The organism is Pseudomonas sp. FYR_7, from assembly GCF_043106155.1.
Lineage (GTDB): Bacteria > Pseudomonadota > Gammaproteobacteria > Pseudomonadales > Pseudomonadaceae > Aquipseudomonas > Aquipseudomonas parafulva_B.
On sequence record NZ_JBICMI010000049.1, the window covers coordinates 112052 to 169722 of the forward strand.

General features: G+C 65.0%; 45 protein-coding genes (2 of these 45 running past the window's edge). 23 read left to right on the forward strand and 22 right to left on the reverse strand.

Translation table 11 applies throughout. The features are described 5' to 3' along the window. Both mprF and ACF8R3_RS12205 read left to right on the forward strand, forming a co-directional pair. Nucleotides 1-2494 carry the 3' portion of a bifunctional lysylphosphatidylglycerol flippase/synthetase MprF gene (gene mprF / locus ACF8R3_RS12200; protein WP_058604323.1) on the forward strand. It extends 149 nt beyond the left edge of the window, so only the last 2494 of its 2643 coding nucleotides appear in the window; the start codon falls outside the window, past its left edge; it ends in the stop codon at nucleotides 2492-2494. Then, nucleotides 2494-3786 carry a virulence factor family protein gene (locus ACF8R3_RS12205; protein WP_100851025.1) on the forward strand — a complete coding sequence of 431 codons (1293 nt, stop codon included), beginning with the start codon at nucleotides 2494-2496 and terminating at the stop codon, nucleotides 3784-3786. The genes mprF and ACF8R3_RS12205 overlap by 1 nt, the downstream gene beginning before the upstream one ends. Nucleotides 3787-4146: 360 nt before the next feature. Here the strand turns inward: ACF8R3_RS12205 and ACF8R3_RS12210 are convergent, their stop codons facing one another. Continuing rightward, nucleotides 4147-6057, reverse strand: coding sequence for a potassium transporter Kup (locus ACF8R3_RS12210; RefSeq protein WP_392515661.1), 1911 nt, complete (start codon nucleotides 6055-6057; stop codon nucleotides 4147-4149). A 235-nt stretch (nucleotides 6058-6292) separates the two neighbouring features. Here ACF8R3_RS12210 and rimO point away from each other — a divergent pair, with 235 nt between their 5' ends. The 5 genes from rimO to tsaA all read left to right on the forward strand — a co-directional run bounded on the left by rimO (nucleotide 6293) and on the right by tsaA (nucleotide 10180). Next, a complete protein-coding gene (gene rimO / locus ACF8R3_RS12215) occupies nucleotides 6293-7624 on the forward strand; it encodes a 30S ribosomal protein S12 methylthiotransferase RimO (protein WP_392515662.1) in 1332 nt (443 codons plus the stop codon). 104 nt (nucleotides 7625-7728) lie between these two features. After that, a complete protein-coding gene (locus tag ACF8R3_RS12220) occupies nucleotides 7729-8184 on the forward strand; it encodes a GNAT family N-acetyltransferase (RefSeq protein ID WP_196121755.1) in 456 nt (151 codons plus the stop codon). A 75-nt stretch (nucleotides 8185-8259) separates the two neighbouring features. After that, nucleotides 8260-8970, forward strand: a complete 711-nt coding sequence (locus tag ACF8R3_RS12225) for an rRNA pseudouridine synthase (protein ID WP_392515663.1) — start codon at nucleotides 8260-8262, stop codon at nucleotides 8968-8970. Nucleotides 8971-9019: 49 nt separating this feature from the next. After that, complete coding sequence (locus ACF8R3_RS12230) at nucleotides 9020-9481, forward strand: DUF1456 family protein (protein ID WP_058604329.1); 462 nt, start codon at nucleotides 9020-9022, stop codon at nucleotides 9479-9481. 6 nt (nucleotides 9482-9487) lie between these two features. Beyond that, complete coding sequence (gene tsaA, locus ACF8R3_RS12235; protein ID WP_078479394.1) at nucleotides 9488-10180, forward strand: tRNA (N6-threonylcarbamoyladenosine(37)-N6)-methyltransferase TrmO; 693 nt, start codon at nucleotides 9488-9490, stop codon at nucleotides 10178-10180. Between the two features lie 117 nt (nucleotides 10181-10297). On the opposite strand, the gene ACF8R3_RS12240 is transcribed toward tsaA, so the two are convergent. The 4 genes from ACF8R3_RS12240 to ACF8R3_RS12255 all read right to left on the reverse strand — a co-directional run bounded on the left by ACF8R3_RS12240 (nucleotide 10298) and on the right by ACF8R3_RS12255 (nucleotide 14681). After that, nucleotides 10298-11620 (reverse strand): dicarboxylate/amino acid:cation symporter, encoded by a 1323-nt coding sequence (locus tag ACF8R3_RS12240; RefSeq protein WP_392515664.1) that lies wholly within the window; start codon nucleotides 11618-11620, stop codon nucleotides 10298-10300. Nucleotides 11621-11904: 284 nt separating this feature from the next. Continuing rightward, nucleotides 11905-13251: an ATP-binding protein gene (locus ACF8R3_RS12245; protein ID WP_058638515.1), complete on the reverse strand. Its 1347-nt coding sequence runs from the start codon at nucleotides 13249-13251 to the stop codon at nucleotides 11905-11907. Then, on the reverse strand, nucleotides 13248-13925 hold the full coding sequence (locus ACF8R3_RS12250) for a response regulator (RefSeq protein ID WP_023536231.1): 678 nt from the start codon (nucleotides 13923-13925) through the stop codon (nucleotides 13248-13250). Before ACF8R3_RS12250 ends, ACF8R3_RS12245 begins: the two co-directional genes overlap by 4 nt. Nucleotides 13926-14075: 150 nt before the next feature. Next, on the reverse strand, nucleotides 14076-14681 hold the full coding sequence (locus ACF8R3_RS12255) for an outer membrane beta-barrel protein (RefSeq protein WP_023536250.1): 606 nt from the start codon (nucleotides 14679-14681) through the stop codon (nucleotides 14076-14078). A gap of 129 nt (nucleotides 14682-14810) precedes the next feature. On the opposite strand from ACF8R3_RS12255, the gene ACF8R3_RS12260 reads away from it, so the two are divergent. Both ACF8R3_RS12260 and ACF8R3_RS12265 read left to right on the forward strand, forming a co-directional pair. Then, a complete protein-coding gene (locus ACF8R3_RS12260; RefSeq protein WP_196186218.1) occupies nucleotides 14811-15605 on the forward strand; it encodes a dienelactone hydrolase family protein in 795 nt (264 codons plus the stop codon). Between the two features lie 156 nt (nucleotides 15606-15761). Beyond that, nucleotides 15762-16463, forward strand: coding sequence for a 4'-phosphopantetheinyl transferase (locus tag ACF8R3_RS12265; protein WP_058638517.1), 702 nt, complete (start codon nucleotides 15762-15764; stop codon nucleotides 16461-16463). Nucleotides 16464-16466: 3 nt separating this feature from the next. On the opposite strand, the gene ACF8R3_RS12270 is transcribed toward ACF8R3_RS12265, so the two are convergent. Continuing rightward, a complete protein-coding gene (locus ACF8R3_RS12270; RefSeq protein ID WP_182139888.1) occupies nucleotides 16467-18038 on the reverse strand; it encodes an ATP-binding protein in 1572 nt (523 codons plus the stop codon). 29 nt (nucleotides 18039-18067) lie between these two features. Beyond that, nucleotides 18068-18766, reverse strand: a complete 699-nt coding sequence (locus ACF8R3_RS12275; RefSeq protein WP_058638519.1) for a response regulator transcription factor — start codon at nucleotides 18764-18766, stop codon at nucleotides 18068-18070. A gap of 674 nt (nucleotides 18767-19440) precedes the next feature. Between ACF8R3_RS12275 and ACF8R3_RS12280 the strand changes: the two genes are divergently transcribed. The 3 genes from ACF8R3_RS12280 to ACF8R3_RS12290 all read left to right on the forward strand — a co-directional run bounded on the left by ACF8R3_RS12280 (nucleotide 19441) and on the right by ACF8R3_RS12290 (nucleotide 25621). Further along, entirely contained in the window at nucleotides 19441-22320 is a 2880-nt protein-coding gene (locus ACF8R3_RS12280; protein ID WP_027914193.1) for a ribonucleoside-diphosphate reductase subunit alpha, read from the forward strand. A 215-nt stretch (nucleotides 22321-22535) separates the two neighbouring features. Beyond that, nucleotides 22536-23789 (forward strand): ribonucleotide-diphosphate reductase subunit beta, encoded by a 1254-nt coding sequence (locus tag ACF8R3_RS12285; protein ID WP_023536270.1) that lies wholly within the window; start codon nucleotides 22536-22538, stop codon nucleotides 23787-23789. Nucleotides 23790-24334: 545 nt separating this feature from the next. Then, complete coding sequence (locus tag ACF8R3_RS12290; RefSeq protein ID WP_058638520.1) at nucleotides 24335-25621, forward strand: MFS transporter; 1287 nt, start codon at nucleotides 24335-24337, stop codon at nucleotides 25619-25621. 189 nt (nucleotides 25622-25810) lie between these two features. On the opposite strand, the gene ACF8R3_RS12295 is transcribed toward ACF8R3_RS12290, so the two are convergent. From ACF8R3_RS12295 to tagH, 15 genes are all read right to left on the reverse strand, one after another. After that, nucleotides 25811-26269, reverse strand: coding sequence for a hypothetical protein (locus ACF8R3_RS12295; protein WP_392515665.1), 459 nt, complete (start codon nucleotides 26267-26269; stop codon nucleotides 25811-25813). A gap of 32 nt (nucleotides 26270-26301) precedes the next feature. Further along, on the reverse strand, nucleotides 26302-26742 hold the full coding sequence (locus ACF8R3_RS12300; RefSeq protein ID WP_058638522.1) for a hypothetical protein: 441 nt from the start codon (nucleotides 26740-26742) through the stop codon (nucleotides 26302-26304). After that, nucleotides 26739-27632 (reverse strand): NAD synthetase, encoded by an 894-nt coding sequence (locus tag ACF8R3_RS12305; RefSeq protein ID WP_078479393.1) that lies wholly within the window; start codon nucleotides 27630-27632, stop codon nucleotides 26739-26741. The genes ACF8R3_RS12300 and ACF8R3_RS12305 overlap by 4 nt, the downstream gene beginning before the upstream one ends. A 127-nt stretch (nucleotides 27633-27759) precedes the next feature. Further along, entirely contained in the window at nucleotides 27760-28659 is a 900-nt protein-coding gene (gene tagQ / locus ACF8R3_RS12310; RefSeq protein WP_196142241.1) for a type VI secretion system-associated lipoprotein TagQ, read from the reverse strand. 73 nt (nucleotides 28660-28732) lie between these two features. Beyond that, entirely contained in the window at nucleotides 28733-30535 is a 1803-nt protein-coding gene (locus ACF8R3_RS12315; protein WP_197844551.1) for an SUMF1/EgtB/PvdO family nonheme iron enzyme, read from the reverse strand. After that, nucleotides 30528-31730 (reverse strand): FtsX-like permease family protein, encoded by a 1203-nt coding sequence (locus ACF8R3_RS12320; protein ID WP_197844552.1) that lies wholly within the window; start codon nucleotides 31728-31730, stop codon nucleotides 30528-30530. The genes ACF8R3_RS12315 and ACF8R3_RS12320 overlap by 8 nt, the downstream gene beginning before the upstream one ends. Then, on the reverse strand, nucleotides 31730-32434 hold the full coding sequence (locus ACF8R3_RS12325; protein ID WP_196135269.1) for an ATP-binding cassette domain-containing protein: 705 nt from the start codon (nucleotides 32432-32434) through the stop codon (nucleotides 31730-31732). Before ACF8R3_RS12325 ends, ACF8R3_RS12320 begins: the two co-directional genes overlap by 1 nt. Continuing rightward, a complete protein-coding gene (locus tag ACF8R3_RS12330) occupies nucleotides 32434-35439 on the reverse strand; it encodes a serine/threonine-protein kinase (protein WP_392515675.1) in 3006 nt (1001 codons plus the stop codon). The genes ACF8R3_RS12325 and ACF8R3_RS12330 overlap by 1 nt, the downstream gene beginning before the upstream one ends. Nucleotides 35440-35447: 8 nt before the next feature. After that, nucleotides 35448-36167 carry a PP2C family serine/threonine-protein phosphatase gene (locus ACF8R3_RS12335; protein WP_182139760.1) on the reverse strand — a complete coding sequence of 240 codons (720 nt, stop codon included), beginning with the start codon at nucleotides 36165-36167 and terminating at the stop codon, nucleotides 35448-35450. Next, the gene (gene tagF / locus ACF8R3_RS12340; RefSeq protein WP_196186214.1) at nucleotides 36164-36820 is read right to left on the reverse strand and encodes a type VI secretion system-associated protein TagF; all 657 of its coding nucleotides are present in this window, start codon (nucleotides 36818-36820) and stop codon (nucleotides 36164-36166) included. The genes ACF8R3_RS12335 and tagF overlap by 4 nt, the downstream gene beginning before the upstream one ends. Continuing rightward, nucleotides 36817-40326, reverse strand: a complete 3510-nt coding sequence (gene tssM / locus ACF8R3_RS12345) for a type VI secretion system membrane subunit TssM (RefSeq protein ID WP_392515666.1) — start codon at nucleotides 40324-40326, stop codon at nucleotides 36817-36819. The genes tagF and tssM overlap by 4 nt, the downstream gene beginning before the upstream one ends. After that, entirely contained in the window at nucleotides 40323-41624 is a 1302-nt protein-coding gene (locus tag ACF8R3_RS12350) for a DotU family type VI secretion system protein (protein WP_392515667.1), read from the reverse strand. Before ACF8R3_RS12350 ends, tssM begins: the two co-directional genes overlap by 4 nt. Before the next feature lie 6 nt (nucleotides 41625-41630). Beyond that, nucleotides 41631-42965 carry a type VI secretion system baseplate subunit TssK gene (gene tssK, locus ACF8R3_RS12355; protein ID WP_196142235.1) on the reverse strand — a complete coding sequence of 445 codons (1335 nt, stop codon included), beginning with the start codon at nucleotides 42963-42965 and terminating at the stop codon, nucleotides 41631-41633. Nucleotides 42966-42980: 15 nt separating this feature from the next. Continuing rightward, complete coding sequence (tssJ, locus tag ACF8R3_RS12360; protein ID WP_392515668.1) at nucleotides 42981-43478, reverse strand: type VI secretion system lipoprotein TssJ; 498 nt, start codon at nucleotides 43476-43478, stop codon at nucleotides 42981-42983. Between the two features lie 39 nt (nucleotides 43479-43517). Further along, nucleotides 43518-44918 (reverse strand): type VI secretion system-associated FHA domain protein TagH, encoded by a 1401-nt coding sequence (gene tagH / locus ACF8R3_RS12365; RefSeq protein ID WP_392515669.1) that lies wholly within the window; start codon nucleotides 44916-44918, stop codon nucleotides 43518-43520. Between the two features lie 393 nt (nucleotides 44919-45311). Between tagH and tssA the strand changes: the two genes are divergently transcribed. The 11 genes from tssA to ACF8R3_RS12420 form a co-directional block, all read left to right on the forward strand. After that, nucleotides 45312-46343, forward strand: a complete 1032-nt coding sequence (gene tssA / locus ACF8R3_RS12370) for a type VI secretion system protein TssA (protein WP_392515670.1) — start codon at nucleotides 45312-45314, stop codon at nucleotides 46341-46343. Between the two features lie 72 nt (nucleotides 46344-46415). Beyond that, nucleotides 46416-46931 carry a type VI secretion system contractile sheath small subunit gene (tssB, locus tag ACF8R3_RS12375; RefSeq protein ID WP_025340314.1) on the forward strand — a complete coding sequence of 172 codons (516 nt, stop codon included), beginning with the start codon at nucleotides 46416-46418 and terminating at the stop codon, nucleotides 46929-46931. An 11-nt stretch (nucleotides 46932-46942) separates the two neighbouring features. Beyond that, entirely contained in the window at nucleotides 46943-48439 is a 1497-nt protein-coding gene (gene tssC, locus ACF8R3_RS12380) for a type VI secretion system contractile sheath large subunit (RefSeq protein WP_182139753.1), read from the forward strand. Nucleotides 48440-48509: 70 nt separating this feature from the next. Then, nucleotides 48510-48998, forward strand: a complete 489-nt coding sequence (locus tag ACF8R3_RS12385) for a type VI secretion system tube protein Hcp (RefSeq protein ID WP_058638525.1) — start codon at nucleotides 48510-48512, stop codon at nucleotides 48996-48998. A gap of 70 nt (nucleotides 48999-49068) precedes the next feature. Continuing rightward, the gene (locus ACF8R3_RS12390; RefSeq protein ID WP_058638526.1) at nucleotides 49069-49509 is read left to right on the forward strand and encodes a type VI secretion system amidase effector protein Tae4; all 441 of its coding nucleotides are present in this window, start codon (nucleotides 49069-49071) and stop codon (nucleotides 49507-49509) included. Beyond that, nucleotides 49506-49949 carry a hypothetical protein gene (locus tag ACF8R3_RS12395; RefSeq protein WP_182139752.1) on the forward strand — a complete coding sequence of 148 codons (444 nt, stop codon included), beginning with the start codon at nucleotides 49506-49508 and terminating at the stop codon, nucleotides 49947-49949. Before ACF8R3_RS12390 ends, ACF8R3_RS12395 begins: the two co-directional genes overlap by 4 nt. Then, nucleotides 49943-50458 carry a type VI secretion system baseplate subunit TssE gene (tssE, locus tag ACF8R3_RS12400; RefSeq protein ID WP_078478124.1) on the forward strand — a complete coding sequence of 172 codons (516 nt, stop codon included), beginning with the start codon at nucleotides 49943-49945 and terminating at the stop codon, nucleotides 50456-50458. The genes ACF8R3_RS12395 and tssE overlap by 7 nt, the downstream gene beginning before the upstream one ends. After that, nucleotides 50455-52317, forward strand: coding sequence for a type VI secretion system baseplate subunit TssF (gene tssF / locus ACF8R3_RS12405; protein ID WP_392515671.1), 1863 nt, complete (start codon nucleotides 50455-50457; stop codon nucleotides 52315-52317). The genes tssE and tssF overlap by 4 nt, the downstream gene beginning before the upstream one ends. Further along, nucleotides 52314-53330 carry a type VI secretion system baseplate subunit TssG gene (gene tssG / locus ACF8R3_RS12410; RefSeq protein ID WP_196186207.1) on the forward strand — a complete coding sequence of 339 codons (1017 nt, stop codon included), beginning with the start codon at nucleotides 52314-52316 and terminating at the stop codon, nucleotides 53328-53330. Before tssF ends, tssG begins: the two co-directional genes overlap by 4 nt. Continuing rightward, nucleotides 53323-55998 carry a type VI secretion system ATPase TssH gene (gene tssH, locus ACF8R3_RS12415; protein WP_392515672.1) on the forward strand — a complete coding sequence of 892 codons (2676 nt, stop codon included), beginning with the start codon at nucleotides 53323-53325 and terminating at the stop codon, nucleotides 55996-55998. The genes tssG and tssH overlap by 8 nt, the downstream gene beginning before the upstream one ends. 11 nt (nucleotides 55999-56009) lie before the next feature. Continuing rightward, nucleotides 56010-57671, forward strand: partial view of a type VI secretion system tip protein VgrG gene (locus ACF8R3_RS12420; protein WP_197844559.1) — the 5' portion only. Its footprint extends 276 nt past the window's final position; only the first 1662 of its 1938 coding nucleotides appear in the window; it begins with the start codon at nucleotides 56010-56012; the stop codon falls past the right edge of the window.

The following is a 57671-nucleotide window of genomic DNA, read 5'->3' on the forward strand; positions in this document are numbered from 1 at the left end:
CGCCTGCCGCCACCTGCTGAGCGAGCTGGACATCTATGCCTTGCACGATGCCATGCTCGAAGTGCCGGTGCAGTCACTGCTTGGCGCGCTGCTGGCGACCGTGATCGGATTCGTGATTCTGCTGGGCTACGAGTGGTCAGCCAGCCGCTACGCTGGGGTCAAGCTACCTGCGCGAACGTTGATACTGGGCGGTTTCAGCGCCTTCGCCATCGGCAATGCCATCGGCCTGTCCATGCTGTCGGGCGGCTCGGTGCGCTACCGGCTGTATGCACGCCAAGGCGTGGGGGCGGGCGAGGTAGCGCGCATGACCGTCTTCGCGAGCCTTTCACTGGGTTGTGCACTGCCGCCGCTCGCAGCATTGGCCACCCTTAGCAATCTGCCCGCCGCCTCGGCTGCCCTGCGGTTGCCGCAAGGCTTGCTGGCCGGCATTGCGGTTGCCGTCCTGGCCGCCTGCGCACTGTTGGCGGTTGGCCTGTACCGCAAGCGGCTGGCCGAGCAGCCAGTGCCTGACAACCTGCTGGTGCAACTGGGTCGGCGTACGCTGCGACTGCCCGGCGCCCGGCTTACTGGCCTGCAGCTGCTGATCACGGCACTGGACGTCGCCGCCGCCGCTACCGTGCTCTACCTGCTGCTGCCCGAAGCCCCCCCGTTCGGTGCCTTCGTACTGGTCTACCTCCTGGCGCTGGCCGCGGGCGTGCTCAGCCATGTACCGGGTGGCGTTGGTGTGTTCGAGGCCATCCTGCTGGCCGCCTTCGCCGATCAATTGGGCGCTGCGCCATTGGCGGCCGCGTTGCTGTTGTACCGCATCATCTATGTGGTGCTGCCGCTTCTGCTGGCCTGCGTCCTGCTGCTGGCCAACGAAGCCCGGCGCTTGCTGTTCGCGCGGCAGGCCATGAAGGCTGCCTCCGGGCTGGCAGCGCCGATCCTGGCCATCATGGTATTTCTGTCTGGGGTGGTGCTGCTGTTTTCCGGCGCCACGCCCGAGATCGATACCCGCCTTGAGCACATGGGCTTTCTGATCCCTCATCGGCTGATCGATGCCTCCCACTTCGGCGCCAGCCTGATCGGCGTACTGTGCCTGCTGCTGGCCCAAGGCCTGCGTCGGCGCCTGTCGGCCGCGTGGCTGCTGACCACGGTGCTGTTGCTGGTGGGTGCATTGCTCTCGCTGCTCAAGGGGTTCGATTGGGAGGAAGCCTGCCTGCTGACCTTCACGGCCGCGCTCCTGGCCTTGTTCCGCCGCTCGTTCTACCGGCCCAGCCGTTTGATGGAGCTGCCGTTCTCGCCGGTGTACCTGGTGGCCAGCGCCTGCGCGGTGGGCGCCTCGGTGTGGCTGCTGTTGTTCGCCTACCAGGATGTGCCCTACAGCCATCAGCTGTGGTGGCAGTTCACCCTGGACGCCGATGCCCCCCGTGGGCTGCGTGCGGCGATGGGCAGTGCCTTGCTGCTCGCAGCGCTGGCGCTGACCTGGCTGCTGCGCACCGCACCGCCGGTGATCCACCTGCCCGATGAAGCCGAATTGCAACGTGCCCATCGCATTCTGCAGGCATCCGACCAGCCCGATGGCGGCCTGGCCCTTACCGGCGACAAGGCGCTGCTGTTCCATCCCAGGGACAACGCGTTCCTGATGTATGCCCGCCGTGGTCGCAGCCTGGTAGCGCTCTACGATCCGATCGGGCCGGCCCAGGAGCGTGCCGAAATGATCTGGCAGTTCCGCGACCTGTGCGACCTGCACCACGCCCGACCGGTGTTTTACCAGGTGCGTGCGGAGAACCTGCCGTTCTACATGGATATCGGCCTGACCGCCTTGAAGCTGGGTGAAGAAGCCCGTGTCGACCTGCGCCGCTTCGACCTCGACGCCAAAGGCAAGGAGATGAAAGACCTGCGCTACACGTGGAATCGAGGCGGCCGTGACGGGCTGAGCCTGGAAATCCATGAGCCAGGCCATGCGCCGCTGGCTGAGCTCAAGGAAATTTCCGATGCATGGCTCAGTGGCAAGAACGTTCGCGAAAAGGGTTTTTCGCTGGGCCGTTTCAGCCCGGATTATCTGCAACATTTCCGTATCGCCCTGATTCGTTTCCAGGGCCAACCTGTGGCCTTTGCCAACCTGCTCGAGACCCACAGCAACGAGTTGGCCAGCCTCGACCTGATGCGCGCACACCCGCAAGCGCCCAAGCTGACCATGGAGTTCATGATGATCGGCTTGATCCTGCATTACAAAAGCCATGACTACGGCCGCTTCAGCCTGGGCATGGTGCCGCTTTCGGGGCTACAACCACGGCGCGGTGCGCCCCTGACCCAGCGCCTGGGCTCGATGGTGTTCCGCCGTGGCGAGCAGCTCTACAACTTCCAGGGGCTGCGCCGGTTCAAGGACAAGTTCCAGCCCGACTGGGAACCTCGCTACATGGCCGTGCCTGCCGGGCTCGACCCGCTGGTGGCTCTGGCCGACACTGCCGCCCTGATTGCCGGCGGCTTGACTGGATTGGTGAAACGCTGATGACCCGACGCTTTTGGCTTTACCTGTTGCTGACCCTGCTGTTGGCCGCCCTGGCCGGCGCCACGGCGTTCTGGTTCTGGACGCGCCCGGCGCCTGATGCACAGCTTGAGCAACTTCAAATCAACGATGCCAGCATCACCCGCGTCACCCCAGGCGTGCATCCCACTGCCTGGGTGGCGATCGGCGTGCCGCAGGACCAGGCCCTGACCCACAAGCAACTGCTGGACCTTGCCCAGGCGGCCGAAGCGCAGTTGGTGCAAGTGGTGCTGCCTGCCGGTGATTGCACCAAGCAGCAGCAAGCCATGGACACGGCCCTGGCGCAGTTGCCGAGCAAACCGACCCTGGTCGCCGGCATTGGCCCGGGTGCAACCCAAGCCTGGCGCTGGCTGGCCAGCCAGAATGACGACAAGGCCCGGGCCATTTCCGTGGGCTTTACGGTCGAGCAGCCAGGCTGCCAGACCCCCTTGCCCAAGACCGCGCCCCACGGCCACTGGAGCGTGGCGTGGAACGATAACCCGGACGATGCCAGTGCGGCCTTCGTGCGCGACCAGAGCAATGCCGAAACCAGCATCAGCGACTATGACATCCACCTGCCGCAGGTGCTCAAGGCACAGCTGACCCAGGCCTTGGTGGGCCAGGATGGCAACGCATTGGCGATCCCCGTGGTCGAGGTACCTGCCGGTCAAACCACCGATACCGTTACGTTGTTCTTGTCCGGCGATGGTGGCTGGCGCGACCTGGACCGCGACGTGGCCGGCGAGATGGCCAAGCTGGGCTATCCGGTGGTGGGCATCGATACCCTGCGCTACTACTGGCAGCACAAGACACCGGAGCAAAGCGCTGCCGACCTGTCCGAACTGATGCATCACTACCGGCAGAAGTGGGGGACCAAGCGTTTCGTGCTGACGGGGTACTCGTTCGGTGCAGACGTACTGCCTGCCATCTACAACCGCCTGCCGGCGGAAGACCAGCAACGGGTGGACGCTGTCATGTTGCTGGCCTTTGCCCGCAGCGGCAGCTTCGAGATCGAAGTCGAAGGCTGGCTGGGCAAGGAAGGTCAAGAGGCACCCACCGGGCCTGAGATGGCCAAGCTGCCGGCTGCGAAAGTGGTGTGTGTGTACGGGGTGGAGGAAAGCGACGAAAGCGGCTGCACCGACAAGACCGCCGTGGGCGAACGCCTGAAACTGCCGGGCGGGCACCACTTCGATGAAAACTACCCGGCCTTGGCCAAGCGGCTGATCGATGAGATCGAGACGCGTCAGGGCAAGTCGAGCGTGGCTGAGCAGAACTGAGGGCTATTGGACGTACAGTTTGCAAGGGCCAGGTCGAGCGCTCGGCACTGATAGCGCGGATCGGGGGTTACCCAGCGCCCTGCATGACCTCATGCCGCGATAAGCTGCACAGCAGCCCCAAGATTTCAGCTTCGCAGCGCATATTGCCGGGGCCGCGCTGCGGCCCATCGCGGCACGAGGGCCGCTCCTACAAAGCCCTGTGAAGCTCCTGACTCAGGCGTTATGCGGTCAGTGTAGGGGCGGCCTCGCCGGGGCGCCGGACCGGCCGCGATGAGCTGCGCAGCAGCCCCAGTACCCTCGCGTCGCCGCAAACATCACCAGGCCCTAGGGGAATCCCCTCAGCCGCTCCCCTACCCTGTTTCAGATCTCAACCTGAGTCCCCAACTCGATCACCCGGTTGAGTGGCAGGTTGAAGAACCTCAAATTGCCGTTGGCATTCTTCAGCAAAAACGCGAACAGGTTGCCTCGCCAGCGCGACATGCCTTCAAGTCTGGAGGCGATCACGGTTTCGCGGCTGAGGAAGTAGGTGGTGCGCATGGGCGTGAAGTCCAGCTCGTCCAGGTGGCAGAGTTTCAGCGCCGCCGGCACGTCCGGCTCATCCATGAAGCCGAAATGCAGCACCACCCTGAAGAAGCCATCGCCATAGGCCTCGACCTCGAAGCGCTCCTGCTCAGGCACGCGGGGTCGATCTTCGCTGAGCACCGTCAGCAACACCACCTGGCTATGCAGCACCTGGTTGTGCAGCATGTTGTGCAGCAATGCATGGGGCACGGCATCCGAGCGCGCGGTGAGAAACACTGCCGTGCCCTCCACCCGATGCGGCGGCTGGATGCGGATACTGCTGATGAACAGCGGCAGTGGCAGCGCCCCTTCGTCTATACGCTCGACGAGAATTTGCTTGCCACGTTTCCAGGTGCTCATCAGCAGGAACAGCACACCGCCCGCCAGCACAGGGAAGGCCCCGCCCTGGACGATCTTCGGAACGTTGGCGGCAAAGAACAGCCCATCGACGAACAAGAAGCCGAGCAGGAGCGGCACGGCCAGGACCGGTGGCCACTTCCACAGCAACAGCATCACCGCCGCCACCAGAATGGTCGTCATCAACATGGTCCCGGTGACGGCCACGCCATAAGCTGCCGCCAGGGCGCCCGAGGACTCGAAGCCGATCACCAGCACCACCACGCCCACCATCAACGTCCAGTTGACCGCCGCCACGTAGATTTGCCCTTGCTCGTCACTGGAGGTGTGCTGGATGTGCATACGCGGGATGTAGCCCAGCTGGATGGCCTGTCGGGTGAGCGAGAAGGCGCCGGAGATCACCGCCTGCGACGCAATGACGGTGGCCAGCGTGGCAAGGCCGACCAGCGGCAGCAAGGCCCAGCTGGGGGCCAACAGGTAGAACGGGTTGCGCGCAGCCTCGGGATTTTGCAGCAACATGGCGCCCTGGCCAAAGTAGTTGAGCACCAGTGCTGGCAGCACCAGGGCGAACCAGGCCCGTGCGATCGGCTTGCGGCCAAAATGCCCCATGTCGGCGTATAGGGCTTCGGCACCGGTCAGCGCCAGCACCACCGCGCCAAGGATGGCCACGCCCATGCCGGGGTGGACGATGAAGAAATTGACTGCCCAACCGGGATTGAAGGCGCGCAGCACTTCAGGCGTCTGTGCGATGCCATGAACCCCCAGCGCGGCCAGCACCACGAACCAGATGACCATGACCGGGCCGAACAGCTTGCCGATTTTCTCGGTGCCATGGCGCTGCACCAGAAACAGCGCCACCAGCACCACCAGCGACACCGGCACCACCCAATGGTCGATGCCATCGAAGGCCAGGCCCAGGCCCTCGACGGCCGAGAGCACCGAAACGGCCGGGGTGATCATGCTGTCGCCATAGAACAGCGAGGCACCGATCAAGCCGCAGATCACCATGAGGGTCCGCAGGCGCGGATGCGCCGCCGTGGCGCGCCGCGCCAGCGCGGTCAGGGCCATGGTGCCGCCCTCCCCCTGGTTGTCGGCACGCAGGATGAACACCACGTACTTGAACGACACCACCCACAGCAGCGACCAGAGGATCAACGACAGGATCCCCAGCACACCGTCGTGATTGACCTGCACCCCGTAACCGCCCGTGAACACTTCCTTCAAGGTATACAGCGGGCTAGTGCCGATATCGCCATAAACCACCCCGACCGCCGCCACCAGCAGGCCCAGCGACCGGGTCGCCCCCTGCTTTGCTGCGTGCCCGCCCTCGGCGTGACTGCTTGCCTGAACCATCGACCACTCCCGCAAAAGGCCCTCACGGCCACTGTTGTCAGCGTGCATGCCAGGTCGCCCATCCGGGCCTGGCGTAACGGCGCGAAGCATAGCGCAGCGTTCGTCGTATTTGTGCTGGTCAATCGACCCATCGCTCGCTAGAATTGCGCACTTTTTGATCAGAGGCGCCAAAAGCGCCCGTCAAGATCGCCCCCGATCACCGCTGGGCGACCTGTATTCAATGCCGAGGTTAGTCATGTCCACCACGCCCGCCACCCCCAAGGTCGGTTTTGTCAGCCTGGGTTGCCCCAAAGCCCTGGTCGATTCCGAGCGCATCCTGACCCAGTTGCGCATGGAAGGCTATGAAGTCGTGCCAACGTACGAGGATGCCGACGTGGTGGTGGTCAACACCTGCGGTTTCATCGACAGCGCCAAGGCCGAATCGCTCGAAGTGATCGGTGAAGCCATCAAGGAAAACGGCAAGGTGATCGTCACCGGCTGCATGGGTGTCGAGGAAGGCAGCATTCGCGATGTGCACCCAAGCGTGCTTTCGGTGACCGGTCCGCAGCAGTACGAGCAGGTGGTCAACGCCGTGCACGAAGTGGTGCCGCCGCGTCAGGACCACAACCCGCTGATCGACCTGGTGCCGCCGCATGGGGTCAAGCTCACGCCGCGCCACTATGCCTACCTGAAGATTTCCGAAGGCTGCAACCACAGCTGCAGCTTCTGCATCATCCCGTCGATGCGTGGCAAACTGGTCAGCCGCCCGGTGGGCGAGGTGCTGAGCGAGGCCGAGCGCCTGGTCAAGGCCGGGGTCAAGGAAATTCTGGTGATTTCCCAGGACACCAGCGCCTACGGCGTAGACGTCAAGTACAAGACCGACTTCTGGAACGGCCGGCCGGTCAAGACCCGCATGCTCGAGTTGTGCGAGGCCCTGAGCAGCCTGGGTGCGTGGGTGCGCCTGCACTATGTGTATCCGTACCCCAATGTAGACGACGTGATCCCGTTGATGGCTGCCGGCAAGATCCTGCCGTACCTGGACATTCCGTTCCAGCACGCCAGCCCCAAGGTGCTCAAGTCGATGAAGCGCCCGGCCTTCGAAGACCGGACCCTGGCCCGCATCAAGCAGTGGCGCGAGCAGTGCCCGGAGCTGGTCATTCGTTCGACCTTCATCGTCGGCTTCCCAGGGGAAACCGAGGAAGACTTCCAGTACCTGCTGGACTGGCTGACCGAAGCCCAGCTCGACCGCGTGGGCTGCTTCCAGTATTCGCCCGTCGAAGGTGCCCCGGCCAATGACCTGGGCCTGGCCGACGTCCCGGACGAGATCAAACAGGATCGCTGGGACCGCTTCATGGCCCACCAGCAGGCCATCAGCGCCGCCCGCCTGCAGATGCGCATCGGCAAGGAAATCGACGTGCTCATCGATGAGGTCGAAGAGCAAGGCTCGGTGGGCCGCAGCTTCTTCGACGCGCCAGAAATCGACGGCAGTGTCTTCATCGATGGCAACCATGGCTTCAAGCCTGGCGACAAGGTGCGTTGCCGCGTGGTAGACGCCGACGAATACGACATGTGGGCAGAGCCCATCTGACAGGGCGCCACGCTGGCCTCCTGTCGCAGTGGCGCGGCCCGCCCCGGGTCGCGCCCTCCCCCAGCATCTATCCTTGGTTTGACGGCCACTGGAGCAGGGACCCGATGCGCACCTTTTCGACCCTGGAAACGCCCCATCTCAGCGACTACCCCAAGCTGGTCAGCGTGTGGGAAAACGCGGTACGTGCAACGCACGCTTTCCTGCCCGAATACTACATCGTGCTGCTGCGCGACAAGGTGCTGCGGCGCTACCTGGACGCGGTGATGCTGGTCTGTGCCCGTGGGCCTGATCGCAACATCCAGGGTTTTGTCGGCGTGGCGGGCGGGCGCATCGACATGTTGTTCGTGGACCCGCAATGGCATGGCCGGGGTATCGGCAAACAGCTGCTGCAGCATGCTGTGCAGGCGTTGGACGCCCTGACCCTCGACGTCAACGAGCAGAACACCCAGGCGCTGGGCTTTTATCTGCACCAGGGCTTCGAAATCGTGGGCCGTTCGCCCAAGGACGGCCTGGGCCAGCCGTATCCATTGCTGCACATGCGCCGACGCGGCACGGCCTGATTGACACAGATTCCCGCCCCTCGCCCGGCGGGAAGGGTACAATGCAGCCTTTCATTGCCTTTGCGAATCGTCGTCATGTCCGAACCCGTCCGTCTGTCCAAACGCCTTGTCGAGCAGCTTGGCTGTTCCCGCCGCGAGGCTGAGTTGTATATCGAAGGAGGCTGGGTGACGGTCGATGGCGTGGTGGTCGAGCAGCCGCAGTTCAAGGTCGAGCAGCAGCATGTGGAGCTGCTGCCCGGCGCGCGCGCCGAGAGCCTGGAGCCGGTTACGCTGCTGCTGCACCAAGTCGCGGGCATGGACAATGAAACCGCCCGGCTTGGCATGAACATGACCAGCCTCAGCGAGGCCCATCGCGAAGGCGTGCGCCCCTTGCACGGGCATTTCACCCGCCAGGCTTGTATAGCACCGCTGGAACCGGGTGCCAGCGGCTTGCAGGTGTTTACCCAGGACTGGCGGGTTACCCGCAAGATCAACGCCGACCTGCGCAAGCTCGAACAGGAATTCGTCGTCCAGGTGCGCGGTGAAGCCAGTGCGCAGATGCTCGAGCGTCTGGCCCGCGGTGTGACCCGCAATGACCGCGAGTTGCCCAAGGCCAAGGCCAGCTGGCAGAACGAAACCCATTTGCGCCTGGTGCTGAAGAACCCGCAACCCGGCCAGATTTCCGAACTGTGCGCCTATCTGCGCCTGGAGTTGCTGGGCATGCGCCGCATACGCCTGGGTGGAGTTTCGATGGGCAAGCTGGCGCTGGGCCAATGGCGCTACCTGACGGGCACCGAACGTTTCTAAGTGAGATGCCGCGCGATGACGTGCGGCACAAGAACAGGATTTTGCAGCAATGAACCACAATGACGTCCTGCGCAGCCTGCGCTACATGTTGAAAGTCAATGACGCCAAGATGGCCGAGATCATCGGTTTGACCGGCCTGGACGTGAACCCTGTCGTCCTGGCGACCTATGTTAAGAAAGAAGAAGAGCAAGGCTTTGTGCGCTGCCCGGACCGGGTCATGGCGCACTTTCTCGACGGCCTGGTCATCTACCGTCGCGGCAAGGACGAAAGCCGTCCGGCACAACCTGTCGAGCTGCCGGTTACCAACAACCAGATCCTGAAGAAACTGCGCGTGGCCTTCGAACTGAAGGAAGACGACCTGCACGCGATCTTGAAATCGGTCGATTTTCCCGTCAGTAAACCTGAGCTCAGCGCACTGTTTCGCAAGGCCGGCCATGACAACTACCGCCCGTGCGGCGACCAGTTGCTGCGCAACTTCCTCAAGGGCCTGACCCAGCGCGTGCACGGCTGAATGGTCATGCAGCATACGGTGGCGCCGGTGGGGATCGTGCGCTCCTGCTTCATGGAGAAGTTCGCCATTCCGCGCCAGCCGCAGCTGGCACCGGCCGCACGCGGTGTGCTGGAACTGCTGCCACCCTTCGACCAACCCGAGGCAGTCGAAGGGCTGGATCAGGTCAGCCACGTCTGGCTGCTGTTTCTGTTCCACCAGGCCCTGGAAGAAAAACCCAGGCTCAAGGTGCGCCCACCGCGCCTGGGGGGCAACAAGAGCATGGGCGTGTTCGCCACCCGCGCCACTCACCGGCCCAACGGCATCGGCCAGTCGGTGGTGCGGCTGGAGGGTGTTGAACCTGGCCGCTTGCTGCTGTCAGGCATCGACCTGCTTGACGGCACGCCGGTGCTGGACATCAAGCCTTACGTACCCTATGCCGACAGTGTCGAGGGTGCCCATAACCACATGGCCAGCGCTGCGCCAGTCGCCATTCCCGTGCAGTGGGCCAACAGCGCCCTGCCCCAGGCCCGCGAGCATGCGTTGCGGCTGGGCGAGCCCCTGGTGGCACTGATCGAGCAATGCCTGGCGCAAGACCCACGGCCGGCCTATCAGGTGCCTGTGGCCGAACGGGTGTATGGGGTGAAGTTCTGGGATGTGCAGGTCAGGTGGCACTACCCGCAGACGGATGTGATCTGCGTGCTTGAGGTGGTGCTGGCTTGAAGGTGCAATAGGGCCGCACCTGGAGGTTGTGCTGCCGCCATCGGCCGCAGGCACGAACTGCCGCCCATGAAAAAGGCGACCCGTCGGGTCGCCTTTTTTTGTGCCGTTACGTTGCGATCAACGCGCAGGACCTTCGGCAACGCCCAGGTCATCGGTTGGACGGGTGTCGATCAGCGGACCGCCACCGGAAGCCAACTCCGACGCCAGCGTGTTGTTGTCCATCTCCTTGACCCACTTGGCCACGACCACGGTGGCAACGGCGTTGCCCACCAGGTTGGTCAAGGCACGTGCTTCGGACATGAAGCGGTCGATACCCAGGATCAGGGCCAGGCCGGCAACCGGCAAGTGGCCAACAGCCGACAGCGTGGCCGCCAGTACGATGAAGCCCGAACCGGTAACACCGGCGGCGCCTTTGGAAGCGACCAGCAGCACCAGCAGCAGGGTGATCTGGTGGGTGATGTCCATCGGGGTGTCGGTGGCCTGGGCGATGAACACCGCAGCCATGGTCAGGTAGATCGAGGTGCCGTCCAGGTTGAACGAATAACCGGTCGGGATGACCAGGCCTACCACGGACTTCTTGGCACCCAGGCGCTCCATCTTGGCCAGCATGCGCGGCAGCGCGGACTCGGACGAGGAGGTGCCCAGCACGATCAGCAGTTCTTCACGGATGTAGCGGATCAGCTTCAGGACGCTGAAACCGTGGGCGCGGCAGATGCCACCGAGCACCACCAGCACGAACAGCAGGCAGGTGATGTAGAAGCACGCCATCAGGTAGCCGAGCTGCACCAGCGAGCCCACGCCGTACTGGCCGATGGTGAAGGCCATGGCGCCGAAGGCACCGATCGGGGCCAGCTTCATGATCATGTTGATGATGTTGAACATGACATGGGCGAAGCGATCGATCATGTCCAGGAACGGCTTGCCGTAGCTGCCCAGGCGATGCAGGGCGAAGCCGAACAGCACCGAGAACATCAGTACTTGCAGGATGTCGCCGTTGGCGAAGGCACCGACCACGGTATTGGGGATGACGTTGAGCAGGAAGCCTACGGTGGTCTGCTGCGCGCCGGCGGCAGCATAGGCGGCCACGCTGCTGGCATTGAGGGTGCTGACGTCGATGTGCATGCCCGCGCCGGGCTTGACCACGTTGACCACCACCAGGCCGATGATCAGCGCGATGGTGGAGACGATTTCGAAATACAGCAACGCATAGCCGCCCGTCTTGCCGACGGATTTCATGCTCTGCATGCCGGCGATACCGCTGACCACGGTGCAGAAGATGATCGGGGCGATGACCATCTTGATCAGTTTGACGAAGCCATCACCCAAGGGTTTGAGGGCAACACCCGTTTCCGGGTAGTAATGGCCGAGCAGAATACCGATGGTGATGGCAACCAACACCTGGACATACAGGGATTTGTAAAGCGGCTGACGTGTCGTCATGGCTGTTTTTCCTCAAGTGTGCCGCGCCACCCTGTTCCAGGGGTGCAGCACCTGAATCGCTAACCCTCCTGCACTTGGAGGGATTTGTCGTTGTGGTAGAGCTGCCTGTTGAGGCCTCTGCCAATAGCGATAGCAAGGGTGATGCCAAAATGCCCAAACCGGGTGCAGGCTGGGCTATTGCTGGCTTTCCATGCCCAACGGCGGGGCGAAACCTGAGCAAGGGTGGCGGGTTTCCGCCCGCTGGCGGAACTGGAGCGGCCCAGATGGCGGAAAACCGCCTGGGCTCATTCCAGATTGAAGGTGATACGGAAGGCGGCGCCACCAAGCGTCGAGTCATCGAGGCTCAGTTCGGCATCGTAGCTGTCGATGATGTCCTTCACCACAGCCAGGCCAATGCCTTGCCCCGGGTGCTGGCTGTCCAGCCGCTCGCCGCGCTCCAGAATGCGCTGGCGCTGATCGGCGGGCACGCCTGGGCCGTCATCTTCGATACACAGGGTCAGCCGTCCGGCTTCTCTGAACAGGCTTACCCTTATCTGGCCCAGGCTCAGGCGGTAGGCGTTTTCCAGAAGGTTACCCAGCAGTTCGAGCAATGCGCCCTGCTCCACGGGCACCCGTGCCTGGTCTGGCACCTGCAAGGTCACCTCCACGTGCTTGTCGCGATAGACCTTGGCCAGCGTGCTGCACAGGCTGTCGAGCAAGGGGCGTAGCACCACGCTATGGCGCACCAGGCCGCTCTTGCGCAGGCTGGCGCGTTGCAGTTGATAGTCGATCTGCTGGCTCATGCGTTCGATCTGGCTCTGCAGGACCCTGGCCTGCTCGCGCTCGCCGTTGTGCTGCTGCAGGCTTTCGCCCACCCCCTGCAACACGGCCAAGGGCGTCTTCAGGCTGTGCGCCAGGTCGTCCAGCGAGTCCCGGTAACGCTGGCGTTGCTCGCGCTCGCTTTGCAGCAGGCGGTTCAGCGAACCGGTCAGGCGCAGCAGTTCGCGGGGGTGCTGGGTACTCAGGCCGTCCCGCGCGCCGGATTCCAGATCGTCGAGCTCGCGGCTGAGCCGGCGCAGCGAGCGCAACCCCCAGGTCAACCCTGCCCAGAGCAGCGCCAGCAGTGCCAGCAAGGCAGCGCCGAAGCCCAGGTAGAGTTTTTCACGCAGGCCGTCGAGGGTGCGCTGGTAGTCGCGTACTGGCTGCAGGGCCACGATGCTGAAGGCAGCACTCTTGCCGCCCAGCAGCTTTATCTCGACGTCATAGACGAAGAATTCCTCACCGTTGGCCTGGTGGATGCGGGCGAACTCGTTTCCGCGGCCATCGTAGCGAGGCTGGTAGTTGATGTTCTGCGCTGCCGTGGCCCGGGACTGCCAGACCAGGTGGCCACTGCGGTCGAAGATGTACCCCAGCAGGCCGGTATAGGGCAGGTTGAAGCGCTCGTCAGGCAACAGCGCCGGCATCTGCAGCTGCCCGTTTTCGATACGCGCCGCCGAGATCAGTGTAGTCACGTCCGAGGCTAGGCGTTGCTCGATCGATTCCTGCAAGGCAAGGCTGAAGGCTTTCTGCAAGGCTGGCAGCAGCGCCAGCATGAACAGCACCGCCAACACGGCAGCGGCCAGCATCAGGCGCACGCGCAGGGATCGAATCATCGGCAGCGCTCGGTGAACAGGTAGCCAAGCCCGCGCACGGTATCGATGGGCTTGAAGCCGCATTCGCCTTCGAGCTTGCGCCGCAAGCGCCCGATGAGCACTTCGATGACGTTCGGATCACGCTCTTCATCGCCAGGGTAGAGCTGCTCCATCAGGCGATCCTTGGCCACCACCTGCTGGTGATGACGCATCAGGTACTCAAGGATGCGGTATTCATAGGCGGTCAGGCCCAGTGGCTGCTCGTCGAGCGTGGCCTGCTTGCGATTGAGGTCCAGGACCAACGGGCCGGCGGCGATGGTTGACTGGGTAAAGCCGCTGGAGCGGCGCAGCAGCGCATTGAGGCGCGCCTCCAGTTCTTCGAACTGGAACGGCTTGACCAGGTAGTCGTCGGCGCCAGCGGCCAGCCCTTCGACCTTGTCCTGCCAGTTGCCGCGGGCAGTGAGGATGAGGATGGGGAAGGTCTTGGCCTGGTTGCGCAGGCGCGTGATCAGCTCCAGACCACTGATGCCCGGCAGCCCCAGGTCGACCACTGCCAGGTCGAAGTGGTACTGCTCGGCCTGGTACAACGCCTCCTCGGCATTGGCGACCGCCTCGACCACGTGGCCACTTTCCCCCAGGCGGGTATAGAGGTGATGGCGAAGCAAGGCTTCGTCCTCGACCACCAGCAGTTTCATGTGCAGCTCCTTGATGGATGTGCCTGTACGGTGCCCAATGCTGACAAGCCAGCCCCACCGCGTGCGCCTACCGGCCCGATGGCCCAGCATGGCACTGGTTGGAGCTGGCTTGCCAGACCCGGGTCGCTACAGGATAACGCGACGGGCAGGTCAGAACTTGTAGGAAGCCGCCAGATAGGTCTGCGCGCTGCTGCTCAGGCGCAATGTACCGGCCTTCGGCGCGCCGTGGGGGCTGACTTCGGTGGCGGCATTGGTGCGCAGGTAACGGTAGCCCAGTTCGACCGAGGCCTTGTCGGTAATGTCCTGGATGACGCCTGCCTGCAGGCCGTAGGCGTAACCGTAGTCGGTGTCGCGGCTCAGGCCTGGCGATTCCTGGGACAGCTTGGTCATGCCCAGGGTACCGCCGCCGAACAGCTTGGTGGTATCGCCTACGGGCAGGAACAGGTCATAGCTGCCCAGCAGGTTTTCCTGGCGAAGTTTCAAGCCGCTGTGGTCACCGGAGACGTTGTCGTAGGTCATGTAGTAGCGACCTTGGTCATTGATACGGCCCAGGCGCACGCCCCAGGTACCGTCCTTGGCGATCACGCCGTCGGTGTTGAGGTGGTCGGTGTTGCGCTGCAGCAGGCCTGACTTGCGAACCTTGTCGCTGGTCTGGCCGTAGGTGAGGCTGGCGAAGTTTTCGTCGGCCGCCTGGGCGCTGGTCATGCCAGCGGCGCAGACGGCTACGGCGGCAAGCAGGGTGTTGAATGTTTTCATGGTGAGGTTACTCCAGTCGAGTGCGCTGTTGAGGTCTGGAAGCTAGAGTAAGCAGGGCACACTGAACCTCGACTGAACCCCTGCTGAACATTGACTGAACGAACCGATCGCAATCCAGGAGTAGTCACCATGCGCGCCTTGCTGGCCTTGACCTTGATGTGTACCGCCGCCTTCGCCCAGGCGGCGGTACAGACCCGCGAGATTCCCTATCAGGATGCCGACGGCAACCGGCTGGTGGGCTATTACGCCTATGACGACGCCGTCACCGGCAAGCGGCCTGGCATCGTGGTGGTGCATGAGTGGTGGGGGCTCAATGACTATGCCAAACGGCGCGCCCGGGACTTGGCAGCGCTGGGTTACAACGCCCTGGCTATCGATATGTACGGTGACGGCAAGCACACCGAGCACCCTCAAGACGCCCAGGCGTTCATGGCGGCAGCACTCAAGGACCCCAAGGCTGCTGCCAGGCGTTTCGACGCCGGGCTGGCGTTGCTCAAGCTGCAGCCCAACACCAACAAGCATGACCTGGGCGCTGTGGGGTACTGCTTTGGCGGCAAGGTGGTACTCGATGCCGCCAGGCGCGGCGAGAAGCTTGACGGGGTGGTGAGTTTCCATGGCGCCCTGGCTACCGCTACTCCAGCAAAGCCTGGGGTGGTGAGGGCGGCGATTCTGGTGGAGCACGGCGCGGCAGATAGCATGGTGACGGCCGAACAAGTGCAGGCCTTCAAGGCAGAGATGGACGCGGCGAAGGTGAATTACCGCTTCGTCAGCCTCGACGGGGCCAAGCACGGGTTCACCAACCCTGATGCCGACCGACTGAGCCATGGGAATCACGGCGGCCCGGACATCGGTTATGACAAGGCAGCCGACGACCGCTCCTGGGCAGACATGCAGGCGTTCTTCAAGCAAGTGTTCGATGAGTGATCACACGGGGCAGCCATGATGGGATGCCAGCGCTCACCGTGACAGGTAGGCAACACTGGGCGCGTTTTCATGCTTGCGTTGAAAACTTCGCCCATGTGCCGGGCAGCATCGCCCTGCACCTCCCGCAACCCCTGCTCAGCTGGCACAATACCGCGCATGACTACCCTTCCTGCCTGCTGTACCTCGCTTCGGCAACACTGGCCCTTGCCCCGCCCCCTGCCTGGCGCGGTGCTGGTCAGTTGCGCCTTCGACCCCACAAGCATTACCCCGGACGATTTCGCGCGTGCTGGCATCGTGCCCAGTGCGGGCCTGCTACGTTCAGTCGCCAAACGCCAGGCTGAATATGTCGCCGGACGGGTATGCGCGCGTGCTGCATTGCAGCAGTTGGATGGCCGGGACTACGTGCCCACCACCCACCAAGACCGCTCCCCCATCTGGCCTGCCGGTATCCGGGGCTCGATTACCCACGGTAAAGGCTGGGCGGCGGCGGTGGTTGCCGCCCAAAGCAGCTGTCGCGGGCTGGGGCTGGATCAGGAAGCGCTGCTCGATGACGAGCGCGCCGAGCGCCTGATGGGCGAGATCCTCACGCCGATGGAGCTGGAGCGCCTGGACCACCGGCAGTTGGGCCTGGCCGTGACCCTGACCTTCTCGCTGAAGGAAAGCCTGTTCAAGACGCTCTACCCCCTCACAGGTCAGCGCTTTTACTTCGAACATGCCGAGCTGCTCGAATGGTCCGCTGAAGGGCTGGCCACGCTGCGCCTGCTCACCGACCTGTCCGCCCAATGGCGCAAGGGCGATCAATTGCAGGGGCAATTCTGCCTGCAGGACGGCCATTTGCTGAGCCTGGTCAGCGCCTGAGGCCTACAACGGCGCCTGTTGCCGCGGCCAGGCGAGGCTGAAACAGGCGCCTCCCAGGGCCTTGCCATGGCCTACCGTGGCACGGCCTGCGTGCCAATAGATGATACGGCGCACGATCGACAAACCCAGGCCATGGCCACCGGAGGCCCGGGTCCGGCTGTCGTCCAGACGCATGAACGGCGTGAAGATGCGGTCCCACACCCCTTCCGGGATGCCTGGGCCGTCATCTTCCACATCGATACGGCAGACCTGCGGGCCTAGCTGGTAGCGCACGCGCACCTCATGCTCGGCATGGCGCAGGGCATTGCTCACCAGATTCTGCACGGCGCGGTGCAGGTAGCGGGGTTCTGCCTCGACCCAGGAGGTCTCGCCTTCGACGCCCTGGCAATCGCCTCGCAGCAGGCGTATCTCACGGCGCAGTGGAGCCAATTCGGCAATGACCTGATCGAGTAAGGCATCCAGGTCGATACGCTGGAATGTCAGCGCCGGGGCGCCCTGCTCGAGGCGCGCGTAGGTGAGCATTTCGTCGACCAGCTTGTCCAGGTCCTGGATGTCGCCGTCCATGCCGGCAAGGTGCTTGGCGCGGGCCTGCTCGGTGGCGGCGCTTTCGACCATTTCCAGACCGAAGCGCAAGCGGGCCACGGGGGTGCGCAGCTCGTGCGACACGGCACGCACCAGCTCGCGCTGCATGGACAGCGAGCGCTGCAAGTGCTCGGCCATGCCATTGAATGCAGCGGCCAGGCGCCCGACCGAGTCGGCATCGCCTGCGGGGACGCGTGTGTCCAGGCTGCCCTGGGCGATGCCCGCCGCGGCCAGCGCCAGGCCGGACACGCGCCGCTCCAGTTGGCGCACCAGCAGGTAGACCACCAGGCCAATCAGGCTCAGCCCAACCAGGGTGATCAATACCAGCAACTGGGGTGGGTAAGGGTTGAGCTGGTGCAAGGGCCCGATCTCCAGTACCCACGGCGAGCCGGAGAGCCCGGCGAACACGCGTATGGAATCGCCATCCATGCCCAGCGCCATCACCGTGTCACCCTCCTCCACCCGGCGCCGCTGATCGTCATCCAGGCTGGCCCGCTCGATGCGCTGCAGGGCAACCCCGAACCCGAAGCCCTTGTCGCGCTTGATCTGCTCCAGGCGCTGCTGCTGTTCGGTCACCGGGTAACGCACCAACTCGTCGGCCAGCAAGTAGAGGGTCGCGCGGGCCAGTTGCTCGCTGATCTGCCTGACCTGGGCGACCAGCAGCAGGTCCTGCTGCCCTACCCTGCGCAACACCCGAGCCGCATGCGGGCCGGTCTTCTCGACCACCACGAGGCTGCGGTACAGGCGCGCGCGTTGTGTGCCATCGAGGGCGAAGGCCGACATGGGCTGCAATTGCAGCGGCACCCCCAGCAGCCGCCCCCACAGCAGCAGGGAACGCTTGCGCTCGGTGTCGCTCTGCAAGGCCAGGTTGTCTGCCATGAGGCTGAACGTGCCTTGGGCCAGGCCCTCGCGATGCTGGGCGGCACGTACTTCGTTGACCAGGTGCAGGCTGAGCACCCCCAGCAGCGCCACCAGCACCAGCACCGCCAGCATGCCGCCGTAAATGCGCAGGAAAATGGAGTTCACGGGCATTGGCCCACAAACAGATAGCCTTTGCTGCGCAGGGTCTTGATCAACCGGGGTTGGATGGGGTCGTCGCCGATGCGAGGGCGGATGCGGGAAATGCGTATGTCGATGGAGCGGTCCTGGCCGTCATAGCCGACACCGCGCAGCGCCGTGGATATCTGTTCGCGGGTCAGTACCTTGCCAGCGTTGCTGGCCAGCAGCCACAGCAGGTCGAATTCGGCGCCCGTAAGCTCGATCTGCCGCTCGCCGAGCCACGCCTCACGCACCCGGCTGTCGATGCGCAGCGCGCCGAAGGTCAGGTCCTGGCGCTTGCCCGCAGGCGCCTCGCTGCGACGCAGCAGGGCCTGGATGCGCGCCAGCAACAGCCGGGGGCGTACGGGCTTGCACACGTAGTCGTCTGCGCCGATGTCCAGCCCTTGCACCTGATCCAGCTCGTCGGTGCGTGCCGTGAGCATCAGGATGGGCCCAGGGTATCGGCTGCGCACGCGGCGACAGATGCTCATGCCATCTTCCCCCGGCAACATCACATCGAGCATGACCAGGTCCGGCTGGGTATCGATGATGCGTCGCGCTGCACGCGCACCATCGCCCTCGACACTGACCGCGTACCCTTGGGCGCTCAGGTATTCGGCGGTCAGCTCGGCCAGACGCTGATCGTCTTCGACAATGAGGATGCGCGGTGGCGTTGGATCCATGGCGTAGGGCCTGTTGGTGCTGTTTTTCCCTGGATAGTACGACCAGCGCCCTGCCGAGCCAACCCACTGGATGATTCTGCGGACAAAGATCCGAGTGCGTTGGCAGCCCCTGAAAAAAACTGCCCAGCGGCAAGCAGACGCAGAAAAATACTTCAAACCAGTGGGCACAAGGCCTACAGCGAATACTTACGTTTCACTCACAAAGTACCCACAAGATATCCACAGCCGCTCGCCTTGCAAACACCCCCATACCGCATTATCTTGTATCGCGATCGCGACGAACCACTAGATATAGGGGTTCGTGCAAAATCACTTACAAAAGTCAACCCGCAAAATCATCGGATTTTTCGGCTGAACTTACGGTGGTTTCAGCAGCCAAACCGCTCCTGCGGAGGCGACCGAGGCAAGCCCTGCCAGGGCCTTGTTCGGGCATGGGTGCACCAGGCGAGCCTGGCACTCATCAGCAACAGATTCCGGCAACCCGGAACTTTTGACTTCGGCCAGGGAGCGGCAAGCCATTGCCCTTATTCCTGAGTCTGTCCCGAAGTCGGTACGCCCGCGCGGACGGATGCGCTTGCGTTGCGCATCCCCGCCAGGCAATCGAGCAAGTGGACGGAACGGTGGGCGCCCAATTGGGCGCCTGATCAATATAGAAACTGTGGAGACACCCACCCATGCAAACCGACACGACTCGCGAGAACCCGCAGGCCAAGGCCCCGCAGGTTGCCGAATCCAATCAGGATCTGGCCGCCACTGCCCCTGGCCAACTGCGCGTGATCAAGCGTAACGGTACTGTCGTCCCTTACACCGACGACAAGATCACCGTGGCCATCACCAAGGCGTTTCTCGCAGTTGAAGGCGGTACCGCCGCCGCTTCGTCGCGCATTCACGACACCGTCGCGCGCCTGACCGAGCAGGTCTCGGCCACGTTCAAGCGTCGCATGCCATCGGGTGGCACCATCCACATCGAAGAAATCCAGGACCAGGTCGAACTGGCCCTGATGCGCGCCGGCGAGCAGAAAGTCGCCCGTGACTACGTCATCTACCGTGAGCAGCGCGCCAAGGAGCGCGCCACCCGCGTCAGCACCGACGCCGTGGTCGAGCCGCACCCAAGCATTCGCATCACCCTGGCCGACGGCAGCCTGGCGCCGCTGGACATGGCGCGCCTGAACACCATCATCAGCGAAGCCTGCGAAGGCCTGGCCGAAGTCGATGGCGACCTGATCCAGCGCGAAACCCTGAAGAACCTGTACGACGGCGTGGCCATCAAGGACGTCAACACCGCCCTGGTGATGACTGCGCGCACCCTGGTCGAGCGTGAGCCGAACTACTCGTTTGTCACCGCTCGCCTGCTGATGGACACCCTGCGCGCCGAAGGCCTGGCCTTCCTGAACGTTGCCGACAGCGCCACGCACCACGAAATGGCCGACTTGTATGCCAAGGCCCTGCCGGCCTACGTCGCCAAGGGTGTGGAGTTCGAGCTGCTCAACCCGGCACTGGCAGCCTATGACCTGGAGCGCCTGGGCAAGGCCATCGATCACGAGCGTGACCAGCAGTTCACCTACCTGGGCCTGCAAACCCTGTACGACCGCTACTTCATCCACAAGGATGGCGTGCGCTTTGAGCTGCCACAGGTGTTCTTCATGCGTGTGGCCATGGGCCTGGCACTGGAAGAAAAGGACAAGGAAGCGCGCGCGATCGAGTTCTACAACCTGTTGTCGTCCTTCGACTACATGGCCTCGACCCCGACCCTGTTCAACGCCGGCACCCTGCGCCCGCAGCTGTCGAGCTGCTACCTGACCACCGTCCCGGACGACCTGTCGGGCATCTACCACGCGATCCACGACAACGCCATGCTGTCCAAATTCGCAGGTGGCCTGGGCAACGACTGGACGCCGGTGCGTGCACTGGGCTCCTACATCAAGGGCACCAATGGCAAGTCCCAGGGCGTCGTGCCGTTCCTCAAAGTCGTGAACGACACCGCTGTTGCGGTCAACCAGGGCGGCAAGCGCAAGGGCGCTGTGTGTGCCTACCTGGAAACCTGGCACCTGGACATCGAAGAATTCATCGAGCTGCGCAAGAACACCGGTGATGATCGCCGTCGTACCCACGACATGAACACTGCCAACTGGATCCCTGACCTGTTCATGAAGCGTGTCTTCGACGACGGCAAGTGGACCCTGTTCTCGCCCTCGGAAGTGCCAGACCTGCACGACCTGACCGGCAAGGCCTTCGAAGAGCGTTACGAGTACTACGAAGCCCTGACCGAGTACAACAAGATCAAGGTGTTCAAGACCATCCAGGCCAAGGACCTGTGGCGTAAGATGCTCTCGATGCTGTTCGAGACCGGCCACCCGTGGCTGACCTTCAAGGACCCGTGCAACCTGCGCTCGCCTCAGCAGCACGTGGGCGTGGTGCACAGCTCGAACCTGTGCACCGAGATCACCTTGAACACCAACAAGGACGAGATCGCGGTCTGCAACCTGGGCTCGATCAACCTGCCGAACCACATTGTCGATGGCAAGCTGGACACCGCCAAACTGCAACGCACCGTCAACACGGCCGTGCGCATGCTCGACAACGTGATCGACATCAACTATTACTCGGTGCCGCAAGCGCGTAACTCGAACCTCAAGCACCGTCCGGTGGGCCTGGGCATCATGGGCTTCCAGGATGCGCTGTACCTGCAGCACATCGCCTACGGCTCCGACGCTGCCGTCGAATTCGCCGACAAGTCGATGGAAGCGGTCAGCTACTTCGCCATCCAGGCCTCCTGCGACCTGGCCGATGAGCGCGGTGCCTACGAGACGTTCCAGGGCTCGCTGTGGTCCAAAGGCATCCTGCCGCTGGACTCGCAACAGATCCTGATCGAGGCCCGTGGCCAGAAGTACATCGACGTCGACCTGAACGAAACCCTGGACTGGGCGCCGGTCCGTGCCCGTGTACAGAAAGGTATTCGTAACTCGAACATCATGGCCATCGCGCCAACCGCGACCATCGCCAACATCACCGGCGTGTCGCAGTCGATCGAGCCGACCTACCAGAACCTTTACGTGAAATCGAACCTGTCGGGCGAGTTCACCGTGATCAACCCGTACCTGGTTCGCGACCTCAAGGCCCGTGGCCTGTGGGACTCGGTCATGATCAACGACCTGAAGTACTACGACGGTTCGGTACAGCAGATCGAGCGTATTCCACAAGAGCTCAAGGAGCTGTACGCCACGGCCTTCGAAGTGGAAACCAAGTGGATCGTCGACGCCGCTTCCCGTCGTCAGAAGTGGATCGACCAGGCTCAATCGCTGAACCTGTACATCGCCGGTGCTTCGGGCAAGAAGCTGGACGTGACCTACCGCATGGCCTGGTACCGTGGTCTGAAAACCACCTACTACCTCCGTGCCCTGGCCGCTACCAGCACCGAGAAGTCGACCATCAACACCGGCAAGCTTAACGCCGTGTCCAGCGGTGGCGACAGCGCCCCGGTCCAGGCAGCCGGCCCTGCGCCAGTGCCCAAGGCCTGCGCGATCGACGAGCCGGACTGCGAAGCCTGCCAGTAAGGCCAGGCCGAGGCTTCCTGCGGGAAGCCTCTTTTTTGTAGAGCTGTATGCAAGCCTGCGGGTATGGCGCTGCCGCCCCGCTACTCGATACAAAAGCCGCAGCCTCGCCGCTGGGGCCAGCCCGCCACGGGCACCGCTGATTTGCGTGCACCGCACCGCAACCAAGATCTACCGGCCATACTCCACAGATGGCCCTCGAGCAGGAGACTCTCACCATGCTGAGCTGGGACGAATTCGATAAAGAAGATGACGGCGAAGTCGCCGCCAAAGGCAATACCCCTGCGCAGGCACACGCCGCCGCCACCCTCGACAAGCTCGACAGCGCCGGCGGTGCCGCGGCCCTGGAAGCTCGCGCCGCCACGGCCTCGGACTCCGAGGCCGTCAAGCGCGCCAAGGCGGCCCTGGACGCCCTGGACGTTGCCGAAGGCCTGGCTGAGCTGGAAGGCTCCTCTGCCCGTGTGGCGGTGGATGAGAAGCGCATGATCAACTGCCGCGCCGACCTCAACCAGCTGGTCCCGTTCAAGTACGACTGGGCCTGGCAGAAGTACCTCGACGGCTGCGCCAACCACTGGATGCCGCAGGAGGTCAACATGACCGCCGACATCGCCCTGTGGAAGAGCCAGGACGGCCTGACCGAGGACGAGCGCCGCATCGTCATGCGCAACCTGGGCTTCTTCTCCACGGCCGACTCGCTGGTTGCCAACAACCTGGCCCTGGCCGTATACCGCCTGATCACCAACCCCGAGTGCCGCCAGTACATCCTGCGCCAGGCCTTCGAGGAGGCGATCCACACCCACGCCTACCAGTACTGCATCGAGTCGCTGGGCATGGATGAAGGCGAGATCTTCAACATGTACCACGAGATCCCGTCGGTCGCGAAAAAAGCGGCCTGGGGCCTTAAGTACACCCGCGCCATCTCCGATCCGGAATTCAACACCGGCACCGTCGAGACTGACAAGGAACTGCTGCGCAACCTGATCGCCTACTACTGCGTGCTGGAAGGCATCTTCTTCTATTGCGGCTTCACCCAGATCCTGTCCATGGGCCGCCGCAACAAGATGACTGGCGTGGCCGAGCAGTTCCAGTACATCCTGCGTGACGAGTCGATGCACTTGAACTTCGGTATCGACGTGATCAACCAGATCAAGATCGAAAACCCGCACCTGTGGGATGCGGCGATGAAGGAAGAAGCCACCCAGATGATCCTGCAAGGGACCCAGCTGGAGATCGAATACGCCCGTGACACCATGCCACGCGGGGTATTGGGCATGAACGCAGCGATGATGGAGGACTACCTCAAGTTCATCGCCAACCGTCGCCTGACGCAGATCGGCCTGAAGGAAGAGTACCCAGGCACGACCAACCCGTTCCCGTGGATGAGCGAGATCATGGACTTGAAGAAGGAGAAGAACTTCTTCGAGACGCGGGTGATCGAGTATCAGACCGGTGGGGCGTTGAGCTGGGATTGATCCTCAAGCGCGTAGGTTTTCACTTCCGGCTGAAGTTTTTTAACCAACACTAAACTGAACCCTCCTGCTACAAGCGATGTTGATTGAGTGCACAAGGCCCGGATGAGCTCATTGTGCACTCAATCCCTCTGAAATTTTCTTATTCAGCTTTTGTACTGAAATCCAGTCAACGCTGAACCCTTCACTGCACCTCCGACACGTGCTACAGCAGGCGGAAAGTCTACGGCCGATGTAGCGGAGGTCGCTCACCTGTTGCCTGGCGACAAAAACGTTATCTGGTGCCAACGCGGGTTGTACCGGCGTGGAGAAGCAGCCGGAGCCTGGAAAAAGACCAGTGATCTGACAAATCTGCGGCTGAAAATCGGTTCTTTCGTCAAACGATGACCTTTGCGAATGGGTACAAGCGCCTGTTAGCTGTCGTGTCGCGTGAGTGCGCCCTGCGCTGCAGTGATCAGAATGTTTCATTAAGCATTTCAGGATGTGTCCAGCATAATCGAGGCGCTTGACCGCTCAAAAACGAACAGATTTATGCTGGAGAACCGTCTATGCCCGCTTCGCCTCCCGCCCGGTCCAAGGCCGCGGCGGTTCTACGTGTCACATCTGGTAACTTCCTCGAACAATTTGACTTCTTCCTGTTCGGTTTCTACGCCACCCAAATCGCTTCAGCTTTCTTCCCAGCCTCCAGCGAATTCGCCTCGCTGATGATGACCTTCGCGGTGTTCGGCGCCGGTTTCCTCATGCGGCCACTGGGGGCGGTGATTCTGGGCGCTTACATCGACGATGTGGGCCGCCGCAAAGGCCTTATCGTCACGCTGTCAATCATGGCGAGTGGCACGCTGCTCATCGTCCTGGTCCCTGGCTTTGCCACGATCGGCTATTGGGCACCCGCACTCGTACTACTTGGCCGCTTGCTGCAAGGCTTCTCCGCCGGTGCGGAATTGGGCGGCGTGTCGGTCTACCTAGCCGAAATGGCTACACCAGGTCGCAAAGGGTTCTATACCAGCTGGCAATCCGGCAGCCAACAGGTCGCCATCGTGGTCGCCGCTGCGTTGGGTTACGGGCTGAACCAAAGCCTGGCGCCGGCCGAGATCAGCGAGTGGGGCTGGCGAATTCCGTTCGCCGCTGCCTGCCTGATCATCCCGTTCATCTTCTTCCTGCGCCGTAACCTGCAAGAAACCGAAGCGTTCGAGAAGCGTCAGCATCGCCCGACCATGAAGCAAGTGATCGCCACCCTCGGCCGCAACTCATCGGTAGTCATCGCGGGCATGTTGATGGTCGCCATGACCACCAGCGCTTTCTACCTGATCACCGTGTACGCGCCGACCTTTGGTAAGACTGTGCTCAACCTGAGCGCAAACGACGCGCTGCTGGTGACGCTTCTGGTAGGCGTGTCCAACTTTATCTGGCTACCCATCGGCGGCACGCTCAGCGACCGTTTCGGTCGTAAACCAATCCTGATCGCCATGACCGTACTCACCTTGTTCACCGCTTACCCGGCACTGTCTTACCTGGCCCATGCGGCAAGCTTCGCGCACATGCTTGAGGTACTGCTGTGGTTCTCCTTCCTCTATGCGATGTACAACGGTGCGATGATCCCGGCGCTCACGGAAATCATGCCAGTCGAAGTGAAGGTAGCGGGCTTTTCCCTAGCCTACAGTTTGGCTACGGCTCTGTTCGGCGGTTTCACACCGGTCATGTCGACTTGGTTGATCCATGAAACCGGTGACAAAGCAGCGCCTGCTTACTGGGTCGCATTTGCTGCACTGTGTGCGCTGTGCTCGACGGTTGTGTTGTATCGTCGAATGGCAAGGAAGGATCGGGTTCCAATTTGAACCATCGTGAGCCATGAGTTGACAGGGACCCGTGTCCCTGGCAGTGCCGTTATCCGCCCAGAGTGGGTCGAGCGCTCAGGCCACGCAAGTGGAAAGCAGATGGAAGCGCTAATGGCACCAGAGAGACCGGTGTCACTCCCCCTCAGTCCGCTGTTCACCTTATGGTTGCAGCGCAAGCCGTCACCCACGTCAGTGATCACCATCCGGCTCCACCCGCTGCACGGCAACCTGCTGGCGGGTGGTCATGTCGGCCAGTATCACCTCCCCTTCCTGGTGCGTCGGGGTGATCATCAGCGAGCGGACAAAGTGCTCGTTGCCGCCCTTGCGCTCCTGCACGTTCTCGAACGCCACAACGACCGTATCGTTGCGCCAGTTGCTGATATCGAAGCCGCCGGCGGCAATGAACTCGCGGATGTCGCGCACGTCGTTGAAGGTGTTAGCGGGCAGGATCAGCAAGCGGTCTTTGAGAAATACCTCGTAGTACTGGCGAGACCCAGCAGGCCAGTTGTGCGCTACCACGTGCTCGATGCGCCAGTGATGGACGTCGTTTTCATACACCACGACGCGTTCGACCTTGTGCCCGTTGCAGGCGGCGAGCAAGGGCAACAGCAAACCGCCAAGCCAGGTACGCTTTTGGCGCAGATTCATTCAGATAGCCTCGTTACATCAACACAAAGGTGTCATTTACCGGCTTTCGCTACCCGGCGGTTGAATTTACGGATGTCCCGATACTCCATCAGGCGAACACGCATGTCCCGATAGCGCTGGCTGTTGATGATCAGCAGAGCCAGCAAACCGAACACCAGGACGGAAATATACCCCCCCATGTGCGGGCGATAACCGTAGCTGGGCAATGCGGCGAGCAAGGCAACCACGAGGATGCCGACCACACCGCGCACGCCCCAGGCAAAGCCACGCACCATGGCGATATGCGAGGCGGCGCTCACTACACCGGCTGCCGCCAGCACCATCACCGAGAGTTCAGGGTCTGAACCGCGCATATAGGTGGAGAACACCAGCGAGACGGTACCGCCCAGCGCCATGCAGGAAAAGAAAAACTCGGCAATGAACACGCCGAAATAACGGGAAAGGAATGCTTGCAGTTCCTGGCCATGGGTCATTCGTCAATTTCCTCATAAAGCCCCACGGCAACCGACTGCACGAAGCTACTGCTGGCAAAACCCGACAAGCCGCCAATCGAGTCCTTGATCAAGGTATGCGTGGCGTGCTGGATTTGGGTGGGGGTGAAACGCTTGATCGCGGTACCCGCCGCCTGCTTCAGCTTCAGCTGCTTGGCGGTGAGCGACGGGTGCTTGATCTGCAGAAGTTCCTCGGCCAGGGCCTTGCGCTGCTGCCGCGACAGGCTCTGGAACAGCTCTCTCCAGCCCTTGCCGGTCGCCGCTTTGCGTGCCTGCAGGAAACGCACGGTGGTCAGGCTCGATGCGCCCACACCGGCCAGCGCTACGCCGTCGAGTATGCTCATTACCGTCTGGACCGTGTCATTACTGTCGAGCCAGTCGTTCTGCCCAGGGTCGAACACTTCGTTGAACACCCGATACCCGCCCATCATGCACTGCCCGGTCCCTGCCGCTGCGGCGGCATAACCGACCGCCGTCAACACCATGCTGGCGCCGCCAGTGAAAGGTACGGCAATGGTGCCGCTGAACATGACGACCCAACCCAGGTAGGCCGACAGGCAACTCAAACTGGCGTTCACGGCCTCTGCCATCACCTTGCGCTCACGAGCGCCGGTCTGCAGCTGGGTCATGAACTGTTCAGGTGACTTGTAAGGTGGCGCCTCCTGCAAAATCACGCGCTTGGGCGCGATGCTGCAGATCGGCTTGAATTCGCGCAGGACGATCACGTTGTACTGGGCATCGATGTAGACAACACCCGCGCCAACGATACCCGGGTCGGAATCAATGGCCCTGAATAGCTTCTGCTGGTCGAGGGTCAGCAACAACCGCTGGCGTGCCATTTGCTGCCGGTAGCCGCCGAGCACGTCGGTCATCAGGTCTGTCACAACAACTCTCCTAGTTTCAAAAAGCCGCTGCGCCGGCGCAACCGCGGCCCAGGCAGGTCAGGCGACCTGCACACGGGCTGCGGGTGCAGCGGCGCGAGCGCAACGCAGCGTGGGATTACACGTTCGGGCACGGTACCGGCGCCCAGTCACCCATGTCGGGGCTGCGGCACATCTTGTTGACCTGGTCCACGCCAGCGTTGGCCACCTGTTGGGCCTCGGCCTTCTTGGTGGCGGCCTTCTGCAGGGTCTTCTCGGTGGCTACGGCCTCTTGCGGCACGGCCTTGTTGACCTTCTTGGCCTGGGTCTTCTTGCCGGTGGTCTTGGCCGGTGCGGCCACGGTGGCGACTTCGGTACGCGCCACGCCGACCTGCTTGAGGTCCTGCTCGTAGGCCTGGGTGTAGCTGTCGAGGTTTTCCGCGACGCGGCCATTGACGGTGGCCAGCAGCTTGTTCGACTCCTGCAGGCCCGAGACGATCTCGGCCAGGCGCTTGCGCCCTTCGGTGTCGTTGATGCGGTTGGCCTTGCGGCCTGCGATCAGGCTGGTGAACTCACGCTGGTAGCAGCTTTGCGAAGCCTTGGCATAGGCCGTAGTGCGGTCCAGGTCGGCGGCGCTCTTGTCAATGTCGGTGGCGTACGAGGCGATGCGCTGCTTGTCGTCGCTGATCTGCTTCTGGCGCTCGGTGTAGTAGCCGGCGGCGCCACCCACCAGGGCACCACCTGCTGCACCGATGGCGGCATTGCGACCGCGGTTGTCGCCGTCGATCAGGGCGCCGGTCAAGGCACCGCCGAGGGCGCCGATGACCGCACCGCTGGCCACCGAGCGGGTCATGTCACCGTCGGTGGAACGCAGGTGCTGCACCGGCTCGTAGCAGCTCGGGTAGTACTCGACCTTGGTCGTGGCACCCACCTTGGACACCGGCGAGCTGGAGCAGCCGGCGACCAGGACAGTGCTGAAACCTGCGGCGAGCAGCAGGGCGGAACGGGCATGGGAAGCCGTGAAGAGGGTCTTGAGCATGTCACTTTCTCACGTGGTTGGTTAAAACGGCGGGCCTCATGCCCACCGCGGGTACGTCAGGCAGAAGCCACTACTACGAGGGCCGCGCCGCGGCCGATGCCAGGAGCTCCTTGAGGATCGTCGCCGGGTCGGCCCGCCGGTTCTGGCGGTACTCCCCAACGTGGCGGACGAACAGGGTCGCACGGCTCACCAGGCTGTTGCCCAGGACCGGCTTGCGGTTGAGTTCTTCCTTGACCCGCTGGAACTGCGCCTGGATCACCGCCTCGGTGTAGCGCGTGCCACTGGCCAGGTTGTCGATGTAGATCGCCACCGCGCCATCGAGGGCGGCGCGGCCGTTGCTGATGGCGGCGGCGTACATACGCACGCTGGTCTGGTCACCGCGCGCCTGAGCCTCGGCCTGGGTGTTGCGCAGGTTGGTCAGGCGGATGTTGTAGTTGTTGATGGTTTCGGCCACCAGCGCGGCGGACTGGATCAGGTTGCCGGCAGCTTCCTCGCGCTGGCGGCCGATCAGCGACACGCTGCGCTTGAGCTCTTCGTTGACCAGGCCCAGCTCGGCTTGTTGGCGTGGGTCGGTGGTGGCGGCGATGAGGCTGTCCAGGCGCTTGGTCGGGTCCTGGGCGGCGTCGATGTCATCGGTCAGGCTGGTCAGGCGGCCTTGTTTCTGCCACTGCTCGAACAGTTCCTGGTAGCGCGAACGGGGTGCCGACAGAGCGCCGATGGCCACCCGGAAGCCGGTGGTCTCGTTGCGCTGTTCGGTACCGTCGGCGCCGAACAGCGGGTACTCGCGGCGCATGCCGGTGAACAAGGTCCCTTCGCCTTCCAGGTAATTGCCGCCCTTGACCACGAAGCCGCCATAGGCGCCTTGCAGGCGGCCGCCATGCACCAGCTGGAACGACTCCTGGACCATTTCCGCAGCATTGCCGATCATATCGAACAGCCCCAGCGGGTTTGGCAGGCGGGTGCCGATCGGCATCAGCCGGGCAGCCTGCCCGGTGCCACCGGCCACTTGGTTGAACACTGCCCAATCGGCCAGCGGCCCGTCGCTGTCACTGCCCGGCACCTTGCGCGGGAACAGGCGCCCTTCCAGCTCCTGGCGGCTCACCGCCGAGCCACCCCGGGCAGCGAACTCCCACTCCACTTCGGTGGGCAGGCGCACGAAGCCGACCCCGCCGTCCTCGGCCTTGCTGCCACGGCCACTGACCGGCAGCAGCTCGCGGTGATGCTTGAGCAGCCAGGCGCTGTACACCGCAGCGAAGCGCTCGGCCTCGAAACGCGACAGCTTGACCTTGGGCAGGCGCCCGGCCGCCGTGGTGTCGGGCTGGCAGGCCGGCGCCGGCTCGCCGCTGGCCAGCGATTGCGCCTGGGCCATCACCTGCGCGTATTGACGGGCGCTGACCTCGTACTTACCGATGAAATACATCATCGGCTTGAGCGGGCCGGTCTGGTCGAGCCTGGGTAGGCTCGGGGCGACGGCTTTCTGCCAGTCGGCGGAAAGGTCGTGCAGGCTGAACTGGCCGTTGATGAAGTCACGCCGGTAGCCGGAAATGAACGACTGCTGGTAGCCGGCCTCACCCTCGCTGAACGGGTAGCCGAGGTTGACCTCGCGGTCGTCCAGGCTGCCCTGGGCCAGCACATAGACACTGCGCAGCACCAACTCGCCGCCGCACGGCAGCGGCAGGCTGACGTCACCCGGCAACGGCTTGGGGTTGTCCAGCTTGCTGGTGTCGACTGCCGGTGCCGGTGCCTGTGCCTGTGTCGGGGCGCTGGCAGCGGTGGCCTGCGGCTTGGCAGGCTGCTCTTCGGCGCCTGGTGAGCAGGCGGCCAGGCCCAGCGTGGTCAACAGCAGGGCCGCAGCCCCAGCGCGAAGTTCAGACATCACGGATTCCTTGACTGGCATCGATGCGCGTCACCCGCCAGCCGCCCAAGGCAGCGGCGGCGGTGCTGGCCAGCAGCACCGTAGACAACGCAACGAGGTAATGCATCGGCAACAGGTGGCTGGCGTGTTCGCCGGGCACCTGCGTGAATATTCGGTTCAAGCCCTGCTCGGCCAGCAGGTACAGGCCGCCGGCTGCGGCCGCCGCCAGCACGCTGCTGTACAGCGCCTGCAGCACCACGAACAGCAGCAGCGCCGCCGTGCCGAACCCCAGCAGGCGCAGCACCGCCAGTTCGCGCTGCTTGCGCTGTACCGCCGCCAGGGCGCCAGCGGCGACGGCAGCCAGGGCACCGGCCACAGCCAGGCTGGTGATGATCCAGAACACCAGGTCGAGGTTGCGGCTGAGCGCCTGCACCTGGGCGATCTGCGCCGCCTGGGTCGATACCAGCCACTTGCGTTCGGCGAAATACGCGCGCAGCGGCTCGACATCGGCCAACCCCCGGGCATACAGGCGAAACGCCGGGTACACCCGCCGGGTATCGTTGCCTGCGGCCTCGCCCGGCCAGCCCAGCGCCGGCACGCCGCGCCCGTCGCGGTAGTCCTCGACCGCCTCGAGCAGGGCCAGAGAGGCGAACAGGCCATCGCGCTCGAACGCCGCCAGCGGCAGCACCGCCGCCACCTGCAGGCGGGTCTGGCGCCATTGCAGCTGGCCGGCCTGCTGCCGGCTGAAGCTGGCCTGCAGCTCGTCACCGGCCGTGGCACCGAGCTTTTCAGCGGCGGTAAAGCTCAATACCACCTGCTGCAGCCCCTGCGGCGGCGTCACCTGCTGCAACAACGGGTCGCCGGCAGCGGTCGGCAGCATCTCCACGGTCACCGCACGCCCGCGTGCCGGCAGCAACAGCTCGGCGGTAGCGGCGATCTGCCGGGTACGGGCGATGGCAAAGGCAACGTCCGGTCGCTGCGCCAGTTCGTGGATGAAATCGGCGCCGAAACGCCCCCCGCCCAGCGGCACGATCTCGCGCACCGTCGGGTCGCGTTGCAGGCGCTCGGTCAGGCTGCCGACCAGGCCAAACTTGAGCCCGAACAGCACCAGCAACGGTGCGATCACTGCGACCAGTGCCAGCACGCTGCACGCCGACAGCCGCGCATCGTTGCGGTAGTCCTGCCAGGCCAGGCCGGCGATCAGCCACGCGCGCATCAGCAGGCCTGCCCCAGTGTGGCGGTGACGCCGCCGTCGGCATCGCGGCGGCAGGCCATGCGCAGCACGCTCAACCCGGCCCGGCGTGCCAATGCTTCGTCATGGGTGGCCAGCACACAGGTCACCTGGCGTGCCTGGGCCTCGCGCAGCAGCAGCTGCATGACCCGCTCGGCGTTCACCGGGTCCAGCGCTGCGGTAGGTTCATCGGCCAACAACAACGCGGGCGCATGCGCCAGGGCACGGGCACAGCTGACTCGCTGGCGTTGCCCTAGCGACAACGCGGCAGGCTTCTTGGCCAGCTGATCGTGCACATCCAGCGCTTCGGCCAGGCGCTCGACGCTGCCGTCCTCGGCTAGGCCCAGCAGTTGCCGGGGCAGGCGGATATTGCCGCGCACATCCAGAAAGCCGAGCAACCCACCAGCCTGCAGCACGTAGCCCAGCTGGCGGCTGCGTAGCGCTGCCAACCGGTCCAGGCGGCCCTGCTGCCACAGGCCGGCCACGTCGCTGCCGGCGACGACGAAAGCGTCGGCGGCATCCGGCGCCAGCACCAGCGCCAGCAGGTCGAGCAAGGTGCTCTTGCCGCAGCCGCTTGGGCCGACCAGCGCCACCCGCGCGCCCGCCGCCAGCTGCAGCTGGTCAATCTGCAGGCTATAGCGCTGGGCGCCCTGCCCGCGCGTCTTGCGCACCCCGTGCAGGCTGATCATCACGGCAGCGTCGACAACGGCACACGGTACAGGGCATCGCCGGGCTCGGCGTTGCCGAAACGCACCCAGTTGGCCATATCGTTGTGGAAGGTTTCGTACAGGCGGATCTTCGAGTCCAGCTCGTCGATGAAGTCCTCCTGTTCGGCCACCGACAGCGACAGCCACAGGTCTTCGGTCATGCTCAGCGACTTGCTGCGGTACGGCAGGCCTTCGAGGTATTCGCCGAGTACCCCGCCCTGGGCCAGGTTGGCGCCCTTGGGCAGCGCGCCCGGGTCGCGGCTCATGTAAGCACTGGCGCTGGCGATTTCGTTGAAGAAATCGCCTGGCGAGCTGCGGGTCTTGCGCGCGGCATCGACGATCAGCTTCAGCGACTGCTGCAGGTCGTTGAGCTGCAGCTTGGTCAGCATCACGCACACTTGCAGGCTCGGCAATGCCGGGTTGATCAGGTCGCGGTCGGCGACCCAGGCGCTGACCAGCTGCGGCGCCTGGCTGGCGCCGGCACGGCCAAGGAAGTCCATGTGCATGGCATAGCCGATGGCCTGGGTCTTGGCCGCCAGGGTTGCCCCGGCGTTCAGTTGCGGCAGCGGCTGCGCCTGCTGCTGGCGCACCTGGTGCACCAGCTCGGCGAACGTTGAGCCGATCTCGCGCACGCGCTCGCCAAAGGCCCCGACATCGCCGCCCGGCACGCCCACGTAGAGGTCGCCGATCTGCGGGTTGCTGTCGGCGGTCAGCACGCGGTACTGGCTTTCGGCTGCGCCATGGTTGTTCGCCCCGGCTGGCGTGCGCAGGTGCAGGGCATAGATCTTGATCTGCTTGCTCAGCGCAGCCTGGCGGACCTCGGCCTCGTTCATCTGTGTGCTGCTGTAGGGGTCGTTCTTGCGCAGCGCGCCGGCATCGCTGACCAGCAGCACGATACGCCCGCCGTAGCCGGACCAGTCCATGCCCTCGACGGCCTGCATCACCCCGGCGAAGGCATCTTCATTGAACGAATGGCTGGAAACGCTGGTGGCCTTGACCTGCGCGGCGGCCTTGAGGAAGCGCGCCGGGTCGCGGCCCTGCTCCAGGCTGACCAGGGTCTTGCTCAGGTAATCCAGGCCGGGGGTGCGCTTGACGCTGTTGCGAAAGCCCACCAGGCCGAAGCTGACATTGTCCAGCTCGCCACGCGCGGCCAGTTGCGCCTGCAGTTCGCTGACCACCTGGCGCACCCGGTCGATGTACGGCTGCATGGACACCGACGTATCGACCACCAGGACGATGCCGGTGCGGAAGCGGTTGTCCGCCATAAGCGCCGCGCCGGCAGCCGTAGCCGGCTGGCTGCGCGCGCGGCTGCCGGGGTCGATGGAGGCGACGTTGAGCAACTGCACCGGCTGACCGTCGGCACCGAAGCTTTCGCGATAGTCGAAGATCGGCATCAGGTAGAACTGGTTCTGCGGCACCGCGCTGGCGGCCGGCTCCAGCGCCAGCACCTGCGGCGCCTGCTCCGGCTGCTGCTGCGCCTTGAGCAGCTCGGCGCGGGCCTTGCCGCTGTCGTCGAGCATCTGCTGCAGGTCATCGGCCTGACGCATGAACATCACCGGTGAACGGCCGGAACGCTCGGTGAACTTGAGCACCAGGCTCTGCTTCCAGTCACTGGCCTGGGTCGCCGGCAACCAGCCATCGCGCTGGCCGGCACTGGAGGTGCCAACTTCCAGCCACTGCTGGCCGTCGATGTCCTTGCGCTGGTACACGTACAACACCGAAAAAGCCGGCAGGGGTTCACCCGCGCTGTCGCCGGGCCGCGCCAGCAGTTGCGCCTCGGGCTTGCTCAGCACGCGCTGGAACAGGGTTTTCTTGCCGGGCATCAGTAATGGCCGGCCATCCTCGCTGGCGGCGAGTGGCGGCGTGGCCGGTGTCTGCACCTGGCTGGCGGCTTGCGTCACGGGCGGCGGCGCAGCCGGCTGGTCGCTATCGGCCGGCCACCACAACCAGGTCACCCCCAGGCCCAGCGCCGCGGCGATGGCCACGGCCAGCAGCGCTTTGGCCGGTTTGCCCGGGCCGGCTTGCGCTGGCGCGCTCGGTTGCGGCCGGGTCGGCTCGGGTGCAGGCGCGGGGCTGGCGACTGGCGCAGCTACGGCCTGCGGGATATCGATGGATACCGGCGTCAGTCCGCCCAGCTCAGCCTTGCCCGGCATCGCCACCGGCAATGGCCGGATCACTGTGCTGTCCTGGTCATCGACAGGCAAGCGGTCGAGTGCTGCCAGCAACGCGGCAGCATCGGCAAAGCGCTGCTCGGGGTCCTTGGCCAGCAAGCCGCGCAGGATGCTCTGAAAGCGCCCGTGCTCGATCGGCAGTTCCGGCAGCGGCTCGGTCAGGTGCGCCAGTGCGGTCGACAAGGCATCGGTACCACGGTAGGGCAGCTCGCCGACAAGGATCTCGTACAGCACCACGCCAAGCGCATACAGGTCGGCGCGGCCGTCGATGTCCATGCCGCGCGCCTGCTCCGGGCTCATGTAGCTCGGGGTGCCGACGGCGAACCCGGCCTGGGTGAACTGGGTGCGGTCATCCAGCGACTTGGCGATACCGAAGTCCGAGAGCACCGCCGTGCCGTCGGCGCGGAACAGGATGTTGGCCGGTTTCACATCGCGGTGCACCAAGCCCTGGGCGTGTGCATAGCCCAGCGCCTGGGCGATCTGCCGCACGTAGAGCAGGCCCTGCTCAGGCGAAAGCCCGGCGGCTATGCGCTCCTTCAGGGTGCCGCTGGGCAGGTACTCCATGGCCATGTAGTACAGCTCGCCGATATTGCCGATGTCATGGATGGTGGCGATGTGCGGGTGCGACAGACGCGCCAGGGTGCGCCCTTCGCGCAGGAAGCGTTCGCAGAAGATGGGGTCGGCGGCAAGGCTTGCGGCCATTACCTTCAGCGCCACCTTGCGCTGCAGCGAGCGCTGGGTGGCCAGGTAGACACTGGCCATGGCGCCCTGGCCAATCTCGCTGTCGATGTCGAATCCGGGAATCTGCATGTTCAGGGTGCTCTTCAATTCGCCTTCACCACCACGGCGGTGATGTTGTCGGGCGCGCCACGGGTCAGCCCCAGGTGCACCAGGCTGCGGACCACCTGGTAGGGGTCGGCATGGCCGAGCACATCGGCGATCTCGTGGTCTTCGGCGGTCTTGTTCAAGCCATCGCTGCACAACAGGTAGGTGTCGCCGGGCTGCACCTGCACGCTCACCGCCTGCAGGTCGAGCTGGTCCTCGACGCCGATGGCGCGGGTGACGATGTTGCCGCGTGGGTGTATGCGGGCCTCGGCCTCGTTGAGCAGGCCGCTGTCCTGCAGTTCCTGGACATAGCTGTGGTCATGCGACAGGCGCTCGATGCGGCCATCGCGCAGGCGGTACAGGCGGCTGTCACCGGCCCACAGGCCCACGGCGCGGTCGCCGCGTGCGGCCAGTACCACCACCGTGCTGCCCATCATCGCCACGCCCTGGCGAAGGGTTTGCTCGCGCACCGCACGGTTGACCCGGGCCAGGGTGTCGCGCAAGGCCTGGGTAAATTCCTCCAGCCCATCGATCAGCGGCAACTGGCGCAGGCTGTCCACCGCCAGGCTGCTGACATAATCGCCGGCGGCATGCCCGCCCATGCCGTCGGCAACGGCCCACAGGCCATCCCAGGTCAGCTCCAGGCAAGCGTCTTCGTTGATCTTGCGGACCATGCCGACATGGCTGTAGCTGGCCGCGCTGTAGCGCACGCTGCTCATGCCGGCCTCGCCTCGCTGCCCAGTAAAAATGCGGCGAACTGCTCGCTGCGTGGCAGGCCCTGGCTGCGCAACAGGCCTGGCGCGATCCGCTCGCTGCCCTTCCCCCACCACAGGCTCATGCCGTCACAGGCGCATTCGGCCAGGGCCAATGCCCGGCCTTGCGAGGTGGTGCCGTTCAGCCGCTGCAAGCCGCCCACGGTCAGCCGTGGCCCCTGCAGCAGTGGGGGGGCGTCGCGATAAGGCTGCAGGGCTGCCGTGAAATGCTCGAACGTTGCCTCTGCTGCAAGCGTGCCCAGTAACGCCGCCTCGACCCCTTCGAACCATTCATCGGCGCCGCCAACGATACCCGCAAGTGCCACGCCGGGCTCCAGCAACTGCGCCACGCTCAGCGGAAAGTAGCGCCCGACCCGATCGATGCTCGGCATCAGCACGCCGACCACCGCTTCCGGGCCACACACCCCGGGCGCCAGGGCAAAGCGCCACAGCGGGCTGACCAGATAGGCCTGCAGCCAGCCCTCGCCAAGCGCCTGCTGGCTGGCCTGGATACCGGCAGCCAGCCACTGGTCCCAGGGTTGGATGAAACTCTGTGGCAGGCCACGGCTGACGAAGTCGCCGCGACAGGCCATTTTTCCGTAGAAACCCACGTCGTTCACAGGCGCTCCGGCAGGCTGAAACCGCTGACCACTCGGCTGCGGAACGGGTTGAAGGCGCTGCCGGCACGCAGCTCGTACGACGCACTGGCGCCGTCCACGCGCAAGCGCAGGTTGAAGCGCTCCGGCGAGCTACCGGCCACCAGGTCGGACTGGTCGAGCAGGCGGAACCACGCCCACGGCCCTTCCATGGTCAACCCAGAACGGCCGCTGGCCGCCGGCGGCGCGATCGCCAGGCGCACCACGCCGATGCTGTTGGGGTTGGGCCACTGCAACGCCACCGGGCGGCTCGGGCCGTGGTCGTAGCTGACCTGCTGGCCGTCGAGGTCGAGCAGAAACTGGGTGATGCTGGCGTCCATCGCCACTGGCTTGAGCTCGAAGCGCACGCCTGGCTGCAGGCCATTGCCGCTGCGGAAGAAGGCATCGCGAATGGTCGCCGCGCGCTGGAAGGTGTACAGCACGTTGCTGTTAATCCCAAGCTTCTGCGCCGCGCCCGGCTGCCAGCTCCAGGGTGTGCTGGAGGTGTTGACGTAGGGCTGCAGGTACTTGCGGAAGTAGCTGTCCATCACCCCGCCAACGCCGAAGAACTGGCCGAAGTCTTCCAGGGTGGCGTCGCGCGAGCTGCCGGCCACCATCGGGTAGCGGCCGCTGAGCGACTGGCGGTAGACGTTCAGCACTTCGCTGGCCCAGGCGGCGTTGAGCTGGTTGCGCACCCCGCCCATGACCACGCCGTGAGTCGAGCCGAGTACCGAGCTGACCAGGTTCTGCACCACCTTGGGCTGGCGCGCCGCGCCCAAGGCAACCCGTTGCGCCGCCGCCTGGGCTTGGTTCTTGGCCTCGCCCAGCAGCGCGTCGCCGCTGGCACCGACCATGGCGCTGACTTGCACGTAAAGCGCGTTGAGGTCGGTGAGCAGGCCGTCGATGGCGGCCGGCTGGCCTTCGCCGCTGTCAACCAGCGCAGCCAGTTGGGCAAAGTGCGCGGTCACCGGGTCCTGGGTGCGGGCAGCAGGGCTGTCGGCCGGCAGCGGGGCGTCGCCGAGCAGGCCGCCGAGACGCTGGCGTAACTGGTCGACACCGGCCTGTTGGGCCTTGTCCTGAACCTTGTCGAGGGTGGTCGGCTGCGCCAGGTTGGTCTCCCGCGCCACCGCCTGCAGCAGCTGCTTCATCGGCGAGCTGGGCCCGGACAGCACCCGCAGCACATCGGCGGCCTGGCCGACGCTGGTGATCGGCACGAAGTCCAGGTCGTCGAGCAGGGCATCCCACTGGCGGATGTAATCCTGGTAGTAAAGCTGCTGCACATCGTCGGCCAGGCGCCTGGCATCGTCCGCCTCGCCCGGCGCGCGGCCGAGTACCCAGCGCTCTTCTGCGAGCGTGGTACTCTGCGCCAGGCTGGCAGCCAGAAACGCCTGGCGGTAACCCAGCACGGTAAACAGCCCCGGCAGCGGCTCGCTCAGCGGCTTGGCGCTCTTGAAGCGAAACACCAGGGCCGCATCGCGGCCGGCCGCGTCGCTGACGCGGAAGTCTTCGACCCCAGCCGGCAGCTTCTGGCGCTTGACCCGGTCGTAGACGCGCTGGGCCACCGGCAGCTGTTGCAGCTGGCGCCGGGTGTCGTCGATCAGACGCTGGTCCAGGCGGGCATTTGGCGGGCGCTTGTCGAACAGCGCTGCCAGGTGCTGTTCCAAGGCCCGGCGCAGATCAGGGGCAAGGTCGCGAGGCAGCTGGCGCTCCCAGTCCAGGGTGATCCAGGCCTTGATGAAGTCCGCGTCGTAGTGTTCGCCGTCGGCCAGCATCAGGTAGGCCTTGAGCCCTTCGTAGAGGTAGTCCGACGGGCCGCCGGCGTACAGCTGCTCCTCGATGCGGGTCACCAGGCGCGGAGCGAAAATGGCGATCAGCAGCTTGCGATACAGGCTTTGCGATTCGCTTTCGAGCATGTCGCCCTGGTACAGGCCCAGGCCCTCGGCCCAGCTGGGTGGGTCGTCGGCCAGATGGCGCACGGTGTTGAGCAACGGCAGCACCTCGACGACGTTGCGCTGCGCCGGGCTCAGGCTTTGCACGCTCTTGCCCAGCGGCTGTAGGCGGCTGTCGACCTCGGCGATGTATTGCTGGTTGGCACGGTAGCTGACTGCCCACAAGGTGCCGACCAGCAGCACCAGCGCCACGCTCAGGGCCAGCGCGCCACGGGCGATCCACCTGCGCCGCCGTTCCACCTTGGGGTTGCTGCCGACCAGGCCGCGCTCGGCGAAGGCCACAGCCGTGAACAGTCGCTCGATGAAATAGCTGCGCCCACTACCGCTCTGGCGCGCCAGCTGCGCGCGGTCCAGGCCCATGCTCTGGGCCATGCTGCCGATCAGCCGGTCGATGGGGCTGCCTTCCTGGGTGCCGCTGGTGAAATACACACCGCGCAGCAAGGCCCGCGCCTCGAAGGCGTTGGGCTTGAAGATGCCATCGAGCAAGCCCTTGAGGTCGCCGCGCAGGGCGGCGAACTGTTGCACAAAGCCGTAGATCAGGTCGCGCCGGGTCGGGTCGCGTTCCTGTTGCAGGCGCTCGACCAGGCGCTCGCCAAGGCGCTGTTCGAGCAGGCCGAACTCGTTGTCGAACTGTGCCAACGGGCTATCAGCACCCTGCTCGAGGGTATCCAGCGGGAAGGTCATGCCCCACACCTGGGCGCGCTCGTCCTTGCCCAGGTTGTCGAAGAACTCCATGAAGCCCGGCACCAGGTCCAGCTTGGTCAGCATCAGGTACACCGGGAAGCGCACGCCCAGCTGGCTGTACAGCTCCTGGATGCGCGCACGGATCGCTACGGCATGGGCGGCACGCTCGGCGTCGCTGCCCAGCAGCAGGTCGGCCAGGCTGATGGCAATGAACGCACCGTCGATCGGGCGGCGCGAGCGCTGGGTCTTGAGCAGGTCGAGGAAGCCCAGCCAGGCCGCCTTGTCGACTTGGGCGTGGCTGTCCTGGGTGGTGTAGCGGCCGGCGGTATCGAGCAGCACCGCCTGGTCGGTGAACCACCAGTCGCAGTTGCGCGTGCCGCCCACCCCACGGATGGCGCCCTCGCCCAATTGCGCGGCCAGCGGGAAATGCAGCCCGGAATTGATCAACGCGGTAGTCTTGCCGGAACCGGGCGGGCCGATGATCACGTACCACGGCAGCTCGTAGAGGTTGCGCCGCTCGTCACCGCCCAGGCGTGCCTTTTTCAGTAGGGCCAGGGCCTCGTCCATGCGCTGGCGCAGGGCGGCCAGCTCTTCGGCGGTGGCCACGCTGGCCGGGTCCGGAGCGGTCTCGGCGGCCAGGCTCTGCATGACCTTGGCCGCCTGCCGACGCGCCTGCACGATGCGCCAGGCGCGGTAGGCGCCCCACACGGCGAACAGCAGGACAATCAGCAGCCAGCGCGGTGCGGGCGGCGCCAGCACTTCCAGCAACGGCCCGACAAACCAGATGATCAGGCTCAGGGCGATCAGGCCCAGCAGCGGGATCACCCAGCGAATGACAAAACTGAACAACGCCTTCACTCAACACCCTCCGCCAGCACGGTGATTTCAACCCGGCGATTCTTCGCCCGACCTTGCGCGGTGTCGTTCGACGCCAGCGGTTCGGTGTCGCTTAATCCTTCGGCGCTGAAGCGCTCGGGCTGCCCTGTGCGCGCAGCGAGCAGGCCCTTGACCTCTTCGGCGCGCGCCTGCGACAAGGCCCAGTTGGACGGGAAGCGCAGTGTCGCGATGCGCTGATTGTCGCTATGCCCGGTCACCCGCACATTGCCCTTGACCTTGGCCACGGCGTCGGCAATGCGCAGCACCAACGGCTGGAAATCGCCCTTGATGCTGGCGCTGGCACTGGCGAATAGCTCATCGCCGCGAATGGTCACCACCGAACGGTCCACCGCATCTTCGACGGCGACCCGGCCAGCCTTGATGTCTTCGGCGAGGAACCCGGCCAGGCGCGGACGCTGCACCGGCTTGGGCTGCACCACCGGGCGGTCCATGGCCTGCACCGGGATCTCGCCCAGCGCGTGGATACCACGGAACACCGGCTCGGCATCGGCAGCCAGCTTCAGGCGCAGACCGAACAGCAGCAGCAACAGCAATGCCACGGCCACCGCCAGGCCTACCCATGGCGGCACGAACTGGGCCAGGCGATCGCGGCTCACGGTCGCCCCGCGCCAGTGCGGCGACAGTTCGCGCTCGCGCTCGCCACGGGCGCTGCGAATCGCCGCAGCGGCGCGCTCGCGCAGTGCTTCGAGCTGGGCGCGGCCATCGTTCATGACCCGGTAGCGGCCTTCGAAGCCAAGGCTGGTACACAGGTACAGCAGCTCCAGCAGGTTGAGGCGTTCGCGCGGGCTTTGCAGGCAATGCTCCATCAACTGGAATACTTTCTCGCCGCCCCAGGCCTCGTTGTGCACGGTGATCAGCAAGCTCTGCCGGCTCCAGTCGCTGGCACTGCCCCACGGCGTGCTGAGCACCGCCTCGTCCAGCGCGGTGCACAGTGCGTAGCGCGCCAGCAGCACCTCGTTACGCACGACCCCAGCAGCTTCGGCACGAGTTTCGAACTCGCGCAGGTAGGCCAGCAACTGCGCGCGCAGGCTGGCCGGCGCTGAGTGGGCGATGGTGTTGCGCAGACGGGTAAGCAAGGCCAGCAGCGGCCCGGCGGCCTGCTCCAGCGGGTTGAGGCCCATGCCCTGGCCGGGCGCCAGCGGCTCGGCCGGCAGCTGCAACGGCGCGGGAGCCGGGGCCGGGGCCGGTTGCGCGGCGCGGCCCCCGGGGCGCGGCATGAACTGGGTACGGTCGTTGGCCAGCGGATCGTCCGGGTGCATCGCGGGTTATCCTCGAATGGCCCAGAAGGCCAGGCTCAGGCCGGGGAATTCGCCGGCGACGTAGAAGGCAAAGCCACCGGAATGCTGCAGCTGCTTCCAGTGTTCGCTGCCACGGTCGAGCTCGAAGTAGGTGGAACCGGCGTGGAACGGAATCTGCCGTGGCGCCACCGGCAACGGCAGCAGGCCGATGCCCGGCAGTTGCAGGTTGACCAGGTCGCGAATGTGCTCTACCGAGCCGATCTTGCTCTGTTGGCCGAAGCGGCTGCGTAGGGTTTCGCTGGGCACGTCGGCGCGCACCACGAGGATGAAGCTGGCGCTGTCGAGCAGGCTGCGGTCGGCGAGCATGCCGACATGGATGCCGTAGGCCTTCTCGACGATCGGAATCGCCACCGCCTTGCTGTCGATCAGCGTCGAGAGGGCCTCGCGCAATGCGCTCATCACCGGCGCGAAGGTCGCTGCCAGGTCGTCGTGCTGGTACACCGGGAAGCTGAGCGGGCGCCGGCCATCACGGGTGAAGGTGGCGAACTCGCCGGCCAGCGCCACCAACTCGCTGTACAGGCGCTCGGGGTGCAACGGGCTCAGCTGATTGAGGTGCTCGATCAGCGGCTGGGCGCGGTTGACCAGTTGCAGCAGCATGAAGTCGGCAATCTCCGACGCCCCGCCATTGGCCGAGGCGACCACTCGCCCGGCCAGCGCTTCGCCACGCTGGTGCAGCAGCCCCAGCAACTCGCCGCAGAAGCCGGACAACTGCTGGCTGGCCGCCACGTCAAGCAGCGGCGGGATGTAATTGTCATCCACCATCAGAGCACGGTCGGCGCGCTTTTCGCGGATGCGCAGCATGCCGAGGGCGGCGTAGTCGCTCAGGCCATCCTCGCTGAGCAGCAGGCGCAAGGCGCGGCTGCCGAGGGCCAGCGCGGCACGGTTCTCAAACGGCGCATTGTCGTCACGCACTTCACTGACCCGGCTGATGTAGCGGGCGCCAGCGCTGGCCTCGCCTTCGTCGACGGTGTCGCGGGCCCCGGCGCGCTTGAGCGGCAGGCCCAGGTGGACCACGCCATCGCGCAGCGCGTCGGGCACCTCCAGCGGCGCTGGCGGCAGGTCATCGCGGGGTATGTCGAACGGTGTGCCGTCGGGCAGCAGGCCGCGAGCACTGATGATTGCCACCTTGCCCTGGGCGAGCAGGCCCTGGTCGAACAGCAGTTCGGAGAACCCCCAGGCAGCAGCGCTCAATGGCCGGCTGCGGGCGTCTACCAGGTGTTCGAGGTAGCGGTCGTGCTGTTGGAAATGCTGGGTCGTGATGAACATGCCTTCCGACCAGACCACGCGATTGTTCCAGGACATGGGGGCTCCGATTGCCTAGCGGGCAGGTTCAGGTTGGGGGGTGGCCTCGGCGCTGCGCACGTCACGCACATCGAGGCTGATCTGGTAGTCGCGCGGCGGCACAGGCATTACGCTGCGCCACTGGGCCTGGTCGATCTCGCGATAACCGACCACCAGGCCGATATGGCGCGTGGCGGGGTCCAGCGGGCGCTCGAGGCGCAATTGCCCGCCGGGCTGCAATAGCACTTCGTCCTGGTCGATCAGGTCGGCGCCGAGGGTGGCCTGGGCGCGTTCGGCCAGGGCAAAGTAGTCGGCGCGGGCGAAGGCGGCGCTGTTCTTCAGCTCGAAAAGGCGCACCCGGACCGGCGCCGGGGCGCCACCAGGGCCCGGGTTCAGCCCGGCGGCAGCGCTGAAATACAGGGTCACGGCGGCGCGCTCCGGCACCTCGTTGGCAACCGCGACAACAGGCGTGTCCTTGCTGCAGGCCGCGAGCAGCACCAGGCTCATGGCGGCTACCAGTGGTATTGCTTTCATCCTTGTCCTCATGACGTACCTTGGGCTTCCCGGATGCACTCAGCGACGTTGCGCACGGCTGCTGTGGACCTGGTAGGCGCGGCTGAATTCGCGGCCTAGCAGCTCTTGAAAATCGTCTTCGGCCTCGCGGGAAATCTGCCCGTAAAGCTCGGTAAACTGCTGCCAGCAATGCGCCTGGCGCGAGCCGCCGAACAGCTTGGCCAGCCCGGCAGCCGGTGCCAGGCGCTGCTCCAGGCGGGCCGGCTGGAAACACGCCAGCAAGTGCTGGATGGCAGCTTGCACACCGGCCATCACCGCCAGCTGGTGGGCGCGCAGATCATCGAAGCTCTCGCGCACCGCCTGGTCTGCCGGCATAAACGCCTGGTTGCCGTGGCGCAGCAGCAACAGCAACGCCTCGTCGGCATTGGGGGCGAATTTCAGCGGGTTGTTCTGCACCGGGGCAATGGTGGTCTGCTGCATGCGGAACTCGCCCTTCAGGCTACTGCGCGCACGCAAAACATCGATCAGGCCCTCTACCATCAGGCGGTAGCTACGGCCGATGGCCTCCATCTGCGCGGCGGCATCGGCGGCGTCGATGCGCAGGTGCTCGATGCCAGCGCCGCGCAGGAACGCCTGCAACAGGGCGTCGCTGGCCATGGCCGGTGCGGGCGCAGCGGCAGGCGGCGCGACCGCTGCCGCTGCCGCTGCCGCTGCCGCTTTCACCGGCGGCGCTGACGGTGGCGATATCTTATCCGCAGCCGCAGCCGCAGCCGGGGCCGGGGCCGGGGCCACTGCCGCCGGCGCTGCAGCCGGCGTGGAGCCGAGCAGGTCCCAGTCTTCCGGGATCATCCCCGGGGTGGCCGGGGCGGCAGTCGGTGCCGGCGGAGCCAACGGGGTTGGTGGGCGAAAGTCATGCTGCTGGGCAGGGACGTGGTCGGGCTGGCTGACCGGCGGCACGCTGGCCGGGCCGAGGAAATCGAACAGGTCAGGCAGGGTGTCATGGCTCGAAGCCCCCTGCAGGAGCGCAGCCGGCGCCCCGGAAATCGCCGGGGCAGGCATGGCCGGGGCGGCCATCTGGTTGGCCATCAGCGCTTCGAAACTGTGCGCCTGGGGCTCGCTTTCAAGGCTGCCAGGCAGGCTCGCGTCGATCCGCGCCTGTATCTCGTATTCACCAATACGGATAACTTCGCCATCCATCAACGGCTCACTGTTACCACGACGCAAACGAATACCGGCACAAACTAACTCGACACCATTGGTGCTGTCGTCGGTCAAGTAATACTGGCCATTCTTGGACTGGATCACACAATGCCGAGACGATACCAACCGTTCCGGGTCGGGAAGTACCCAGTCATTGTTAGCCGCGCGACCAATAGTGATGGCACCGCTCTCCAGCCGCATTTCCGGACATTGTCCAGGGGTAATCTTGTGATAGCTGGTGATAGTTAGGCAAAGTGCCATCATGCCTCCTTGCATCCGTTTAGAACGTCGATCCATCCATTCGAGTTAGTGCGCCAAGCCACTCGAACACCGTTGCAACGCTTGATTCACGCGGCCCAGGCAAAAACCACAAATATATGAAGGGTATGTAACCCCAATGCCGTAGCCAAACCAGAATCCATGACGAGCGGTGCCTGGCTACTGCCAACAGCGTCACAGCAGGCACTCGGCGGCGCGTAGCTTACCTTGACACCTGCAAATAAATAAACCATAAATGCGCAACTTCGAAGTGCCAAAATAATATCATCGTGATACCACTTCGATACGCGTTAAAAAGTTTGTGCGCCAGTTCACATTTGCAAGTTCGCACAAGAACACGCCCTCACCAAGGGCCGATAGGGAGATCGAATTCTGGTGTACGCATCGCCGTTGCTCGCCGCTGTTTCTGCTGACTTCCCCTGCGGCGAAGACCTCGAATATGACGCTGAGTTTCTGCAACTGGAGCGTGATGCCCAGGGCCGCCCCGAGCGCGTCATGGGCGATGCCGTTCAGCCCGCCGAGCCGCCGCAGTGGCGCGACATCGAGCAGGCATGCAGCCGCTTGCTGCAACGCAGCAAGGACCTGCGCATCACCCATTTGCTGTTGCAGGCCAACCTCGCCCTGCATGGCCTGCCGGGCCTGGCCACCAGCCTGGAGCTGATCCGCGACCTGCTTGCCGAGTATTGGCTCTACCTGCACCCGCAGCTGGACGCCGCCGACGACAACGACCCCACGGTACGGGTCAACGCCCTGGCCGGCCTGACCTGCGACACCAATATCGGCCTGCTGCGCGACGCCGTGCTGGTGCGCTCGCGCGCCTTCGGCCCGGTCACCCTGCGCGCTGCATTGCATGCCGCCGGCGTGCAGCACTTTGCCAGCGAACAGCTCAGCGCCGAAGAACTGGCCGCCGCCCTGCGTGACGCCGACGAAGACCAGGTGCTGCAGTGCCAGGCCGCCCTGCAGCTGGCCCGCGAGGCGGTGGACGTCATCGAACAGCGGGTCAACGACCAGGTCGGCTCGGCCAGTGGCGTCGACCTGTCGGCTCTGCGCCAGCCGCTGCGCCAGGTGCAGCAGGTGCTCGCCGATTACGCCCCGGCCGGGGCAGGCCCTGCCCTGGCCGCCACCGAAGCACCGGTGACCACCCGCGAGCAAGCGCCGCCCGCCGCCGCCAGCCCCAGCGCCCGGCCTGCCGCCCGCCCGGGCGAAGTAAACAGCCGCGAGGACGTGCAGCAGAGCCTCGACCGGCTGTTGCAGTACTACGCCCGCCACGAGCCCTCCAGCCCGCTGCCGGTGCTGTTGCACCGGGCGAAGCGGCTGGTCAATGCCGATTTCGCAACCATTGTCCGCGACCTGATCCCCGATGGCTGGTCGCAATTCGAGAACCTGCGCGGCACCGAGGACAACTGACGCCCTCGGCCCGCATCAACACCGACGCCCGCAACGAACAGCGCCGCCGCACCGGCGACCAGGAGGAACAACGTGGCGAAAGACAGCTCCCAGAAATTCATCGCACGCAACCGTGCGCCGAGGGTGCAGATCGAATATGACGTCGAGCTCTACGGCGCCGAGAAGAAAGTCCAGCTGCCATTCGTCATGGGCGTACTGTCGGACCTCGCCGGCAAGCCGGCCGAACCGCTGCCTGCGGTAGCCGAACGCAAGTTCCTGGAGATCGATGTCGACAACTTCGATTCGCGCCTGAAGGCCATGAAGCCACGCGTGGCCTTCAACGTGCCCAACGAGCTGACCGGCGAAGGCAACCTGAGCCTGGACATTACCTTCGAGAGCATGGACGACTTCAGCCCGGCCGCCGTGGCACGCAAGGTCGATGCCCTCAACCAGCTGCTCGAGGCGCGCACCCAGCTGGCCAACCTGCTGACCTACATGGACGGCAAGACCGGTGCCGAGGACATCATCCTCAAGGCCATCAAGGACCCGGCCCTGCTACAGGCACTGGCCAGCGCGCCGAAACCCGTCGACAACGAGCCCAAGGCCTGAGGAGACAGCCCATGAACGATCCATTGCGCGAAGCCCAGGCCCAGTCGGCCGGCGCCACCCAGGACCCGAGCGAATTCGCCAGCCTGCTGCTGCAGGAGTTCAAACCCAAGACCGAGCGCGCCAAGGAAGCGGTGGAAAGCGCCGTGCGTACCTTGGCCGAGCAGGCCCTGGCGCAGACCAGCCTGGTGTCCAACGACGCCATCGGTTCGATCGAGCAGATCATTGCCGCCATCGACGCCAAGCTCACCGCCCAGGTCAACCAGATCATCCACCACGATGATTTCCAGCAGCTGGAAAGCGCCTGGCGCGGCCTGCACTACCTGGTCAACAACACCGAAAGCGACGAGCAGCTGAAGATTCGTGTGCTCAACGTGTCGAAGACCGACCTGCACAAGACCTTGAAGAAGTTCAAGGGCACCGCCTGGGACCAGAGTCCGATCTTCAAGAAGCTGTACGAAGAAGAGTACGGCCAGTTCGGCGGCGAACCTTACGGCTGCCTGGTCGGCGACTACTACTTCGACCAGTCGCCACCCGACGTCGAGCTGCTGGGAGAGATGTCGAAAGTCTGCGCCTCAATGCACGCGCCGTTCATCGCCGCCGCCTCGCCGACCGTGATGGGCATGGGCTCGTGGCAGGAACTGAGCAACCCGCGCGACCTGACCAAGATCTTCACCACCCCGGAGTATGCTGGCTGGCGCTCGCTGCGTGAGTCGGAAGATTCGCGCTACATCGGCCTGACCATGCCGCGCTTCCTGGCGCGCCTGCCATACGGCGCCAAGACAGACCCGGTCGAGGCCTTCGCCTTCGAAGAAGACACTGATGGCGCCGACAGCAGCAAGTACACATGGGCCAACGCCGCCTATGCCATGGCTGTGAACATCAACCGCTCGTTCAAGCACTACGGCTGGTGCTCGCGCATCCGTGGCGTGGAATCGGGTGGCGAAGTGCAGGGCCTGCCGGCGCACACCTTCCCCACCGACGACGGTGGTGTGGACATGAAGTGCCCGACCGAAATCGCCATTTCCGACCGCCGCGAAGCAGAGCTGGCGAAGAACGGTTTCATGCCGCTGCTGCACAAGAAAAACACCGACTTCGCGGCCTTCATCGGCGCCCAGTCGCTGCAGAAGCCAGCAGAGTACGACGACCCGGACGCCACCGCCAACGCCAACCTGGCCGCGCGCCTGCCGTATCTGTTCGCCACCTGCCGCTTCGCGCACTACCTCAAGTGCATCGTTCGCGACAAGATCGGCTCGTTCAAGGAAAAGGACGAGATGCAGCGCTGGCTGCAGGACTGGATCCTCAACTACGTCGACGGCGACCCGGCGCACTCCACCGAGACCACCAAGGCCCAGCACCCGCTGGCAGCGGCCGAGGTCGTGGTCGAGGACGTCGAAGGCAACCCGGGTTACTACAACTCGCGCTTCTACTTGCGCCCCCACTACCAGCTCGAAGGGCTGACCGTGTCGCTGCGCCTGGTATCGAAGCTGCCTTCGGCCAAAGGGGCCTGACCGCCCCCGGGCTGTCTGACAGCCCTAACTGCACCCAACCGCCAACCTGACGCGTAATACCGAGGACATCATGGCTGTAGATATTTTCATCAAGATCGGCGACATCAAGGGCGAGTCCCACGACAAGGCCCACAAGGACGAAATCGACGTGCTCAACTGGAGCTGGGGCATGTCCCAGTCCGGCAACATGCACACGGGCAGCGGCGGCGGCTCGGGCAAGGTCAACATCCAGGACCTGTCGATCACCAAGTACATCGACAAGTCCAGCCCCAACCTGATGGCCCACTGCTCCAGCGGCAAGCACATCGACAAGGTCAAGCTGACCGTGCGCAAGGCCGGGGGCGAGAGTCAGGTCGAGTACCTGATCATCAACCTCGAAGAAGTCATCATCAGCTCGCTCAGCACCGGTGGCTCGGGCAGCGACGACCGCCTGACCGAGAACGTGACCCTGAACTTCGCCAAGGTCACCGTCGATTATCAGCCGCAGAAAGCCGACGGCAGCAAGGAAGGCGGCCCGATCAAGTACGGCTGGAACATCCGCTCCAACGTCAAGATCTGACCGACTGCGTCCGCGCCGCCTTGGCTGGCGTGGGCGCCCTTCCCTCACCTCACCCGCTTACGGTGAACCCATGGCCAAGCCTTCTTTCATCAACCTGTGGAATGCCTACCCGACTGACTCGTCGCCTTGCGACGGCGGCTGGGACAACCAGTGCGCCATTCGCATGAGCATTGCGCTCAATGGCGAACACACCATCAAGGTGAACGCCGGCAGCTACAGCGAACCGCGCTGTGCTCATGGCCATGCCCGGGGCGCCGAGTCGCTGGCCAACTGGTTGTGGAAGTACCATCTCGGCGCACCCCTACAACTGAGCGGCAGCGCCGACGACCGCCTCAAGCTCAGCGAGAAGCGCGGCATCATCTTCTTCAAGGATTGCTTCGCCCGTGCCGGGCAGGCATTCGACAACCGTACCGGCGACCACATCGATCTGTGGGACCGAGGCCGGGTCACGGGCTATTTCGCCGACCAGGCGCACCGATCCAAGGCTGTCTGGTTCTGGGAGCTCAAATGAGACCTGCATGCACAACCCTGCTGCCGGCGCTGCTGCTCGCATTCGCCTTGAACGCGTGTGCCCAGGCGCCCGCTGCACCGTCGGGCGCGGCGCCTGAGGTGAACTTGGGCGGCCACACCCTTGCGCTGGTTAACCACCAAGGCCGCTGCGCGCTGCGCAAAGCCGATGCCTCGCTGCTGCAACTGGACATGCCCTGGCCCTGCCAGCTCAGCCCAGGGCGCGACAGCGGCAAGCCACGCGTCGAACAATTCAAGGGGGCGCAGATCATCATTGTCAGCCATGTGCAGCCAGACCCGGCGCAACCTGGCCGTTGCGACAGCCAGTTCCAGGCCGTGCGTCAGCTCGGCACGCGCCTGGAGCCCTCCATCCTGGCCCGTGGCGGCAGTTGCTCGCGTGGCCCTGTGGACCAGAAGAACTTCGTGGGGCTGTTCGAGTGGTAGCCGAGATCGCCGCCCGCGACCGCCTGCAGCCGTCGCTGCTGGACCGCCTGACCGACGACAACCCGGGCAACCCGCAGGAAGCCCCGGACAAGCGCGTGCTCAGCCTGCACCAGCTCAAGGCCTCTGTGCTGCGCGACCTCGCCTGGTTGCTCAACACCACTTCGCTGCTCGACAGCGTCACCACCCTGGACACCCCGGCCGGGGCCTCGGTGGTCAACTATGGGCTACCGGCGCTGGCCGGCAACAGCGCCTCGAACATTGACCTGACCGCCCTGGAACGCATCATCCACCAGGCCATCGCCACCTACGAGCCACGCATTCTCCCCCACACCCTCAAGGTGCGGGCCCAGGCCGCGCCCGGCGAGATGAACGCCAACGCCTTGAGCTTCGAGATCGAAGGCGACCTGTGGGCCCAGCCAGCGGCGCTGCCGTTGCTGCTGCAGACCGACATCGACCTTGAGTCCGGGCATGTGCGTGTGGCCCCCGCCGAACGCCGGAGGCGTGCATGAACCCGCGCATGCTCGAGCTGTACAACCAGGAGTTGCAGCACATTCGCGAGAGTGCCGCGGAGTTCGCCAGGGAATACCCGAAAATTGCCGGGCGCCTGACGTTGTCCGGCATCGAGTGCGCCGACCCGTATGTCGAGCGCCTGCTCGAAGGCTTCGCCTACCTCACCGCCCGGGTGCAGCTCAAGCTCGACGCCGAGTACCCGACCTTCACCCACAACCTGCTGGAAATCGCCTACCCACACTACCTGGCGCCGACCCCATCGATGACCGTGGTGCAACTGCAGACCGACCCCGACGAGGGTTCGCTGGCCAGCGGTTTCCGCCTGCCGCGTGACAGTGTGCTGCGCGCCAACCTGGGGCGCAACTCGCAGACCCCGTGCGAGTTCCGCAGCACCCAGGACGTTACCTTGTGGCCGTTGCAGGTGGCCGCCGCCGAGTACTTCGGCAACCCCGGTGCGGTGCTCGGGCGCCTAGCCGGCAGCGTGCCGCAGGCCCGCGCCGGCATGCGCCTGACCTTGCGCACTGGCGCCGAGGTGCCGTTCGCCAGCCTGCCGCTCAGCCATCTACCGCTGTACCTCAACGGCGCCGACGAAACCCCGTTCCGCCTCTACGAGCAACTGCTGGGCAGCGCTTGCGCGGTGTTCGTCCGCCAACCCGGCGCGGACTGGGTGGAGCGTATTCCCGTCGAGCAGGCGCTGCGCCCGTGTGGCTTCGATGACCGCGAGGCAGCATTGCCGGTGGTGCCGCAGGCGTTCCAGGGCTACCGCCTATTGCAGGAATATTTCGCCCTGCCGCAGCGCTTTCTGTTCGTCAATATCGCCGGGCTGGAACGGGCGGTGCAGCGCTGCAGCGGCCAGACGCTGGAAGTGCTGGTGTTGTTCGAGCGTTTCGACCAGAGCCTGGAAAGCAGCGTCGGCGCCAGCCAGTTCGTGCCGTTCTGCACCCCGGCGATCAACCTGTTCCCGCGCCGGGTCGACCGCCTGCACCTGACCGATCGGGTGCATGAGCACCACGTGATCGCCGACCGCACCCGGCCCACCGATTTCGAGATTCACTCGCTGCAGCGGGTCACCGGCTACGGCACCGGCCCGGACCAGGAATTCCTGCCGTTCTACGCCGTGCGCGACCCGTCGCGCTATGGCCGCGACCAGGCCTACTACATCGTGCGCCGCGAGCCACGGGTGTCGTCCAGTGACCAGCGCCGCAACGGTACCCGCTCCAGCTACATGGGGAGCGAGACGTTCATCAGCCTGGTTGACGGCCAGCAGGCGCCGTACCGCCACGACCTGCGCCAGCTGGGTATCAGCGCCCTGTGCAGCAACCGTGACCTGCCGCTGTTCATGAACGTGGGCGATGGCCGCAGCGACTTCAGCCTGGCCGACAGCGCGCCGGTGGCCGGCATCCGCTGCCTGGCCGGCCCGGGCAGGCCCAAAGCCAGCCATGCCCACGACAACCGCGCCTGGCGCCTGATCAGCCAGCTGTCGCTGAACTACCTGTCGCTGGCCGAACACGGCCAGGGCGCCGCTGCCCTGCGCGAACTGCTGCGCCTGTACGGCGACCCGCAGGACAGCGCCCTGAACCTGCAGATCGACGGCCTGCGCGAGGTCAGCAGCAAGCCCTGCACGCGGCGCCTGCCGATGCCGGGGCCAATCGTGTTCGGGCGTGGCCTGGAAATTACCCTGACCTTCGATGAGAACGCCTTCCGCGGCACCGGCGTGTTCCTGCTGGGTGCGGTGTTCGAACGTTTCCTGACCCGCTATGTGTCGATCAACAGCTTCACCGAAACTGTACTGCGCACCAGCGAACGTGGCGAGATCATGCGCTGGGCCGCTAAACCCGGGCGCAGGCCGACGTTATGAATACCTTGCAGGCCATGCAGGCGCAGCCCTGGGCGTACGATTTCTTCCAGGCGCTGCGCCGCCTCGAGGCGCAGCACCCCGAGCTGCCACGCTTCGGCCATTCCCTGCGCCTGGCCGACGAGCCGGTGCGCCTGGGCCAGCGCTTGGACTGCGGGTTCGCCCCGGCGACCCTGGCTGCGGTCAGTGCCGACGGCGACCAGCCGGCGCGCCTGGAGCAGTTCTTCTTCGGCCTGGGTGGCCCCAATGGCCCGCTGCCACTGCACCTCACCGAATACATGCGCGAGCGCCAGCGCAACCACGGCGACGCGACCAGCAAGGCGTTCCTGGACGTCTTCCATCACCGCCTGCTGAGCCTGTTCTACCGAGCCTGGGCCGAAGCGCGCCCGACGGTCAGCCACGACCGCCCGGGTGACGACTACTGGGCCGCGCGCCTGGCGGCGCTGAGTGGCCGTGGCCAGCCCGAACTGCAAGGTCAGGGCGCGCTGGCCGACACCGGCAAACTGCACTGGTCGGGCCACCTGAGCGCGCAAACCCGCTACCCGGATGGCCTGCGCAGCATACTTGGCGGCTATTTTGGCGTGCCGGTGACGCTGGAAGAATACGTCGGCCAATGGCTAGAACTGCCCGAACGCAGCCAGCTCGGCGTGCGCGCCAACCGCCTGGGCGTGGACCTGTGTCTGGGCCGCTACGTCTGGGACCGCCAGCACAAGTTCCGCCTGTGCCTGGGCCCACTCAGCCTCGACCAGTACCACGCCCTGCTGCCCGGCGGGCAGGCTTTCGTCGAACTGGCGTCCTGGGTCGCCGAGTACCTGGGCCAGGAGCTGGACTGGGACCTGAACCTGATCCTTGCGCAGGACCAGGTGCCTGCGCTGCAACTCAATGCCGGCCAACGCCTGGGTTTCGACACCTGGCTCGGCCGCCCTCTGCACGATGCACGCGACCTGAAGCTGGCCCGGTACTACGCCGACCAGCCGGCCGCCGCCCACCACACAAGGAACCAGGACCATGGGTGAAATCAGCCGCGCCACGCTGTTCGGCAAACTCAACAGCGTCGCCTACAAGGCCATTGAGGCCGCCACGGTATTTTGCAAACTGCGGGGCAACCCCTATGTCGAGCTGGTGCACTGGCTGCACCAATTGCTGCAACTGCAGGACAGCGACCTGCACCGCATCGTACGCCAGTGCGATATCGAGCCGGCGCGCCTGGCCCGTGACCTGACCGATGCCCTGGACCGCCTGCCGCGCGGTTCGACGTCGATCACCGACCTCTCTTCGCAGGTGGAAGAAGCCGTCGAACGCGGCTGGGTATACGGCAGCCTGATGTTCGGCGAAAGCCAGGTGCGCACCGGCTACCTGCTGGTCGGCATCCTCAAGACCCCGAGCCTGCGCCATGCCCTGCAGGGGCTGTCCAGCGAATTCGGCAAAGTGAAGGTCGAGGCGCTGAGCGAACGCTTCAGCGAGTACGTGGGCGACTCGCCGGAAAACCACCTGGCTGCCACCGACGGCTTCAGCGCTGCGCTGCCCGGCGAAGCCAGCGGCGCCGTGGCGCCGGCGGCGATGGGCAAGCAGGAGGCGCTCAAGCGCTTTACCGTCGACCTTACCGAACAGGCGCGCAGCGGCAAGCTTGACCCTATCGTCGGGCGCGACGAAGAGATCCGTCAGCTGGTCGATATCCTCATGCGCCGCCGGCAGAACAACCCGATCCTTACCGGCGAGGCCGGTGTCGGCAAAACCGCCGTGGTGGAAGGCTTCGCCTTGCGCATCGTCGCCGGCGATGTGCCGCCGGCGCTCAAGGACGTAGAACTGCGCAGCCTGGATGTCGGCCTGCTGCAGGCCGGCGCCAGCATGAAAGGCGAATTCGAACAGCGCCTGCGCCAGGTGATCGAGGATGTGCAGGCGTCGCCCAAGCCGATCATCCTGTTCATCGATGAAGCACACACCCTGGTCGGTGCAGGGGGCGCAGCCGGCACCGGCGATGCGGCCAACCTGCTCAAGCCGGCCCTGGCCCGTGGCAGCCTGCGCACAGTGGCGGCGACCACCTGGGCCGAATACAAGAAACACATCGAGAAAGACCCGGCCCTGACCCGCCGCTTCCAGGTGGTGCAGGTGGCCGAGCCGAGCGAAGCCAAGGCCCTGCTGATGATGCGTGGAGTGGCATCGACCATGGAACAGCACCATCAGGTGCAGATCCTCGACGAGGCACTCGAGGCCGCGGTCAAGCTGTCCCACCGCTACATCCCCGCGCGCCAACTGCCGGACAAGTCGGTGAGCCTGCTCGATAACGCCTGCGCGCGCGTGGCCATCAGCCTGCACGCGGTGCCGGCCGAGGTCGATGACAGCCGCCGGCGCATCGAGGCGCTGGAGGTCGAACAGGCGATCATCGCCCGCGAAGCCGCCATCGGCGTGGCCACCGGGCAGCGCCAGGCCCAGGCCGACGGCTTGCTGGCCGAGGAGCGCCAACGCCTAGCCACCCTGGAAAGCCGCTGGGCCGAGGAAAAGGCCCTGGTCGATCAGTTGCTGGCCACCCGCGCGCAGCTGCGCGACCAGGCCGGTGTGGTCGACCAGGACGCGGCGTTGCCAGCAAACTCCGAACTGCGCGAAGCACTGGCCGACCTGCAACAGCGCCTGAGCGCGCTGCAAGGCGAGAGCCCGTTGATTCTGCCGACCGTGGACTACCAGGCCGTCGCCTCGGTGGTGGCCGACTGGACCGGGATTCCGGTGGGGCGCATGGCGCGCAACGAGATCGAGACCGTGCTCAACCTCGACAGCCTGCTGGCCAAGCGCATCATCGGCCAGGACCACGCGCTGCAAATGATCGCCAAGCGCATCCAGACCTCCCGCGCCGGCCTCGACAACCCGCACAAGCCGATCGGCGTGTTCATGCTCGCCGGCACCTCCGGCGTGGGCAAGACCGAGACCGCACTGGCCCTGGCCGAGGCGCTGTACGGCGGTGAGCAGAACCTGATCACCATCAACATGAGCGAGTTCCAGGAAGCGCACACCGTGTCCACCCTAAAGGGCGCCCCGCCCGGCTATGTCGGCTATGGCGAGGGCGGCGTGCTGACCGAGGCGGTGCGCCGCCGGCCGTACAGCGTGGTGCTGTTGGACGAGGTAGAAAAGGCCCACCCGGACGTGCACGAGATCTTTTTCCAGGTGTTCGACAAGGGCGTGATGGAAGACGGCGAAGGCCGCCAGATCGACTTCCGCAATACCCTGATCCTGCTTACCACCAACGCTGGAACCGAGCTGATCGCGCGTACCTGCAACGACCCGCAGGCTCTGCCCGACCCGGACACGGTAGCCAGCCAGCTGCGCCAGCCGCTGCTAGAGATCTTCCCGCCGGCGCTGCTCGGCCGACTGGTGACCATCCCCTACTACCCGCTCAGCGACGCCATGCTCAAGGCCATCACCCGTCTGCAGCTGGAGCGCGTTCGTAAGCGCGTGGAAGGCACGCACAAGGTAGGCTTCGCCTACGACGACGGTGTGGTCGAGCTGGTCGTTTCGCGCTGCAGCGAAACCGAAAGCGGTGGCCGCATGATCGACGCCATCCTCACCAACGGCCTGCTGCCGGACATGAGCCGCGAGTTTCTCACCCGCATGCTCGAAGGCAAGCCGCTGGCCAGCGTACGCATCAGCCGTCGCGACAACGACTTGCACTATGACTTCGGCGCAGCCGACTGACAGGACCGACCATGCTGTTCACGCAGTTCACGCGCCTGGCGCAGATCAACAGCCCGTTGGGGCCGGACAAGCTGATCCTGGCAGAAATGGGCGGCAGCGACGAGCTCGGCCGCCTGTTCGACTATGAGCTGCGGCTGACCAGCGACGACCCGGCCATCGACCTCAACGCCCTGCTGGGCAAGCCGATGAGCCTGAGCGTGCAACAGGGCTTGGGCACCTCTCGCTACTTCCATGGCATCGTCGCCCGCTGCAGCCAGGCGGTCGATCAGGGCCAGTTCGCCAGCTACCGGGTCACCCTGCGGCCGTGGTTGTGGCTGCTGACCCGCACCAGCGACTGCCGCATTTTCCAGCACCTGAGCGCACCGCAAATCATCAAGCAGGTGTTCCGCGACCTGGGCTTTTCCGATTTCGAGGATGCCTTGAGCCGCAGCTACTGCGAGCGCGAGTACTGCGTGCAGTACCGCGAGACCAGCTTCGATTTCGTCAGCCGGCTGATGGAAGAGGAAGGCATCTACTACTTCTTCCGCCATGAAGCGCAGCGCCACGTGCTAGTGCTGGCCGATGCCTACGGCGCGCATCCGCAGGTGCCGGGCTACGAAAGCGTGCCCTACTACCCGCCGGACGGGCAGCATCGCGAGCGCGACCACATCAACGACTGGCACCTGGCCCAGGAAGTCCAGCCTGGTTCGCTGGAACTCAACGACTATGACTTCCAGCGCCCCAGCGCACGCATCGATGTGCGCTCGGCCATGCCCCGCCCGCACCAGGCCGGGGATTACCCGCTATACGACTACCCCGGCGCCTACCAGCAAAGCCAGGACGGCGAGCACTACGCGCGCACGCGCCTGGAGTCGCTGCAGAGCCTGCACGAGCGGGTCGAGCTGCGCGGCAATGCCCGCGGCCTGGGCAGCGGCCACCTGTTCAGCCTCAGCGGTTTCACCCGCCAGGACCAGAACCGCGAATACCTGATCGTCGGCGCACGCTACTACGTGCACCAGGAGCGCCTGGAAAGCGGCACCGGCAGCGGCGCCGCGCAGTTCGAGAGCAACCTCAGCTGCATCGACGCCCAGCAGAGTTTCCGCCCGCAGGGCAGCACCGTGCGGCCGATCGTCAAGGGCCCGCAGACCGCCGTGGTGGTCGGCCCCGCTGGCGAGGAGATCTGGACCGACCAGTATGGCCGGGTGAAGGTGCACTTCCACTGGGACCGCCACGACCAGTCCAACGAGAACAGCTCGTGCTGGATCCGCGTATCGCAGGCCTGGGCTGGCAAGAACTGGGGCTCGATGCAGATCCCGCGGATTGGCCAGGAGGTGATCGTCAGCTTCCTCGAAGGCGACCCCGACCGGCCGATCATCACTGGCCGCGTGTACAACGCCGAACAGAGCGTGCCCTACGACCTGCCCGCCAATGCCACGCAAAGCGGCATGAAGAGCCGTTCGAGCAAGGGGGGCAGCCCGGCCAATTTCAATGAAATCCGCATGGAGGACAAAAAGGGCGCCGAGCAGCTGTACGTGCATGCCGAGCGCAACATGGACACCGTGGTCGAGCAGTGCGAGACGCTGGCGGTCGGCATCAACCGCACCCAGACGGTCGGCATGCTGGAAACCATCACCATCGGCCAGGACCGCATCCGCGCCGTGCGCCGCGACGACATGCTGCTGGTCGGCGCTAGC

Coding starts and splice junctions, on each gene's coding strand:
- ACF8R3_RS12280 (WP_027914193.1), top strand. CDS start 19,441: ATGCAAACCGACACGACTCGCGAGAACCCGCAGGCCAAGGCCCCGCAG.
- tagQ (WP_196142241.1), bottom strand. CDS start 28,659: ATGCTCAAGACCCTCTTCACGGCTTCCCATGCCCGTTCCGCCCTGCTG.
- tssC (WP_182139753.1), top strand. CDS start 46,943: ATGAACGATCCATTGCGCGAAGCCCAGGCCCAGTCGGCCGGCGCCACC.
- ACF8R3_RS12260 (WP_196186218.1), top strand. CDS start 14,811: ATGCGCGCCTTGCTGGCCTTGACCTTGATGTGTACCGCCGCCTTCGCC.
- ACF8R3_RS12385 (WP_058638525.1), top strand. CDS start 48,510: ATGGCTGTAGATATTTTCATCAAGATCGGCGACATCAAGGGCGAGTCC.
- ACF8R3_RS12250 (WP_023536231.1), bottom strand. CDS start 13,925: ATGAAACTGCTGGTGGTCGAGGACGAAGCCTTGCTTCGCCATCACCTC.
- ACF8R3_RS12270 (WP_182139888.1), bottom strand. CDS start 18,038: ATGCTGGCGGTGCTGGTGCTGGTGGCGCTGCTGGGGGTGCTCAGCCTG.
- ACF8R3_RS12390 (WP_058638526.1), top strand. CDS start 49,069: ATGGCCAAGCCTTCTTTCATCAACCTGTGGAATGCCTACCCGACTGAC.
- ACF8R3_RS12305 (WP_078479393.1), bottom strand. CDS start 27,632: ATGACCGACGTGCTCGGCGGCTACCGGCAGCAAATGGCACGCCAGCGG.
- ACF8R3_RS12210 (WP_392515661.1), bottom strand. CDS start 6,057: ATGGTTCAGGCAAGCAGTCACGCCGAGGGCGGGCACGCAGCAAAGCAG.
- ACF8R3_RS12230 (WP_058604329.1), top strand. CDS start 9,020: ATGAACCACAATGACGTCCTGCGCAGCCTGCGCTACATGTTGAAAGTC.
- ACF8R3_RS12295 (WP_392515665.1), bottom strand. CDS start 26,269: ATGAATCTGCGCCAAAAGCGTACCTGGCTTGGCGGTTTGCTGTTGCCC.
- ACF8R3_RS12220 (WP_196121755.1), top strand. CDS start 7,729: ATGCGCACCTTTTCGACCCTGGAAACGCCCCATCTCAGCGACTACCCC.
- ACF8R3_RS12205 (WP_100851025.1), top strand. CDS start 2,494: ATGACCCGACGCTTTTGGCTTTACCTGTTGCTGACCCTGCTGTTGGCC.
- ACF8R3_RS12275 (WP_058638519.1), bottom strand. CDS start 18,766: ATGGATCCAACGCCACCGCGCATCCTCATTGTCGAAGACGATCAGCGT.
- ACF8R3_RS12255 (WP_023536250.1), bottom strand. CDS start 14,681: ATGAAAACATTCAACACCCTGCTTGCCGCCGTAGCCGTCTGCGCCGCT.
- tssK (WP_196142235.1), bottom strand. CDS start 42,965: ATGTCCTGGAACAATCGCGTGGTCTGGTCGGAAGGCATGTTCATCACG.
- tssG (WP_196186207.1), top strand. CDS start 52,314: ATGAATACCTTGCAGGCCATGCAGGCGCAGCCCTGGGCGTACGATTTC.
- ACF8R3_RS12285 (WP_023536270.1), top strand. CDS start 22,536: ATGCTGAGCTGGGACGAATTCGATAAAGAAGATGACGGCGAAGTCGCC.
- rimO (WP_392515662.1), top strand. CDS start 6,293: ATGTCCACCACGCCCGCCACCCCCAAGGTCGGTTTTGTCAGCCTGGGT.
- ACF8R3_RS12265 (WP_058638517.1), top strand. CDS start 15,762: ATGACTACCCTTCCTGCCTGCTGTACCTCGCTTCGGCAACACTGGCCC.
- ACF8R3_RS12315 (WP_197844551.1), bottom strand. CDS start 30,535: ATGTCTGAACTTCGCGCTGGGGCTGCGGCCCTGCTGTTGACCACGCTG.
- ACF8R3_RS12245 (WP_058638515.1), bottom strand. CDS start 13,251: ATGATTCGATCCCTGCGCGTGCGCCTGATGCTGGCCGCTGCCGTGTTG.
- ACF8R3_RS12225 (WP_392515663.1), top strand. CDS start 8,260: ATGTCCGAACCCGTCCGTCTGTCCAAACGCCTTGTCGAGCAGCTTGGC.
- ACF8R3_RS12395 (WP_182139752.1), top strand. CDS start 49,506: ATGAGACCTGCATGCACAACCCTGCTGCCGGCGCTGCTGCTCGCATTC.
- ACF8R3_RS12350 (WP_392515667.1), bottom strand. CDS start 41,624: ATGCACCCGGACGATCCGCTGGCCAACGACCGTACCCAGTTCATGCCG.
- tagH (WP_392515669.1), bottom strand. CDS start 44,918: ATGGCACTTTGCCTAACTATCACCAGCTATCACAAGATTACCCCTGGA.
- ACF8R3_RS12290 (WP_058638520.1), top strand. CDS start 24,335: ATGCCCGCTTCGCCTCCCGCCCGGTCCAAGGCCGCGGCGGTTCTACGT.
- tsaA (WP_078479394.1), top strand. CDS start 9,488: ATGCAGCATACGGTGGCGCCGGTGGGGATCGTGCGCTCCTGCTTCATG.
- ACF8R3_RS12300 (WP_058638522.1), bottom strand. CDS start 26,742: ATGACCCATGGCCAGGAACTGCAAGCATTCCTTTCCCGTTATTTCGGC.
- tssF (WP_392515671.1), top strand. CDS start 50,455: ATGAACCCGCGCATGCTCGAGCTGTACAACCAGGAGTTGCAGCACATT.
- tssH (WP_392515672.1), top strand. CDS start 53,323: ATGGGTGAAATCAGCCGCGCCACGCTGTTCGGCAAACTCAACAGCGTC.
- ACF8R3_RS12240 (WP_392515664.1), bottom strand. CDS start 11,620: ATGACGACACGTCAGCCGCTTTACAAATCCCTGTATGTCCAGGTGTTG.
- tssJ (WP_392515668.1), bottom strand. CDS start 43,478: ATGAAAGCAATACCACTGGTAGCCGCCATGAGCCTGGTGCTGCTCGCG.
- ACF8R3_RS12320 (WP_197844552.1), bottom strand. CDS start 31,730: ATGCGCGCGTGGCTGATCGCCGGCCTGGCCTGGCAGGACTACCGCAAC.
- ACF8R3_RS12335 (WP_182139760.1), bottom strand. CDS start 36,167: ATGAGCAGCGTGCGCTACAGCGCGGCCAGCTACAGCCATGTCGGCATG.
- ACF8R3_RS12325 (WP_196135269.1), bottom strand. CDS start 32,434: ATGATCAGCCTGCACGGGGTGCGCAAGACGCGCGGGCAGGGCGCCCAG.